Origin of the sequence: Pantoea sp. sgz302252 (assembly GCF_047713085.1) — a bacterium.
Classification (GTDB): domain Bacteria; phylum Pseudomonadota; class Gammaproteobacteria; order Enterobacterales; family Enterobacteriaceae; genus Scandinavium.
Genome location: NZ_JBLFJW010000003.1, coordinates 114,238 through 171,908 on the forward strand (window position 1 = coordinate 114,238; position 57,671 = coordinate 171,908).

The 57,671-nt window shown below is 49.4% G+C and carries 49 protein-coding genes, 1 tRNA gene and 3 pseudogenes (2 of these 53 only partly in view); 30 read left to right on the forward strand and 23 right to left on the reverse strand.

Annotation, left to right across the window (positions count from 1 at the left end):
* Together fruK and fruB are read right to left on the reverse strand one after the other, a co-directional pair.
* Nucleotides 1-318, reverse strand: partial view of a 1-phosphofructokinase gene (fruK, locus tag ACLW56_RS03695; protein ID WP_330982474.1) — the beginning only. It extends 621 nt beyond the left edge of the window; the window shows 318 of its 939 coding nt (coding positions 1-318); the start codon lies at nucleotides 316-318; its stop codon lies off the left edge, out of view.
* A complete protein-coding gene (gene fruB / locus ACLW56_RS03700; RefSeq protein WP_330982475.1) occupies nucleotides 318-1,448 on the reverse strand; it encodes a fused PTS fructose transporter subunit IIA/HPr protein in 1,131 nt (376 codons plus the stop codon). Before fruB ends, fruK begins: the two co-directional genes overlap by 1 nt.
* 368 nt (nucleotides 1,449-1,816) lie before the next feature.
* Between fruB and setB the strand changes: the two genes are divergently transcribed.
* Complete coding sequence (gene setB / locus ACLW56_RS03705; RefSeq protein ID WP_330982476.1) at nucleotides 1,817-2,998, forward strand: sugar efflux transporter SetB; 1,182 nt, start codon at nucleotides 1,817-1,819, stop codon at nucleotides 2,996-2,998.
* Here the strand turns inward: setB and ACLW56_RS03710 are convergent.
* Both ACLW56_RS03710 and ACLW56_RS03715 read right to left on the reverse strand, forming a co-directional pair.
* Nucleotides 2,995-3,174, reverse strand: a pseudogene (locus ACLW56_RS03710) (YkgJ family cysteine cluster protein); the annotation flags it as partial. The gene setB and the pseudogene ACLW56_RS03710 overlap by 4 nt on opposite strands.
* Before the next feature lie 341 nt (nucleotides 3,175-3,515).
* Nucleotides 3,516-4,439, reverse strand: coding sequence for a hypothetical protein (locus ACLW56_RS03715; protein ID WP_330982477.1), 924 nt, complete (start codon nucleotides 4,437-4,439; stop codon nucleotides 3,516-3,518).
* Nucleotides 4,440-4,604: 165 nt separating this feature from the next.
* On the opposite strand from ACLW56_RS03715, the gene ACLW56_RS03720 reads away from it, so the two are divergent.
* The gene (locus tag ACLW56_RS03720; RefSeq protein ID WP_330982478.1) at nucleotides 4,605-6,548 is read left to right on the forward strand and encodes a recombinase family protein; all 1,944 of its coding nucleotides are present in this window, start codon (nucleotides 4,605-4,607) and stop codon (nucleotides 6,546-6,548) included.
* Between the two features lie 270 nt (nucleotides 6,549-6,818).
* Entirely contained in the window at nucleotides 6,819-7,652 is an 834-nt protein-coding gene (locus ACLW56_RS03725) for a lysozyme inhibitor LprI family protein (RefSeq protein ID WP_330982479.1), read from the forward strand.
* A 622-nt stretch (nucleotides 7,653-8,274) separates the two neighbouring features.
* Here the strand turns inward: ACLW56_RS03725 and ACLW56_RS03730 are convergent.
* The 3 genes from ACLW56_RS03730 to ACLW56_RS03740 are packed head-to-tail and all read right to left on the reverse strand — an operon-like array spanning nucleotide 8,275 to nucleotide 14,251.
* On the reverse strand, nucleotides 8,275-10,080 hold the full coding sequence (locus tag ACLW56_RS03730; RefSeq protein WP_330982480.1) for a response regulator receiver domain: 1,806 nt from the start codon (nucleotides 10,078-10,080) through the stop codon (nucleotides 8,275-8,277).
* Nucleotides 10,077-13,043, reverse strand: a complete 2,967-nt coding sequence (locus tag ACLW56_RS03735; RefSeq protein ID WP_330982481.1) for an ATP-binding protein — start codon at nucleotides 13,041-13,043, stop codon at nucleotides 10,077-10,079. The genes ACLW56_RS03730 and ACLW56_RS03735 overlap by 4 nt, the downstream gene beginning before the upstream one ends.
* A complete protein-coding gene (locus ACLW56_RS03740; RefSeq protein ID WP_330982482.1) occupies nucleotides 13,043-14,251 on the reverse strand; it encodes a DNA cytosine methyltransferase in 1,209 nt (402 codons plus the stop codon). The genes ACLW56_RS03735 and ACLW56_RS03740 overlap by 1 nt, the downstream gene beginning before the upstream one ends.
* 330 nt (nucleotides 14,252-14,581) lie before the next feature.
* Here ACLW56_RS03740 and ACLW56_RS03745 point away from each other — a divergent pair, with 330 nt between their 5' ends.
* Nucleotides 14,582-15,169, forward strand: coding sequence for a recombinase family protein (locus ACLW56_RS03745; protein ID WP_330982483.1), 588 nt, complete (start codon nucleotides 14,582-14,584; stop codon nucleotides 15,167-15,169).
* A 160-nt stretch (nucleotides 15,170-15,329) separates the two neighbouring features.
* Nucleotides 15,330-16,262, forward strand: coding sequence for a toll/interleukin-1 receptor domain-containing protein (locus ACLW56_RS03750; protein ID WP_330982484.1), 933 nt, complete (start codon nucleotides 15,330-15,332; stop codon nucleotides 16,260-16,262).
* Nucleotides 16,263-16,326: 64 nt separating this feature from the next.
* On the opposite strand, the gene ACLW56_RS03755 is transcribed toward ACLW56_RS03750, so the two are convergent.
* From ACLW56_RS03755 to ACLW56_RS03770, 4 genes and pseudogenes are all read right to left on the reverse strand, one after another.
* Nucleotides 16,327-17,487 carry an HNH endonuclease signature motif containing protein gene (locus ACLW56_RS03755; RefSeq protein ID WP_330982485.1) on the reverse strand — a complete coding sequence of 387 codons (1,161 nt, stop codon included), beginning with the start codon at nucleotides 17,485-17,487 and terminating at the stop codon, nucleotides 16,327-16,329.
* Between the two features lie 309 nt (nucleotides 17,488-17,796).
* Nucleotides 17,797-18,483 (reverse strand): YagK/YfjJ domain-containing protein, encoded by a 687-nt coding sequence (locus tag ACLW56_RS03760; protein ID WP_330982486.1) that lies wholly within the window; start codon nucleotides 18,481-18,483, stop codon nucleotides 17,797-17,799.
* 183 nt (nucleotides 18,484-18,666) lie between these two features.
* Nucleotides 18,667-18,921, reverse strand: a complete 255-nt coding sequence (locus tag ACLW56_RS03765; RefSeq protein WP_415377526.1) for a YkgJ family cysteine cluster protein — start codon at nucleotides 18,919-18,921, stop codon at nucleotides 18,667-18,669.
* 108 nt (nucleotides 18,922-19,029) lie between these two features.
* Nucleotides 19,030-19,116: pseudogene (locus tag ACLW56_RS03770) on the reverse strand (YkgJ family cysteine cluster protein); the annotation flags it as partial.
* A gap of 134 nt (nucleotides 19,117-19,250) precedes the next feature.
* Here ACLW56_RS03770 and yeiP point away from each other — a divergent pair.
* The gene (yeiP, locus tag ACLW56_RS03775; protein ID WP_330982487.1) at nucleotides 19,251-19,823 is read left to right on the forward strand and encodes an elongation factor P-like protein YeiP; all 573 of its coding nucleotides are present in this window, start codon (nucleotides 19,251-19,253) and stop codon (nucleotides 19,821-19,823) included.
* Between the two features lie 144 nt (nucleotides 19,824-19,967).
* Here yeiP and uxuA read toward each other — a convergent pair whose 3' ends face one another.
* On the reverse strand, nucleotides 19,968-21,158 hold the full coding sequence (gene uxuA, locus ACLW56_RS03780; protein ID WP_330982488.1) for a mannonate dehydratase: 1,191 nt from the start codon (nucleotides 21,156-21,158) through the stop codon (nucleotides 19,968-19,970).
* Between the two features lie 206 nt (nucleotides 21,159-21,364).
* Between uxuA and ACLW56_RS03785 the strand changes: the two genes are divergently transcribed.
* From ACLW56_RS03785 to yejF, 10 genes are all read left to right on the forward strand, one after another.
* Entirely contained in the window at nucleotides 21,365-22,831 is a 1,467-nt protein-coding gene (locus tag ACLW56_RS03785) for a fructuronate reductase (protein ID WP_330982489.1), read from the forward strand.
* A gap of 132 nt (nucleotides 22,832-22,963) precedes the next feature.
* Nucleotides 22,964-23,941 (forward strand): GTP-binding protein, encoded by a 978-nt coding sequence (locus ACLW56_RS03790; RefSeq protein ID WP_330982490.1) that lies wholly within the window; start codon nucleotides 22,964-22,966, stop codon nucleotides 23,939-23,941.
* Between the two features lie 44 nt (nucleotides 23,942-23,985).
* Nucleotides 23,986-24,690: a phosphatase PAP2 family protein gene (locus ACLW56_RS03795; RefSeq protein ID WP_330982491.1), complete on the forward strand. Its 705-nt coding sequence runs from the start codon at nucleotides 23,986-23,988 to the stop codon at nucleotides 24,688-24,690.
* Nucleotides 24,691-25,118: 428 nt separating this feature from the next.
* Nucleotides 25,119-25,688 carry a bifunctional murein DD-endopeptidase/murein LD-carboxypeptidase gene (gene mepS, locus ACLW56_RS03800; protein ID WP_330982492.1) on the forward strand — a complete coding sequence of 190 codons (570 nt, stop codon included), beginning with the start codon at nucleotides 25,119-25,121 and terminating at the stop codon, nucleotides 25,686-25,688.
* The gene (locus ACLW56_RS03805; protein WP_330982556.1) at nucleotides 25,688-25,954 is read left to right on the forward strand and encodes a hypothetical protein; all 267 of its coding nucleotides are present in this window, start codon (nucleotides 25,688-25,690) and stop codon (nucleotides 25,952-25,954) included. Before mepS ends, ACLW56_RS03805 begins: the two co-directional genes overlap by 1 nt.
* 76 nt (nucleotides 25,955-26,030) lie before the next feature.
* Nucleotides 26,031-27,593 carry a cyclic di-GMP phosphodiesterase gene (locus ACLW56_RS03810; RefSeq protein WP_330982493.1) on the forward strand — a complete coding sequence of 521 codons (1,563 nt, stop codon included), beginning with the start codon at nucleotides 26,031-26,033 and terminating at the stop codon, nucleotides 27,591-27,593.
* 82 nt (nucleotides 27,594-27,675) lie between these two features.
* A complete protein-coding gene (locus ACLW56_RS03815) occupies nucleotides 27,676-29,472 on the forward strand; it encodes an extracellular solute-binding protein (RefSeq protein WP_330982554.1) in 1,797 nt (598 codons plus the stop codon).
* Between the two features lie 9 nt (nucleotides 29,473-29,481).
* The gene (locus ACLW56_RS03820; protein WP_330982494.1) at nucleotides 29,482-30,576 is read left to right on the forward strand and encodes a microcin C ABC transporter permease YejB; all 1,095 of its coding nucleotides are present in this window, start codon (nucleotides 29,482-29,484) and stop codon (nucleotides 30,574-30,576) included.
* Complete coding sequence (locus tag ACLW56_RS03825; RefSeq protein ID WP_330982495.1) at nucleotides 30,576-31,601, forward strand: ABC transporter permease; 1,026 nt, start codon at nucleotides 30,576-30,578, stop codon at nucleotides 31,599-31,601. Before ACLW56_RS03820 ends, ACLW56_RS03825 begins: the two co-directional genes overlap by 1 nt.
* Before the next feature lies 1 nt (nucleotide 31,602).
* On the forward strand, nucleotides 31,603-33,192 hold the full coding sequence (gene yejF / locus ACLW56_RS03830) for a microcin C ABC transporter ATP-binding protein YejF (protein WP_330982496.1): 1,590 nt from the start codon (nucleotides 31,603-31,605) through the stop codon (nucleotides 33,190-33,192).
* 3 nt (nucleotides 33,193-33,195) lie between these two features.
* On the opposite strand, the gene ACLW56_RS03835 is transcribed toward yejF, so the two are convergent.
* The 3 genes from ACLW56_RS03835 to rsuA form a co-directional block, all read right to left on the reverse strand.
* Complete coding sequence (locus ACLW56_RS03835) at nucleotides 33,196-33,540, reverse strand: YejG family protein (RefSeq protein WP_330982497.1); 345 nt, start codon at nucleotides 33,538-33,540, stop codon at nucleotides 33,196-33,198.
* A gap of 323 nt (nucleotides 33,541-33,863) precedes the next feature.
* Nucleotides 33,864-35,060 (reverse strand): Bcr/CflA family multidrug efflux MFS transporter, encoded by a 1,197-nt coding sequence (locus ACLW56_RS03840; RefSeq protein ID WP_330982498.1) that lies wholly within the window; start codon nucleotides 35,058-35,060, stop codon nucleotides 33,864-33,866.
* Nucleotides 35,061-35,075: 15 nt separating this feature from the next.
* Nucleotides 35,076-35,783 carry a 16S rRNA pseudouridine(516) synthase RsuA gene (rsuA, locus tag ACLW56_RS03845; RefSeq protein ID WP_330982499.1) on the reverse strand — a complete coding sequence of 236 codons (708 nt, stop codon included), beginning with the start codon at nucleotides 35,781-35,783 and terminating at the stop codon, nucleotides 35,076-35,078.
* A 161-nt stretch (nucleotides 35,784-35,944) separates the two neighbouring features.
* Between rsuA and ACLW56_RS03850 the strand changes: the two genes are divergently transcribed.
* The 6 genes from ACLW56_RS03850 to rplY all read left to right on the forward strand — a co-directional run bounded on the left by ACLW56_RS03850 (nucleotide 35,945) and on the right by rplY (nucleotide 40,363).
* Nucleotides 35,945-37,702: a DEAD/DEAH box helicase gene (locus tag ACLW56_RS03850; RefSeq protein ID WP_330982500.1), complete on the forward strand. Its 1,758-nt coding sequence runs from the start codon at nucleotides 35,945-35,947 to the stop codon at nucleotides 37,700-37,702.
* A 95-nt stretch (nucleotides 37,703-37,797) separates the two neighbouring features.
* Complete coding sequence (locus tag ACLW56_RS03855) at nucleotides 37,798-38,358, forward strand: fasciclin domain-containing protein (protein ID WP_330982501.1); 561 nt, start codon at nucleotides 37,798-37,800, stop codon at nucleotides 38,356-38,358.
* Between the two features lie 61 nt (nucleotides 38,359-38,419).
* Nucleotides 38,420-38,968 (forward strand): sigma-70 family RNA polymerase sigma factor, encoded by a 549-nt coding sequence (locus ACLW56_RS03860; RefSeq protein WP_330982502.1) that lies wholly within the window; start codon nucleotides 38,420-38,422, stop codon nucleotides 38,966-38,968.
* Nucleotides 38,965-39,630, forward strand: coding sequence for an anti-sigma factor domain-containing protein (locus ACLW56_RS03865; protein WP_330982503.1), 666 nt, complete (start codon nucleotides 38,965-38,967; stop codon nucleotides 39,628-39,630). Before ACLW56_RS03860 ends, ACLW56_RS03865 begins: the two co-directional genes overlap by 4 nt.
* Nucleotides 39,631-39,737: 107 nt before the next feature.
* Nucleotides 39,738-39,902, forward strand: coding sequence for a YnfU family zinc-binding protein (locus tag ACLW56_RS03870; protein ID WP_330982504.1), 165 nt, complete (start codon nucleotides 39,738-39,740; stop codon nucleotides 39,900-39,902).
* A gap of 176 nt (nucleotides 39,903-40,078) precedes the next feature.
* Nucleotides 40,079-40,363, forward strand: a complete 285-nt coding sequence (gene rplY, locus ACLW56_RS03875) for a 50S ribosomal protein L25 (protein ID WP_330982505.1) — start codon at nucleotides 40,079-40,081, stop codon at nucleotides 40,361-40,363.
* A gap of 216 nt (nucleotides 40,364-40,579) precedes the next feature.
* Here the strand turns inward: rplY and yejK are convergent, their stop codons facing one another.
* A complete protein-coding gene (gene yejK, locus ACLW56_RS03880) occupies nucleotides 40,580-41,584 on the reverse strand; it encodes a nucleoid-associated protein YejK (protein WP_330982506.1) in 1,005 nt (334 codons plus the stop codon).
* A gap of 131 nt (nucleotides 41,585-41,715) precedes the next feature.
* Between yejK and ACLW56_RS03885 the strand changes: the two genes are divergently transcribed.
* The 6 genes and pseudogenes from ACLW56_RS03885 to ACLW56_RS03910 all read left to right on the forward strand — a co-directional run.
* On the forward strand, nucleotides 41,716-41,943 hold the full coding sequence (locus ACLW56_RS03885) for a YejL family protein (protein WP_330982507.1): 228 nt from the start codon (nucleotides 41,716-41,718) through the stop codon (nucleotides 41,941-41,943).
* 19 nt (nucleotides 41,944-41,962) lie between these two features.
* A complete protein-coding gene (yejM, locus tag ACLW56_RS03890) occupies nucleotides 41,963-43,723 on the forward strand; it encodes an LPS biosynthesis-modulating metalloenzyme YejM (RefSeq protein ID WP_330982508.1) in 1,761 nt (586 codons plus the stop codon).
* 71 nt (nucleotides 43,724-43,794) lie between these two features.
* Nucleotides 43,795-43,871, forward strand: a tRNA-Pro gene (locus ACLW56_RS03895).
* A 60-nt stretch (nucleotides 43,872-43,931) separates the two neighbouring features.
* Nucleotides 43,932-44,687, forward strand: coding sequence for a glycosyltransferase family 25 protein (locus ACLW56_RS03900; RefSeq protein WP_330982509.1), 756 nt, complete (start codon nucleotides 43,932-43,934; stop codon nucleotides 44,685-44,687).
* A 95-nt stretch (nucleotides 44,688-44,782) separates the two neighbouring features.
* Nucleotides 44,783-44,881 carry a YoaK family small membrane protein gene (locus tag ACLW56_RS03905; protein ID WP_312627073.1) on the forward strand — a complete coding sequence of 33 codons (99 nt, stop codon included), beginning with the start codon at nucleotides 44,783-44,785 and terminating at the stop codon, nucleotides 44,879-44,881.
* A gap of 55 nt (nucleotides 44,882-44,936) precedes the next feature.
* Nucleotides 44,937-45,167, forward strand: a pseudogene (locus ACLW56_RS03910) (ecotin family protein); the annotation flags it as partial.
* 118 nt (nucleotides 45,168-45,285) lie between these two features.
* Here the strand turns inward: ACLW56_RS03910 and mqo are convergent.
* Nucleotides 45,286-46,938 carry a malate dehydrogenase (quinone) gene (mqo, locus tag ACLW56_RS03915; protein ID WP_330982510.1) on the reverse strand — a complete coding sequence of 551 codons (1,653 nt, stop codon included), beginning with the start codon at nucleotides 46,936-46,938 and terminating at the stop codon, nucleotides 45,286-45,288.
* A gap of 272 nt (nucleotides 46,939-47,210) precedes the next feature.
* Here mqo and ACLW56_RS03920 point away from each other — a divergent pair, with 272 nt between their 5' ends.
* Nucleotides 47,211-48,458 carry a SulP family inorganic anion transporter gene (locus ACLW56_RS03920; protein WP_330982511.1) on the forward strand — a complete coding sequence of 416 codons (1,248 nt, stop codon included), beginning with the start codon at nucleotides 47,211-47,213 and terminating at the stop codon, nucleotides 48,456-48,458.
* Here ACLW56_RS03920 and mgtE read toward each other — a convergent pair.
* The 6 genes from mgtE to ompC form a co-directional block, all read right to left on the reverse strand.
* Nucleotides 48,421-49,857 (reverse strand): magnesium transporter, encoded by a 1,437-nt coding sequence (gene mgtE, locus ACLW56_RS03925; RefSeq protein ID WP_330982512.1) that lies wholly within the window; start codon nucleotides 49,855-49,857, stop codon nucleotides 48,421-48,423. The genes ACLW56_RS03920 and mgtE overlap by 38 nt on opposite strands.
* A 134-nt stretch (nucleotides 49,858-49,991) precedes the next feature.
* On the reverse strand, nucleotides 49,992-51,635 hold the full coding sequence (locus tag ACLW56_RS03930; protein ID WP_330982513.1) for a multidrug ABC transporter permease/ATP-binding protein: 1,644 nt from the start codon (nucleotides 51,633-51,635) through the stop codon (nucleotides 49,992-49,994).
* Nucleotides 51,636-51,721: 86 nt separating this feature from the next.
* Nucleotides 51,722-52,360 carry a DNA oxidative demethylase AlkB gene (alkB, locus tag ACLW56_RS03935; protein ID WP_330982514.1) on the reverse strand — a complete coding sequence of 213 codons (639 nt, stop codon included), beginning with the start codon at nucleotides 52,358-52,360 and terminating at the stop codon, nucleotides 51,722-51,724.
* Between the two features lie 2 nt (nucleotides 52,361-52,362).
* Complete coding sequence (ada, locus tag ACLW56_RS03940) at nucleotides 52,363-53,424, reverse strand: bifunctional DNA-binding transcriptional regulator/O6-methylguanine-DNA methyltransferase Ada (protein WP_330982515.1); 1,062 nt, start codon at nucleotides 53,422-53,424, stop codon at nucleotides 52,363-52,365.
* A 75-nt stretch (nucleotides 53,425-53,499) separates the two neighbouring features.
* Nucleotides 53,500-54,555: an FAD:protein FMN transferase ApbE gene (gene apbE / locus ACLW56_RS03945; RefSeq protein WP_330982516.1), complete on the reverse strand. Its 1,056-nt coding sequence runs from the start codon at nucleotides 54,553-54,555 to the stop codon at nucleotides 53,500-53,502.
* 260 nt (nucleotides 54,556-54,815) lie between these two features.
* Entirely contained in the window at nucleotides 54,816-55,976 is a 1,161-nt protein-coding gene (ompC, locus tag ACLW56_RS03950) for a porin OmpC (RefSeq protein ID WP_330982517.1), read from the reverse strand.
* Between the two features lie 787 nt (nucleotides 55,977-56,763).
* Here ompC and rcsD point away from each other — a divergent pair.
* Nucleotides 56,764-57,671, forward strand: partial view of a phosphotransferase RcsD gene (gene rcsD / locus ACLW56_RS03955; RefSeq protein ID WP_330982518.1) — the 5' portion only. 1,768 nt of this gene lie beyond the right edge of the window; only the first 908 of its 2,676 coding nucleotides appear in the window; it begins with the start codon at nucleotides 56,764-56,766; its stop codon lies beyond the right edge, outside the window.

A 57,671-nucleotide genomic window follows, 5' to 3' on the forward strand; every position in this document is an offset into this window, starting at 1 on the left:
AAAATCGGTCACTTCGCCGTCTTTTTCCGTCAGCTTGACGTTAATACGGGTACGGCCCTGGACGACCTGGAAACGGTTGGCAATGCCAAGCTCGCTGAAGAGCTGCTGAAAACCGTCCTGGTTGTCTTTCCCCAGGAAGCCACCCACGGTGACATCAATGCCCAAATCTTTGAGCACTTTGGCGACGTTAATGCCTTTGCCCGCGGCGTGCAGGCCGGTGGTGCGAACCAGGTTCACTTCACCCCGTTCAACTTCTGGCGTGAAACCGACGAGATCGTAGGCCGGGTTTAAGGTAATAGTAGCAACACGTCTGCTCATTATGCGCCCTCCCCAAGACCGGCGGCGATGGCTTCACCGATGGCATTCAGTGCCACCTGCGCATCTTCACCCTGAGCGGTGAAACGCAGACGATGGCCTTTCTTCACACCCAGCGCGACGACTTTCATCAGGCTACGCCCATTGGCAGGTTTACCGCTGCCGTCGAGGTTGGTAACGGTAATGTCGCTGTTGAATTGTTTGATAGTGTTCACCAGCATGGTGCCCGGACGAGCATGCAGACCGTGTTCGTTACGCACCACAAACTCGGCGCTCAGTACATCTTCCGCTGGGGCTTCATCGCTGGTCAGCAACGCAAGCAGCGTCGCCGCGTCCGCGTTCAGCAGACGTTCAGCTTTGTTATCCAGCAGCAACGCACTCAGGCGATTAAGGACCGAAGTCGGCTGTTCATCGGCCATGGCAACAGTCACCAGCAGTGCAGCCGACTGGCCGTCAACGGCAAAGGGTGCCGCAGCACGGCTGACAGCAACCGCGCTTTTCAGGTTGCCTTCAGCACTGTCGTTCAGCCAGATGCCCTGCCCCAGGTTCAGCGGCTTGTCATTAATGACGTGAGCCACAAAAGCCGCATCAGCAGCACCGGCTTCTTTCAGGCGCGCGGCGTTCAGTGCCTGCAGCGTCACCAGATCCGTCGCCGCGACATCCAGCGACAGCGTCTCGTTATCAAGTTTCAGCGCTTCGCTCTGTTTTTCACCCATCAGCAGCGCACGCAGCTCTTCCGCTGTGGTCGCGCTTTTCAGCTGTTCCGCCACGCTGTCGTCGCTCAGTACATGAGTCAGCTGACGCAGCAAACCAAGGTGTTCGTCAGAACTGGCGGCGATACCAATAGCGACGTATGCCGTCTGGCCTTCGCCCCAGCTCACGCCCTGTGGGAACTGATAAACCTGAACGCCGGTTTTCAGCACCTGGTCGCGGGTGTCGGTGGTGCCATGGGGAATGGCAATGCCGTTGCCAAGAAACGTGGAGGTTTGCTGCTCGCGAGCCAGCATTCCGTCGACGTAACCTCCGGCGACATTACCGGCATTCACCAGCGCTGACGCTATCTGGCGAATGGCCTCTTCTTTATTCCCGGCCTGTTGGCCAGGATGAATATCCTGAGCTGATAACTGGAACATGGATCTCCTCTCTCGCTGAATTGAATCGTTTCAGCCATGGTGAGAAAAAATGCGCCACCCTGAGGCGGACTGACTTCAGAACGACGCTGAAACGTTTCAAGAAGTCTGTGTCAGCCTTGATTAATCTGCAAGCAAAGTTGGTTTTCTGATGTAAGAATTTAGACCTACTGCACATTTTATTATCATTCTCGCCACATTTGCTGAAGCTCAAAACGCGTTTCAGCGCTTCGTTCAGCCACCTTCAGCGCCGGGTATTTCAGGAGTGAAATGCCATTTTGATTTTTCGTGTCTAACTTGACGCACTCCCTGTTTATTTTCTGACAGTCAGCGTAAACTCCTGCGTCTTGCTGATCCTCTGATAACCCAACATGCTGAACACGACCGCTGCCGCCCCTCGTAGGGGATTTGACCTGACGTCCTCCGCTTTTCTGCTCGTCGCTTTCCTCACCGGAATTGCCGGCGCATTGCAGACGCCCACGCTGAGCTTGTTTCTGACCGAAGAGGTTCACGTCCGCCCGGCGATGGTGGGGTTCTTCTTTACCGGCAGTGCGGTGATCGGCATTCTGGTCAGCCAGTTTTTGGCAGGGCGTTCCGACAGGCAGGGCGACAGAAAAAAGCTCATCGTCTTCTGCTGCTTCTTAGGCATGCTGGCCTGCGTGCTGTTCGCCTGGAACCGTAACTATTTCGTCCTGCTGTTTATCGGCGTCTTTCTGAGCAGCTTCGGCTCGACATCAAACCCACAAATGTTTGCGCTGGCGCGTGAGCATGCGGATAAAACAGGGCGCGAAGCCGTCATGTTCAGCTCCATCCTGCGTGCTCAGGTTTCTCTGGCCTGGGTGATTGGCCCGCCCATTGCCTATGCGCTGGCAATGGGGTTTGGTTTTACCGCGATGTATCTGTCCGCAGCAGCAGCCTACATTGTGTGTGCGGTCATTGTCTGGATGTTCCTGCCGAGCATGCTGAAAGCACGCCCAGCAGCCGGTACGCATATTGAAGCGCCGCGCACCAACCGCCGCGATGCGCTATTGCTGTTCGGTATTTGCACCCTGATGTGGGGCACCAACAGCCTGTACATCATCAATATGCCGCTGTTTATTATCAGTGAATTGCATCTGCCGGAGAAACTGGCCGGCGTGATGATGGGCACCGCTGCGGGGCTCGAAATCCCTACCATGCTGATAGCCGGTTACTACGCAAAGCGCTTTGGCAAGCGCTTCCTGATGCGTATCGCCGTGGTCGCTGGCGTGCTGTTTTATGCCGGCATGCTCACCGTCCATTCCCCGGCTCTGCTGCTGGCAATGCAGCTGCTGAACGCTATCTATATCGGGATCCTCGCCGGGATTGGCATGCTCTATTTTCAGGATTTGATGCCAGGCCAGGCCGGAGCCGCCACCACGCTTTACAGCAACACGACTCGTGTGGGTTGGATAATCGCCGGTTCAATGGCAGGCGTTGTGGCAGAAATCTGGAGCTATCATGCGGTATTCTGGATTGCTCTGGTGATGTGCGTGCTGAGCGCCATTGGCCTGTTAAAAATTAAAGACGTTTAAGGTGCGGTAAGGGCTTCCAGGTGAATAAGGTAAGTCATCGCCAGTTCACGGCTGGTGGAGCACATCTCGAAGGAAGGCTTCAGCCCGGCGCACACTTTTGGACGCAGCGGTGAGCCAAAAATCTTGCAGCGCTGTTGAGCATCAAGCTGCACACAGGGCGTATTGGCAGGCTTGCCTAACACATCCTTATTCACCGTTTAAAATGCAAGCTTCGTCTATGGGTTAGCAGGTCCTATAAATTGAGCAATCATCCTGATGTTGTGGCTGGGCGAAGTGCTTGCAAAAATACAGCAGCATATGAAATGCGGCCTTAAATTTGTTGCACGAAGAAATGTACGAGCCTATATCCTAATAATTATTATTCAGACAAACCCATGGCATGTATGAAAATATTGTGTAGATGCACGTAAAAAAAAACAAACAGACTTTTCAAAAATGACTGCACTATTCCACAAACCAGACACCCTTCTGCTAATCAATCTGATGCAATACTAGAAACTCACCTTTATCTTACTGATTAATTTGTTTGTACAGTTGCATAATCCCTATATTTTTGCATTGCTTCAACAGTATCCATCCTTACTAAGGAACACATAACATCTATATCTAGGGCTGGCGTTCTTTTAAGCATAGATATATAGGGGGCAGTTTCGTTTATGTAGTTTACAATTACTTTATAGTTGGAGAGATACTTTTTATTAACTTTTAAAGACACTTCATTAGGATAATGAGAAAGAAAATCATTAATGCTAATAATCATATTATCCACTTGCAATATCAATAATTCAGTTGCATCGAAATACTTCACAAATAACGACCTACCTAATGCCTTAAATAATTTATCTTCAGTCATTCCCATACCATATTCACTACCATACTTTTCCGATAGCATTGACTTAACATCAAGGTCTAACTGATTTCTGGTTTTTAAGAGTACAATCAGATGATTGTAATTAGAAACAACTGTAAAAATTGTAGTAGCTTGAAGCCAGGGCGTAGATTTAATATTGCACTTATTATTTTTATGAAACAACTTCCAGGCTTTGCTGCTAGTGGTATCACTTAATCCAACCTGAACCAATCGTTCTGATTCACAATACATAACTGTTTCATCACATATGATAAAAGGCATATAACCTGCCCTCTGAAGCGGGTGATGACTCAGGCCATCAGAATATGTACTTTTGATTGCAACAAGATTATTTTGCATATCCTGAAACATCATTATCGTTTTATTAATTGTATCAACCTTAATTCTTTCATTCTGAACACATTCTTGCCATTTATACCCGCGAATGGCGATTATGTATCCAAATACTCCACTTACAACCAGGCTAATCATAGGCAAAATATAATCTTTAAAATAATCAACCTCTTTTAAAGTAGCATTAAGATTGTTTATAGAAACAACTAAACTATAAGGGTCAAATTCGATCGACATTACATTTCTCACTTTATTTATCATATGATAACCTACCACTTTCATGCAAAAAATAGTAGTAATCAGTGACAAATCATGTACACTATTTGTTCACAATTCACATCTTTCTCCGTACCACAATCTTCTTAGTTTATCCTATTTATATTAACGGAGGTAAAACCACTAATGAAGCCAAAGCTGTATTCGTACGTGCGTTTTTCATCTGTGAAACAACGGGAAGGTAACTCCCTGGAGCGTCAGCAAGATACCGCTCTAAAAATTGCGGCCCGTTATAATCTCGAACTTGATACGACGGCTTTCCACGATCTTGGCATGTCCGCGTTCAAAGGAAAAAATGCTCATGAAGGGAAGCTATCGGAGTTCATCAAGCAGATTGGGGTTAAAATTCCCGTTGGTTCGTGGCTAGTAGTCGAAAATCTTGACCGCATTAGCCGTGATGATGCCTGGACCGCCTTGGATATATTCAAGAGCATACTCAGCAAGGGGATAGTTGTTGTTACTGGCATGGATGAAAAGGTCTATAAGTACGCGGACGTAAAGAATAATCCAACCGATTTAATCATTTCATTGTTGATGTTCACACGCGCCCACGACGAATCGTTGACAAAAAAGAATCGGGTTGAAGCCCAAGCCCGTTCGCTGATACGGCACAACCTGACAAGAGACGCGGGAACACCAGCAAAAGCAATAGAATCAGTGGGGCAGAATGTCTGGTGGGTTGATACTAAATCAGGGAACGTTGAGCCGCACCCTATTTACTTCAATACAGCACAAAAAATAATCGAATTGAAACAGAGCGGCGAAACGTTGCTGGGAATCCAGCGGTATCTTAACGAACATTACCCAGCACCTAGAAAACGAGTTTATAAAAACCAAGAAGGCAACGTACAACCACCTAAAACTGAGAAATGGGGCAAACACTTAGTTAGAACATTCTTGAACCCTACCGTTCACGGGCAAAAGGTTTTCACTCTGGATAAACGCGATGAATCAGGTGCGGTCATTTACGATTCTGATACAGATGAACCTCTCAAAGAAACATACACGATCCCAGACTACTACCCTGCTCTGATGTCAGAAATTGATTATCTAACGCTTTCACAGTTAGACCATCACCGGGCAGTCACTCGCAGTTCATTCAATCATCCTGAAGGAAATCCTGAACCAGAAATCCCATTACTCTCAGGGCTCGGTATACTCTTTTGCGGGAATTGTGGTTCATTCATGTTCAAGTCGGGTTCAAGTAAGAACAAGTACCGTTATATATGTGGTTCAAAGATTGTTCAGGGTAAACCATGTGGCAAGAAAGGATTCACGTCATATCAGCTTGAACATGCAGTTTTGCAACTTATCGCCGATCATGTTTGGACCAACCACCTAGAAGATAAAACTGCCTGGTACGAATCAGAGATTGCGAAAGAGTCAGAGGGAATTGAGAAGCTGCTTAAATTAGCAATTTTGACAGATGATATTGATGCCCTAGCAGAGCAGATAAACGATCATAAAAAGATTAAAGTGCAGCTAGAAAATGAGTTCAAACGGTACAAGATTAGCAGATCAGAAACCCAAATCTCTGGATGGGAGCAATTTAAACAGTTCGATGTGCACGATACGAAAAATCCTGACCGTAAGAGAATCCGTTTGAGGGTAAAGCAAGCGATCAAGCGCATCGATTGCTATGACATAAATGATCGATATGGTCATTTTTTAGTCATATTTGCCGACGATAAAAAGCAAAGAATAGTGATCAAATTTAACCGTAACCGTTCACCCGGCACCACGTATGTCGATCGTGCAACGATCAAAAACGATGAAATACTCAAGATGCAAGGGCTGGTTCTTCACTCCTTCATTGATGAGCTAATCGATCCCATAGGATTTGCCCTACAAGTCAAGGAAAATCATGAGTTCAGCAAACTCAATCCAACATTTATAACTGAGCTCGAGGATGATCTACATCAGCAGACAGAGGACACAGTTGCAACACATGTATTAATGAGTAATGGGGACGGCAAAGCTACCGTAACCGTCGATGGTGTTGTACATGAAATTAACTCGCTGGAAGATATAGATAAATTTGAAGTCGCCGAAAAGTCCAGTTCAACTTAAGCCCTGAACAAGTCTTAAGCAAACCATTTCGAACGTAGCTCACTCAAAAGATTTAACAGCCTCTTTTACCGCTTCTCTGAAGATTGACTAGTCAATCTTCAGTCTTGCCCCGCAACAATCGATCGCTTTTATAGATCAATCTGCATTTATTGATAGATTTTACAGATCAATATAAAATCATGATTTCACTGCCAGATTTTGCTTCAAAGTCACCGCTTTAAGCCTTCTGGAAAGTCTCTGTAATTCGATTGCGCAAGGAAAGCTTCGCACATGAACCATAAAAAACTTATAAAAGTCACAGTGTTATACGCAGCATTAATTACAAGTACTTCTACAGTGGCATCTGATAACCGTAACCACTTTCAAGGCATTGATACTGTAGATCAGCTTTTGGAACTCCCAACAAGCAAGCTTTGCGTTGGTGGAGGGCCGTCTTCAGATGACATAAGGCTCATACTGCTGAATGGGCCTTTAGCACTGCCTATGTATCAAAATAACCCTGCGATGGCTCGCATGATGATTGATGAACAATCCATCAGTATTAAAACCAGAATCAGGGAAAAGTGTTCATCCAAAACGATTACATCTTCACGTAAACTCACAAAAAAAATGCTTAGAAATGAAAGCGAAACGTGCCAACAAGGTGCACCGACAAAAGATGAAATAAAGGCATATATAAAGGAATCAAATGATCCCAATATCGATATTGATAAACAATTGCGGGATATCCCTTACGAATATCGTCTTATGATGGATGAAGGCGCAAAACTCAAAGGATTAACACTTCGCGAAATGTTTATAGAGGATGTAGCCACAAAAGCATCCCAGGGCTGGGAAAGAGCATGTGCTAATAAATCATATTCCAAAAATAATCGTAATGAGCTCACAACTCCAGTTAACATTGAAGAAGAATATCGTATTACGGATAAAAGACTAAATGACACATGGAAAACCCTACCATCTCAAAAACGTAAAGTATTACTACCATCACAACGAGAATGGATCAAAAAACAAGCTAATTGCAATCAAGATACTCAATGCTTAATTGATATGACCAACAAGCGTATTATTGAACTTAAGGTTGAAAACAAAGATGCTAAGTAACGAGTTGTGCGTGATATCAAAGAATACTTACTTACCCCCTTCACTAAATAATATCTATAGAGGGAAATACAAAGTTGAACGATTTCACCTGACAGATACTTTCATCGTTGAATACATGCAAGTGATACATCGAATAGAAATACCTGATTCGTGGGTTAGTAGCCTCTTCCTTGACATACCAGACATTGATAGTCGTAAGGTTATGTATATGGAAAGTTGCGATATTTTATCGAAAGGTGTTATGCATGAGATCCGCAACGTGGTGAAGTCTCCGCCAAATAACCTAAAGATATACCGGAATGACGAGTATATTACGAAGATAGAGATTCAATAAGAATAAAAACATTTTCAGATGAAAGCCCTCTTTATAATATAAAATATTATCGTAGAGATGCTCTGTGATTTTTATATCTTCTAAGGATTTGTTTGCCCCCCTTGCCAACCTAAAGCTCATGAAATAAAGCTTACGTAAAATGCTAATATGACACCAACAGATCAGTTATCACAAGCACCAATATCTTCGATATTCTACATACTGCCAAGGTCCAGCATCAAAGGAAGTTCTGTCGATTAAAAACAGAAGTGCCAACGTAATGCCAGCACTTCTATCTATTAGAATAAATCAGGCCCACATGCTTCTGATATCCTGAAAGTCAAGCCCCACTCGAGTTTGAGATGCGCCAAATTTATGCAAAATGTTTAATGCATATTCATATCGTAATTCAGCAATTGCAATAGCCTCTACATCTTTCATTACCAACGTCTTACGAGCTTCTTTTACTTCCTCTCTTGCAGCATAAAGAGTAATTGATTGCCCATCTTTATAATAGCCTTGTTTAGTTGCAAAAAAAGTATCCCAGACAATATTATCTTTCCCTAGCGAGTATGCTACAGGAGTGCCACTTTCATTCAAAAAAAGATAGTCATTGCGGTTCGCATTTTTATTAGCATCCCTAATTGCAACAGATTCTAATTTAACAGCTTTAAAGGCTAAATAGGTATCACCTATGCGTGATTGCCACTGTTTCACCCTTTGTCCGGGAACCATATCACACGCAGGTGTAACACAAACCCATTTATCATCTCCAATTTTCAATATTGTGCCAGTTCTTAAGTGATTGTTATTTACTGACATGGAGCAACTATATGCGTTTAAAAGCCCTAAGGTCTTATCTTTATCTGCCATGCATTCACTAAAAAAACTTTTAACAAAATCCCTATTATCTAAAGATGTAGTGCAGCCAGCAGCTTTAATAAGCCTTTTAGAAAAATCTCGTAGCTCTAAACGAGATGCTGTCGCTAGCTGCTCCCAATGTAGATTAATAGCTTTATCATGAGCTGTATCATTGTCGGCTTGTTCCAATAGATTAAAAAGCCATCCAGCTTGAGCTGGTCGGTTGTTTATTATATTACAAGCCTGCTCGATACCTCTTTCATCTAACTCATAACGCATTTTAGCCATAAGTAGATGCATTGGTGAAGCATTTCTTTTAACTAAAGCCGCGTGTAATGAATCTATTAACTCCTCAGCAGGATCCTCGGAGCTTTTTCTTATTACCGATATGAATGTCTTCCCTGTGCTTATAAAATTAGTTTCTTCATCCCAGTCCCATACCAAGTCTGAACTAACCTGTTTTTGAAACTTCACATCAGCTTCTTTTAGTAGATCATAGAACTTCCATTTGAGTAGCTCGTCAACCTCTATACCTGTTGCTCTAGATATGTCATTTATCTGCGCTAAAAAACCATACATAATATGTTGGTCATTATTTATATCTGCAAGCTCGTCATTACTTTTTGATGTGTAATCTCTTAGTATGGAAAGAAAATCAACCGAACCGTCGATCCATGGAAAATCTACTCCATCATTATTATCAAAGAGCCAATTCTCCATTCGAGTATTCGTATCCTCTGATGAGATAAAACCGCTATCAGAATCTAATACAATCAGGCTTGAAAGTATTTCAGAAAATACATTTTTTATATCTCCAGCATAGCCTTTTGTATGAACTAAGATCAGATTGTAGTGATTGTTTTGATCAAGCGATTTAATGATCTCTCGCGCTCTGGTTCCATCATCAACAGCAGTATCACCATCAAGATGGTAATCTAGTATAATTAAATCACTATGATGTATATGCGGTGGGACATTGTTGTCTACACCAATATTAGGAGAATGCCCATTAAAGACATCAACCCCCCATTGATACGTGGAGTGGCACATGTTAATGATTTTCTTTAACCTATCCACATTGACATCAATTTCTGCACCTGCACCTGCACCTGCATTTTCGCCAGCATTCGCATATTGCCGTTCAATTAATGATAAAAGCGTTGGATACTCATCATCAATGACTGTGACATTTCTAATAGTGTTAATAAATGCCTCTTCTATTAAAGAAGAATAAGTTATTGCCATATCAGTCATTTTATCAATCCTCTAAAAGTAAGAGCGAAATTTGCACCACAAAGAGTTTTAAAATTATCTCTAGTTTCATAACGTATACTATGCCCACCAGCCATGAGGTTCTGCTTACAGAGATACAGGCCAACTCCTCGCCCTCCTCGTTGCTTACGAGTAAAGAAAAGTGTAAACAGACTATCTATATCATCCTCATCTACTCCGGGGCCGTTATCACTTACTACCACTTCGCCATCCTTGAAAGATAGAAGTATTTCTTTAGTATCCTTGTTTTGCCTTTGCACCCAATAAATTGAATTATTTATTAAGTTTATGAAAACGGGATAAATACGTGACTGTAATTCCATAATGGAAAAATCATTGAATTCAGGAGTACATTTAAAGATTACGTCGCCATTTTCAAAATATTTACAGAAATAGCTACGTATATACTCGCTTATGCTATGGCCTGTAATCCGTTGAATTTCTTTCTTACCAGATAGTTTCAGTGGTGAAAGAAACTTTAATTTATCTATTAAGGACCCATGATATGTAAGTGCCAAATCTAAATTTTTTCTTTGTACATTAGTAAGATCTGTATTACTCATCATTTTCAATGCATGTGTGAGTTCTTGGTCAAGCCCATCGAGCTCATGACCAATGATTTCTACAGTAATGCCAAGTTGAGCTAAAGAATGAAGTCTAGCAATCTCCTCTTGATACTTTACAGACTCATTCATGCTGTGTATTGCCAAACCTTCCAGATCTATCTGCTCATTTATTCGTTCTAAGGCAGTTATATATGGTGAAAGTTTCTGCGCATTTTCAATCTCAATCCTTTGATGCTCTGTATCCAACTTCTCAAGTACATATGCAAGCGATACTTTTTGAAGGTTTAGATCTTCAAGGCTATCCTCCATAGCCCCCTTGTATTGCTCACGACAAACCTTAACCAGTTCCTCGAACTCGCTTTGTTGCTTCACAAGCATTTCTTTGCCTCGAGAGGCATATTTTGTTATGGCATTATTAATGCTAGCCAGCTTGCTTCGATAAACCTCGCTAGCTTTCTCGTAATCACTCTTGTCAGTTGACTCTTCAATTGCTCGGTTGATTACGTATGTAAGCCCTTTTATCATTTCTCTGCATTGAAGTTCTTCTTTTCTGTAAGAACGATAATCATCCTCTAACCGGCCTAGATTGGTAGGTATTGGACTTAAAGAAAAATCTTGAATCCGTTCAGCAAACTCATCAACAGCGTTCTTTAGAGCTTGCAAGTCATCAATGGAATTGAGATTAATTCTGCTTTCCAAGTTCTTATTAAAATCAGCAATTGTTGTTGCCAAGTTGTGCAATGAATCTGCGTTGTTTTTTATAGCAGAGCGTATTCTTTTTCTTTCTTTGGACAGAAGCTTGTTGCGATCCTCTATAGCTTTTTGTACATTTTTCTTCTCCCTGATATCATCTAAAGCATCCTGTCTACCTTTAGATCCGCTCCCAAAATGCTTATCAGCAGAATCAATCAATATTTTCTGCACAATCTCACGGAAGATCTTAGATGCTCTATTTTCAATAAATCCTTCTCGACCAGCTTTATCTTTTAAGTTAGGGTTATCATGACGCGTAATTGCAATACGTCCAAACATGCGCCGCCCTGACCAAAAATATCTACCAGCATTTTTTGATCGACGCTCTTCTATTGAAAAATAATCACTATCAGCACGCCCATAAGGCATTACTCGCAAACCATCCCGATACACTCTGAATCCAGAATATCTTTCTGACTGTTCAAGGAAATGTGCATGTTGTGAGTCATTAAGCGATGTGCTATTAATATTTAATTCAAATGCACCAATACGTATATGAAATGGTCCAAACGCACTATCTTTTCGAGTTTTATATACTTGCTTTGGTTTGATTACATAATCTTCAATCCACTCTCCAAAAACTTTTACTCGCCCTTTGAAATAGCCCTCATTATCAACATTCCCTTCAATAATATGCTCTATGTCTTCTAAACTACTTAAATCGAATTCGCGATTTTCCCCAATAATTACTTTCGGCAAACCGTTAACCCAGCCAGTTACACTATAGTTAAAATCGTTAATTAGTGGTTCGCCATCTCTAGAAAATGGGTCAGTGAAATTCGAAAGTGTTTGGAAAAAACGCTCGCGTGTACTTCTCTCTGCATCGTCAGTTTGGTCGAGAGCAGTGTTTGAAAGTTGTATGTACAAATCGTATTGCACATCTGCTATAAACATTGCTGTTCCATGCAAAGACTCGCCAGTCCATACAGGCCACGTACAAAAATGCTTCTCTCTAAAAACATCTTGAATAAGGGTTTGTTCTATTTTCTTTTGCGTCGTAATGTCAAGCCCATCTTCCTTCTCTTGGCGGCTAAATGAATCCCATGCCGCGGTAATTCTTTTTGTTCGCTCAAGATCATTAGAGTTTCCCCACACATTCCCCATCATCTGATCAAACAAGAGAGGAAGGATTTCACTAAGTTCATGCTTGCTGCTAAAATCTCTAACCGGTATTTGGACATCACTTAAGAATAAAAATGGATTTTCGAATAAACGCCAATCTATAAGGGCTGCTACATAATCGCTATTTTTCCTTTTAGATATCAAAAGTAACAATGGACCAATAGCAGCGGAAGATAAACGCCCAATTCCTTTTTGACCTTGTTTAGGCCGTTCCGGCAAGCCATCACGATCATCTTCAGGGATATTAAATCCATTCGTTTTAGACTCAGTACCAACGACAAGCCATTTCGACTCGAACTCATTTCGGTTCATTCCATGACCATTGTCTACAATGGCTGAAACATTGAGTTCACCATCAAATATGTGAAGAGCAACATCACGTGCATAAGCATCATAAGCATTCTTCCACAATTCTGAAATTGCAGTGGGGCAATCGGCGATCTGTTCTCGCCCTAAGTGGTCAATAGTCCTTGCTCTAGTTTGAAACGTGACATGATCAGTCATCAAATGCATTCCTTATCAAAATCAATATTTCCACATTCATCTGAATCATCTTCAATCCGCTGTACTGACAGCAACTTGATAATAGATTTAAGCAATGCTTCGCCTAACTTTATTGGAACTGCATTACCTATTTGTTTAGCAACTGCCATAGTTCCCCCATGAAAAATATAGTCATCAGGAAATGTTTGTAGACGGGCTGCATGTCTTAGCGTAATACCATGATGCAACCAAGGATGGACAAACCTCCCCTTCGAGGGGTTGTTGCAACCAGTGGTTATTGTGTTCGAAGGCAGATGTGGATAAATCCGACCATATACATCCAAATGACCACTATAGTTTTGATGGCAGGCAAGTTGCCTTCCCGATTCGGTTCTATCGCCCAGCAAAGGTGTATTTTTGAACAACAACTGCAATTCAGCCGAGTGTTCCATATGAACATTACATGGATCATCTTTTAGAATCGGTGAACCCCATCGCAATTGCTTTATACGGCATTCTGCCAATTCTCTAGACAAATTGAACTTTTCAACTAAACGTTCTTTGAATTCAATTAAAATCGACTCAGGTGGACGTTCGAACACGCAAGAAGATGTAACCCATTCTTGTGGACCACATTTGGTATGGGTCGGTTCTGGGGGCCAGACAAAGCCACTAGCATCTATATCCGCCCTCACAGCCAGTATAAATGCTCGCTTCCTGTTTTGTGGTACGCCGTAATCTCTTGCATTCAGTATGAAAGGTTTCTCACCTATGACCCGATAGCCATGTTCGTGTGTTAATGAAAAAAATTGAGTCAGATACTCAGCATGACGAGGCCAGAGCAGGCCAGGAACGTTTTCAACAAGAAAAACCTTCGGCCTGAACTTTTCTACGAAATCAAAGTAACGAAGCAACAATGCGTTTCGCGGATCATCTTTGCCAGCATCATTGATCCGATGTGTCGAAAATCCTTGGCAAGGAGGACCTCCTAGTATCAGATCTAGTTCTCCAGCCTTTATGCCCTGGAATCTCATTAGAGAATCAATATCTACATCATTGATATCTTGAGAAAAAACCTGAGTTTGAGATTCATTACTTTCTACTAAGTTCATGTAATAGGTTTCTGAGGCCAGCTTGTCTAGCTCGATTGCAGCCTGAACATCAATACCAGTTCTGTGTGCTGCAAGAGAAAATCCCCCCGCGCCAGCAAATAAATCAATAGCTTTCAATTTTAGTTACTCAGATTCTATGTTCAATTCCCAGTATTATACGCAGCATATCCCCCTTGTCCTACCCCTCCAACTTGTGTGAAACATTTTCATAAGCCATTGTGCACTTATGGGTTATCGCTTTGTAAGAACTGCTTTTATCTGGGCCACATACCTAGTTCAACCTAACTATCAATAGCATGTAGATGGTTCTACGGCTGGTATCAGCAATCGACCGTTTTATGACCCCCTCATTCATATATCAATTACGGTATCAACAAAATACCATATTGATTTAATGATACCCCGCCAATATAATGATACCGTTTATTGATACCTTTGGAGAATGTAATGGGGCGTACTTTTGCATACTGCCGTGTTTCTACCAGCGAACAGACAACTGACAATCAAATCCTGGCGATCCGGCAAGCTGGTTTTGATGTACTTGATAGCCGTGTTGTGTCAGAAGTCGTCTCAGGTGGTGTAAAGGCGATGAAACGTAAGGCTTTTGCAGATATGGTGAATCATAAGCTGGAGTCTGGTGATCGGCTGATTGTGCTCAAACTGGACCGCTTGGGCCGTGACAACATCGATGTACAGCAAACTATCGCGATGCTGATGGAAAAGAAAATTGATGTTGTATCGCGGGACCTGCCAACACATAACCTAGCTAGCGCAGAAGGGAAATTAATGTTGCAAATGTTTGCAGCGTTTGCGGAGTTCGAAAAGTCTCGTATTACAGAACGCACCAAAGAAGGACTTGAACGAGCGAAGAAAGAGGGTAAGAAGTTGGGCCGCCCTGTGGCAACAGAGACGCGTAAGCGTGTACAGGAAGCCAAGGAGAAAGGCCTGAGTCAATCTAAAGCTGCCGCTGAACTTGGGTTGAGTCTGCCGACCATTAAGCGTAACTGGAACCTCAACCTCAAAGAAGGGAAATAGATGGTATTGCTTGGCTCGACCATCTGGTGCATCGATATACGCCAATCTCTAATATAATTTCATCGGATGTCTCGTTCTTAACGATGCAACGATGATTTCTATTGCGTCAAGGTAAGACTAAATTTAAATTGAAGTGTATCGAAACGAAGAGATCAACGAAATGAATGGATTACAAAAAATAAAACTGTTGGATAGTATAGGCACAGAGCTACAGTCACAGATGACATTTTCTGATATCGATACCTACTTCAAAGGTCACGGTGTCCCTACACAGGATAACTATCCGCACAATAGCAAAAGATCCTATGCTAAAGACATGCTTGCTAAGGTAGAAGAGGACAAACTTTTTATTATAGCTGATGAGTTAGGCCTTCTTGATATTCCACATAATTTTAAAACCGAGAGAGAGGTCGAAGCAGGCTTCTGGAAACCTGGGCATTTTAAATTATTTCTTAGCCATCTCGCATCGTTTAAAATTCAAACATCTCACCTCCAAACCGCATTACGGAAATATGCAATATCAAGCTTCGTGGCCCATGAGGATATCGAGCCAACGAAAGAATGGCAAAATGAAATTGAAACAGGCCTTAATACAATGGATGCTTTGGCGGCAATCCTCATGCCAGGCTTTCAGGAAAGTAAATGGTGCGATCAAGAAGTTGGTGTTGCAATCGGTCGCGATATCTTAGTTATCCCAATACGTAAAGGGCTTGATCCATACGGGTTCATCGGTAAATACCAAGGAATTCAAGCGCAAGGCAAGAAAATTGGAGAAGTCGCTGAGGCTATATTTGAAACACTATTAAGATCTCCTAAAACTAAAAGCAAACTGCTTGTAGCACTTTCAGGTTCTATTTCCAATGCAACCACCCCTGATGAGGCCATCGATAAAGTTAATATTTTAAAATCTCTCGACAGTGTACCATTAGATATACTTGAAAATCTTAAACAGCAAGTCACAGATAATAACCACCTCACGGAGTCTAAGGATTTCTTGACCATGCTGAATTCAATGTTAGGGAAATTTGGGATACAAAAACTGGTAGTAGGCAAGATCAAACAAGAAGCGGAATGGGACGATATACCGTTTTAAATGATGTAATATTCGATTACAACGTATATATAAGGATTATTGCCAATTAATCCTTATATGACCCTTAATCTTCAAAACCCCAACCATTGGATAATGTTAGACTATCATCTTCATCTCCCCATGTATGTTTGTTAATAGGAGTCGAAGCTGACATATATGAACGACTACGCTGCCCAGGCAATCCAGAACATATTGCTAAAACAGAACATTTTATTATAATTTTACCTTCTTCCCGAGCAATATCGGTGACCTTACAAAAGCATCCTGCAACCTGACGTCCAGTCAGCCATAGTGAATGGGAAGAACAGGAAGTAGCGTACCAACGGTCAAACGTAAAGACAATCTTGATAGAATTCGCGGAACGAGTACCTTGAACTAATTGATCTGGGCCTTTTACAATTACATTTAGCTGTTTAAAATTAAATGCACCTTCAATATATATTATATCGTTCCTGATAACTGTATAACCAAGATCACACTTATCAAACCTGTCGGATATGTTTGTTACAGATAACTCATTCAAAATTTTCAGAAAAAACTCTTTAGCATATGAATATCTTAGTATTGAATGAACACCAGAATATGCATACATGCTATCAGACTTTTCGGGTATTAACCCGCCATTAGCATCCAAAACACCTGCACGAAATGCATTCTTATAGGTCTTTAGCTGTTTAAAATCAACCGCTGTATCAGTTGCAATTTCACATAGCCGCAGCAGATTAAAATAATGCCAAGACTCACCCACAGTTTGTGCTGCACGGCGGATTACGATTGAATCGTCAACCTTTACTTTATCTTCCCATTGCTTTTTTAAACTCCGAAGTCTCTCTGGTGAAAAATTCTGGTTCAAATCACCTTTCGTATGAGCTTTTGCATGATCATTCGGGCATAGTACAATCAAATTTTCAGCATCATGAGAGCGGCTTTTAGCCCAAGGTACAATGTGGTGTACAACGACGGGTTCAGTTTGCGAACGACAAACGCAGCATATCCATTTATTATCAAAGAGTAATTTTGCTAAAACTGTTTCTGGAATTGGTGTTCGACCAGAGCGAATATCTTTAGCTATGGTTTCGGGTAACCCAAAAGAGCATAACTCTTCGATACTTTTTGATTTTAGCGAAGCGATTGTATGTCCAGCACGGGTTAAATCACGTGCGAGATCTGATTGAACCCCTCTAGCTAGCAAAGCCTTTTCAGTTTTATTATGAGTAACCACCATTATACCCAACCCCACATTTTGTCTGGAAGAGGAAGTTATGTTATCGCTTTACTAAACTTTCTAAAACAAAGAGATGATAATCAAAGTATGCTAGTTTTGGGAGATACAGTGATGCCAGAGCCATCATTTGCCTCTCATACAGCAATCATTCCGGTTAATGTCATAACTTCACATTCGGTAAGCTTAAAGACATAACTTAAAACGCCACCAGAGCGTTTCTAAGCGATTTTCTTGACCTTGTGAGTGGTAGGGTACAAACCAACATGTAAAACTCCGCTAAAATGATTACACGAACGATTCCATCCACTGTTAATTGATCGGGTTCATTCTGAGCTTAGATGTTGAAAAAATCCTCTGCCCTTCCCCCGAAGAAAATTTACCGCTGTTTTTCGCGAGATACGATATGCGTTCAACAAAGTCAACAAGAGCATTGTGGTCATCCCTTGGGATACTGTATCGACCATTAGGTAAATGCACTCGACTGATATCATCAGTCAATTCGTCCCAAAGTTCACTTATTAACCCAATCATACCAGTTTTACCAAAGCCTGCGGTTTGAACCTGGAAGTGAGGTAACGCAATCCAGCAGTGGTAATGAGCCTGTATGGCCTCTTCCTTTTCTCGAACCCAACCATAAGCAAACTTTTTAATTGGCTGTCCGTTCCAGGCCTTCTTTTTAAAGCGCCCTCTTAAACGTTCAAAAAGGTTACTCACTAGAACATTGCTTTCCGAGACAGGCATCCCCTCCGGTACTGACAAGTCGAATCGGAAGGCAAAAATCTTGCTGTAGTGCGATTGCATCGCATGTAGCTGCATAATGAACGCATCGATTATTTCTTTTCTGATCGGATGCTGACCCTTCTTCGAAGGATCATAGTTCAAACGGTATACAAGACCGTTGAAAACATACTCGGAGGTATGAATGAGGCGATAACGCCCATCATCACGATGATTGGTTATTTTTTGAATAGGGAATAAAGAGAGACCGGAAGACATACAACGAACACCACGTAATAGATATTAATATTTACCAGTAACAGCGAGCAAGGGAACGCGCGAAGCGAAGCCGCACCGCTACTAGAACAAACGAGGTGTAAGTTCGCCGACGGCAACTCCGAAAAGTTTCCGCAACAAATCTTTATAACTATACACCATGAAATTATTTATGGCAACAATTTTTTAAGGCGAGGTCTGCCTTTCAAGGTGTATCAGGTAAGCTATTGCCTCTTCGCGGTTGGTATGGCACATATCAGGTGAAGGCTGTAGGTTACCGCATACTTTAGGACGCAAAGTCGATCCGAAGATATTGCATAAATTATCTTCCGATAACTGGACACACCTGACATTAGCTGGCTTGCCCTGCGGCATCCCAGGAATAGGACTTGATATAGAAGGAGCGATGCAACATGCACCGCAATCAATACGACACTGCATTAGAATCCCCCTGATTCGACCTTTAAATTTCCCATGACTTTCACAGCAGATCATTGTTGCCGTTAGCCTGCTTCAGACCCTTTAACTTCATACTATGAGTAATTGACTATTAGGCTTGCCCTCAGGCATTCCCGGGATCGGGCTGGAAATCGAAGGCGCGGTACAGCAGGCGCCACAGTCCGGTCGGCAATCCATCATTGAGTCTCTCATTTAGCGGGAACCGCACCTTATCACCTTTTCACAAATCCGGCGAATTCCACTTGCCTGAAAGCCCCGGCACGAGTACTTTGACGCGATATTTTTGACTCTTTTGAAACAGGATTATTGCAATGCCAAGAGCGAATGAAATCAAAAAAGGTATGGTGCTGAATTACAACGGCAAATTGCTGATTGTGAAAGACATCGATATCCAGTCCCCGAGCGCCCGTGGTGCAGCGACCCTGTACAAAATGCGCTTCGCCGACGTGCGTACCGGCCTGAAAGTGGAAGAACGCTTTAAAGGCGACGACATCGTGGACACCGTAAGCCTCAACCGTCGTTTCGTGGATTTTTCTTACATCGATGGAAACGAATACGTTTTCATGGATAAAGAAGATTACACGCCGTACACCTTCACCAAAGATCAGATTGAAGAAGAGCTGCTCTTTATTCCTGAAGGCGGTATGCCGGATATGCAGGTTCTGCTGTGGGACGGCCAGCTGCTGGCGCTCGAACTGCCACAGACCGTTGATCTGGAAATTGTAGAAACGGCTCCGGGCATTAAAGGCGCGTCAGCAAGTGCCCGCAACAAACCTGCGACACTGACGACCGGCCTGGTCGTTCAGGTTCCGGAATATCTCAGCGCTGGCGAGAAAATCCGCATCCATATCGAAGAAAAACGCTATATGGGTCGCGCAGACTGATCGATGCTGAAACGGAAAAAGGGCAACTCATTTGAGTTGCCCTTTTTTATTGCCTGCTGGCGCTACGCTTAGCAGGCCTACGGTTTAAACCACCAAACGTGTTGCAGGCCGGATAAGGCATTAGCCGCCATCCGGCAGTGTCCGTTACAGCAGTTCAGGGTATTTGGTCATCTTGAGCGCCAGCTCAACGCCGCGCACTTCAGCCATGCCTTTCAGGCGGCCAATCGCCGAATAACCCGGGTTGGTTTTCTTCTTCAAGTCGTCCAGCATCTGATGGCCGTGGTCCGGACGGAAAGGAATCGGGCGCAGATCGCCTGCTTTCTTACGGCGAGACTCTTCAGACAGAATGGCATCAACCACCGCAACCATGTTCACGTCACCGTTCAGGTGAGAGCCTTCGTGGAACGTCTTCGGATTCTCTTCGCGGCAGGTGGCACGCAGGTGAGTGAAGTGAATGCGATCGCCAAAGGTCTCAATCATTTTCACCAGGTCATTATCTGCACGCACACCGTACGAACCGGTACACATGGTGAAACCGTTATTGATGCTGTCGACGGTCTCCTTCAGCCACTGCATATCTTCAATGGTTGAAACAATACGTGGCAGGCCGAGTATTGGACGCGGTGGATCGTCCGGGTGCACAGCCAGGCGCACGCCCACTTCTTCAGCAACCGGGACAATTGCGCGAAGGAAGACAGCCATGTTTTCACGCAGCGTGTCTTTGCTGATGTGGTCATATTCCGCCAGACGCTGACGGAACTGGTCGAGGGTGTAGCCCTCTTCCGCGCCAGGCAGGCCAGCAATGATGTTGCGGGTCAGCTTTTCGATTTCTGCCGCGCTCATCCTGGTGAAGTAATCCTGCGCCTGCTTCTGCTCTTCAGCACTGTAATCAGCTTCCGCGCCAGGGCGTTTGAGGATATGGATTTCAAAGGCGGCAAAGGCAATCTGGTCGAAACGCAGCGCTTTTGAGCCATCTGGCAGCGTGTATTCGAGGTCAGTACGCGTCCAGTCCAGAATCGGCATGAAGTTGTAGCACACGGTATCAATGCCACAGGCAGCCAGATTACGGATGCTCTGCTGATAGTTCGCAATCCAGGTTTTGCACTCACCAGACTGGGTTTTGATGTCTTCGTGTACCGGAATGCTTTCGACTACCGACCAGGTCAGCCCTTTTTCGGCCAGTAATGCCTTGCGAGCCTGAATCTCGTCGACCGGCCAGACCTGACCGTTCGGAATATGGTGCAGTGCCGTCACAACACCGGTGGCGCCAGCCTGGCGCACATCATCAAGAGAAACCGGATCATTCGGTCCATACCAACGCCAGGTTTGTTCCATTGTTTCACCCTCTTAAGTTGTCATACCAATATTGGTCACTTCGATGACGACTACCATACATGTTTCTTTCACAGGGTCAATTTTCGGCCTGACATTGATTGATCCAGCTCACATTCCCCGGATAAATACGGCACACCAATTCAATTTGCTGTCATATAACTTTACACTGCTCGTTGTTAATTAATGGTTAAGCAGGTGTTTATATAATGAAGACGATTGCCACCTCGACGCTCCCTGACAACGTACAGTTGCCTCAGTATGACCGTCAGCAGCTCCGTTCGCGAATTGTGCATTTCGGGTTTGGGGCATTTCATCGTGCGCATCAGGCGTTACTGACCGACCGGGTGCTTAACGCGAAAGGTGGCGACTGGGGATTATGCGAAATCAGCCTGTTCAGCGGCGATGTGCTGATGAGCCAGCTTCGCGCTCAGGATCATCTTTATACCGTGCTGGAAAAAGGGGCGGACGGCAATCAGCCCATTGTGATTGGCGCGGTGCATGAGTGCCTCAATGCAAAACTCGACTCACTGGCGGCGATCATCGAAAAATTTTGTGAGCCGCAGGTGGCGATTGTTTCCCTGACGATCACCGAAAAAGGGTATTGCATCGATCCGGCAACGGGCCGTCTGGATGTGACACAACCGCGGATCGTCCACGATCTGGAAAATCCTGCAGAACCCCACTCTGCCCCTGGCATTCTGGTGGAAGCGTTGCATCGCCGCCGCGAACGCGGGTTGGCTCCGTTTACGGTTCTGTCTTGCGACAACATTCCTGACAACGGCCATGTGGTGAAAAATGCCGTGCTGGGCATGGCACAGAAGCGTTCGCCTGAACTCGCCGAGTGGATTGCTGAACACGTCAGTTTTCCGGGCACCATGGTCGACCGAATCGTTCCGGCCGCAACGGAAGAATCGCTGGCTGAAATCACGGCGACGCTGGGGGTTGAAGATCCCTGCGCTATCAGCAGTGAACCGTTCATTCAATGGGTCGTTGAAGATAACTTTGTCGCAGGCCGTCCTGAGTGGGAACTGGCTGGCGCACAGATGGTGAGTGACGTTCTTCCCTGGGAACAGATGAAACTGCGGATGCTGAACGGCAGCCATTCGTTCCTCGCCTGGCTTGGCTATCTGGCGGGCTACGACCACATCAGCGACTGCATGCAAGACGAGGATTTCCACGTTGCAGCCTTGCAGTTGATGATACAGGAACAAGCGCCAACCTTACGCATTACGGGCGTTGACTTACAGGCCTATGCCGACAGCCTCATCACACGCTTCACTAACCCAGCGTTGAAACACCGCACCTGGCAAATTGCGATGGACGGCAGTCAAAAACTGCCACAGCGCATGCTGGAAGGCATTCGTGTGCATCTGGAACGCGAAAGCCAGTGGCCGCTGCTTGCCCTGGGCGTAGCGGGCTGGATGCGTTACGTCAGCGGCACCGATGAAAACGGGCAAGCCATTGATGTTCGCGATCCGCTTGCGGATAAGATCAAAGCTATTGTCGCCACCAGCAGCGAAGACGACCGCGTCACCGCCCTGCTCACGCTGAGCGAAATTTTTGGCCAGGACCTGCCGCAGAACACCCGATTTGTGAACGAAATTCAGCAAGCCTGGCAGCGACTTGTTCAGCAAGGTGCTCGTCAGGCGGTGAAGAATACCCTCAAGATTTAACAGTTCCTGCTTTTTAGCGGACAGAATCCCCTTCTGTCCGCGCATTCCCTTCTCTTTTCCGTCGTTTTTCGCCAGGATAACGGGTTCTTGTTACAGTATTACACTGACACCGTCAGGCAACCTGGAGCTCACGTGACCATAACTAACCTGATTACCGGTTTTCTTGGCAGCGGTAAAACAACCTCGATCCTTCATTTACTGGCCACCAAACCTGCCGATGAAAAATGGGCGGTGCTGGTGAATGAGTTCGGCGAAGTCGGGATCGACGGCGCTTTGCTGGCCGACAGCGGCGCGCAGCTCAAAGAGATCCCTGGCGGCTGCATGTGCTGTGTCAACGGTTTACCCATGCAAGTTGGGCTCAATACGTTGCTGCGCCAGGCCAAGCCCGATCGTCTGTTGATTGAACCGACGGGGCTCGGTCATCCAAAGCAGATCCTCGATATTCTGACCGCACCAGTGTATGAACCGTGGATTGAATTGCGCGCCACGCTTTGCGTGCTCGACCCTCGCCAGTTGCTGGATGAGAAAGTGGTGAACAATGAAAACTTCCGCGATCAGCTCGCGGCGGCAGATATCATCGTGGCCAATAAAAGTGACCGGGCAACGCCTGAAAGCCAGTTAGCCTTCAATACCTGGTGGGACAAATTTGGCGGTGAGCGCCAGTTCGTTGAGGCGACTCAGGGTGCTATTGACGTTTCGTTGCTCGATTTGCCACGTCGTAATCTGGCTCAGCTCCCGGAAAGCGCTGAGCATTCGCACAGCCACGCATCCAATAAAGGGCTGGCAGCGTTATCCCTGCCTGAGCATCAACGCTGGCGTCGCAGTATCAATAGCGGTCAGGGTCATCAAGCCTGCGGCTGGATTTTTGATGCTGATACCGTCTTCGATACCATCGGCATACTGGAATGGGCCCGTCTGGCCTCCGTGTCAAGAGTGAAAGGCGTGCTTCGGATCCCAGAAGGTCTGGTGAGGATCAACCGTCAGGGCGCAGATCTGCGAATTGAAACCCAGGCCGTTGCGCCACCGGACAGCCGCATCGAACTGATTAACGATACAGAAACGGACTGGAACAGCCTGCAGTCCGCCTTGTTGAAGCTTCGTTTAAGTTAACGTCTGTATGGTCCGACGTTGTTTTTTGCCTTAAAGATTGTGCTATGAAAACTCGAATTCCCCTTATTTTACTGCTTAATGTCGCCGGTTTTGCGCTCTTTCTCAGCTGGTACCTGATGCCAAACCATGGCTTCTGGTTCCCTGTCGATTCCGCGATCTTTCATTTCTTCGACCAGGGCGTGGCGCAGAATCGCGCCTATGTCTGGTTGCTGGCCATCACCAATAACCGCGCTTTTGACGGGTGCTCGCTGCTGGCAATGGGCGGTTTGATGCTGAGCTTCTGGCTGAAAGAACAGTCAGCAGGGCGTCGAAGAATCATGATTATCGGCCTGGTGATGCTACTTTCCGCCGTCGTGGTGAATCAGTTAGCGCAACATTTAATGCCGGTAAAACGCGTCAGCCCTTCTCTCTTTTTCCCTGATGTTCATCGGGTCGGCGATTTGCTGCATATTTCTACGAAGGATGCGTCGAAGGACAGTTTCCCGGGCGATCACGGAATGATGCTGCTGATATTCGCGACCTTTATGTGGCGATATTTTAGCCAAAAGGCGGCGATTGTTGCCCTGATTATTTTTGTGGTTTTTGCTTTCCCGCGCGTGATGATCGGCGCTCACTGGTTTACCGATATTGCAGTCGGATCGCTAACCGCGGTGCTGATTGGGATGCCGTGGATACTGTTGACACCGATCAGCGATAAGACGATTGCCCTCTTTGATCGTCATCTCCCGACAGCCTCAAACAAAAATTAAACAAATTTCCAACAAAAAATAATCGCACTCATCAGGGATCGTTTTGGATCCCTGAGTTTTTTCTGAGTGAAATTTAATTTAGGCGATCATCTTCCTGCCATCGTTATCTGCTTAAAAATGAGGTGGTTGCTTATTTTACGACCCGTTTTGCCGCCATTTTTCCGCTTAGTTGAAACCTCGCAATCACTATCACAATTTCTTATAAAAAAAACCAAGAAAAGGCCTGGTCACTTTGAGACGGATCGGGTACTCTCAATCTCGTTTTGCCTTTCAGAGATAAATTATTCAGGAAGTGAATAAATTTGTGCGGTACTGCACAATTCCGGGAATCGGGAATTGTCTCATTGTCGGCAGGTATTTAGTCTCGTCACGTTTGGCATTTTTATAACGGTTTTTATCGTTAAGGACTTCAAGGGAAAATAAACAATATGGTCACATCTCAACCAATTTTGAGATACATCCTGCGGGCCATCCCCGCGGTAGCAGTCGCAGTTTTGCTTTCTGCATGTAGTACCACGAACACCGCAAAGAATATGCATTCTGAGACGCATGCTGTGGGGTCTGAAGATCCTTCATCACTGCAAGCCTCTCAGGATGAATTTGAATCCATGGTGCGTAATCTCGACGTTAAGTCGCGCCTGATGGAACAATATGCAAGCTGGAAAGGCGTTCGTTATCGCCTGGGTGGTGACACCAAACGCGGTATCGATTGTTCCGCTTTTGTACAGCGTACCTTCCGTGAACAGTTTGGTATGGACCTGCCTCGCTCCACTTATGAGCAGCAGGAAATGGGCAAATCAATCTCACGCAGCAAACTGCGTACCGGTGATTTAGTCCTGTTCCGTGCTGGTTCTACGGGCCGCCATGTCGGTATTTACATCGGTAATGACCAGTTTGTTCATGCTTCCACCAGCAGCGGTGTGACGATTTCCAGCATGAACGAGCCCTACTGGAACAAGCGCTACAACGAAGCGCGACGTGTCCTGAGCCGTTCCTGATGTCTCTCTTGCTGCCGGTTTTCCCTTGGCTGACAGCAAGAGTCAAAATGAAAGCACTGCTTGAGACTGATGACAAACCTCTAACGAATACCGTTTTGTCATGGGTGGCAGAACAAAAAATAAGGAAAATCAATTCATTGATTTTCGGCTGCTCACCACAAAGAAGGAAAAACCATGCTTTTTCCTTCTTTGTCAGCAATCTGAAAGCACTGCTTAGCAGTGCTTTTTTTCTTCTTTCGTCCGTACCTGCCAGGATGGCGAAATAGACTATGCTGGAAAGACGGTGCATCGCGTCCCAAAGCGTTGAATTACCGTTTCAAATACCACGGATAAAATACCTCTATGTTCACCCGCTACTTCTCGGTCGGTCGAAAAATCCTCTTCTCCAGCCTGTTGCTGGGAGTGGTTGCCGCCCTGCTTTCGGGAAGTATTCAGTTAACTCTCTTTCACCACAAACGCTCCAGTCAGTTCGACACTATCACCCATGACCTGCAATCCTATCTGAACGATTACTTTGGCGAATTGCTCACAACGGTGGATAAACTGCAGCCACTGACCCTGAGTCGCTGCACGGACGTCGCTTCTGAGATCACTTCGCGGGCCGCCTTTAGCCTTAACGTGCGGGCGTTTCTGTTAGTCGAAAATGACAATGCCACCTGTTCCTCTGCAACCGGTGAAATGCATGTCCCCATAAAGCAACTTGTACCGCAGATCGATACGCATAAAAAAATCGATATGGCGATCCTGCCGGGTACGCCAATGATGCCGCAAAAACCGGCCTTCGCCCTGTGGATCCGTAACCCTTTGATGGAAAATCGGGGGATCTTTGCTTCGATCAACGCCAGCCTGATGCCGTGGATCCTGTATTCCTCCAGGCAAAATGAGTTCACCGGCGTAGCACTGGTTGCCAATGGCACGGCGATATCGACGTTTAGCCCTCAGCCCATATCTGCGAGAGCACTCAAAGGCAAACCCGTGCGGGTCGCCAAACTCAACGGATTGCCACTCACCATCTACATTTACGGCGATGCGTGGGCGACGGAGAATATGCAATTCTCGCTGCTGATGGGGGCCATGTGCGGGCTGCTGACGGGCTTGCTCTGTTACTACGTGCTGACTGTACGTTTGCGCCCCGGTAAAGAGATTACGTCGGCCATCAAGCGCAATCAGTTTTATGTGGTGTACCAGCCCGTCGTAGAAGCAGAAACCATGCAAATCCGCGGCGTGGAAGTGCTGATGAGATGGAAACACCCAAGTGCAGGTGAAATTCCGCCGGATGCTTTTATCAACTTTGCGGAAGCTCAGCAGCTCATTGTCCCGCTAACGCGTCATCTGTTTGATCTCATCGCCAAAGACGCCCCTGTCTTACAACAACTCCTGCCGCCAGGGGCGAAACTTGGCATTAACATCGCGCCAGCGCATTTGTTGGCGGAGAGTTTCCAGCAGGATTTACGCGATCTCAGTGCGATGTTACCGCCCAACTATTTCCAGCTAGTGTTAGAGATTACCGAACGCGATATGTTGAATCAGCGCCAGGCGATGAAACTCTTTGAATGGCTGCATCACGAAGGGTATGAAATTGCGATTGACGATTTCGGCACCGGCCACAGTGCGCTTATCTATCTGGAACGCTATTCGTTCGACTATCTGAAAATCGACCGTGGCTTCGTCAATGCTATCGGTACAGAGACCGTGACCTCTCCGGTGCTTGATGCCGTGCTCACGCTTGCGAAGAAGATGAGTCTGGTGACCGTTGCTGAAGGAGTAGAAACCCAGGAGCAGGCAAACTGGCTGCGCCAGCACGGCGTTAATTTCCTGCAGGGATACTGGATTAGCCGCCCGCTGACGCTGGAAAAACTGGTGGAAGCCCATGCCAAACCTGAGAATTATTTCACAACGGCCTGAGCGTCACTTATGATTCAACAGGATGAGTCTACTTGCCTGTTAATGACCGCAGAAGGAAGAGATATCGGTGAGTGTTGTGCGCATGGGTCTGTTGCTGCTGACGCTGTTTTCCCTGACAGTGCACGCGCAAACCATTAAAGAGAGCTACGCGTTTGCTGTGATTGGCGAACCGAAGTATGCCTTTAACTTCACCCACTACGACTATGTGAACCCTGCCGCACCGAAAGGGGGCGCGGTGACGCTCTCCGCGTTAGGGGCTTACGACAACTTTAACCGCTTTGCCCTGCGCGGCAATGCCGCTGAACGCACCGATGCGCTGTATGACGCGCTGTTTACCACATCTGATGATGAGCCTGGCAGCTACTATCCGCTGATTGCCGATATGGCCCGCTATGCCGACGATTTTTCGTGGGCTGAAGTCACGCTCAATCCCCACGCTCGTTTTCACGATGGCAGCCCAATTACCGCTCAGGATGTGGCGTTCACCTTCCATAAATTCATGACCGAAGGCGTCCCGCAATTCCGCATTGTGTATAAAGGCACCACGGTAAAAGCTATCGCCCCTTTAACCGTACGCATCGAACTCGCCAAACCGAGCAAAGAGGACATGCTTAGCCTCTTCACGCTGCCCGTCATGCCAGAAAAATTCTGGCGTAATCATAAGCTCAGCGATCCGCTTTCAACACCGCCCTTAGCCAGCGGGCCTTACAAAATCACCGCCTGGCGCATGGGGCAGTACGTGGTTTATTCGCGAGTGAAAGATTACTGGGCCGCTAACCTGCCAGTGAACCGAGGTCGCTGGAACTTCGACACGATTCGCTATGATTACTATCTCGATGACAATGTTGCCTTCGAAGCCTTCAAGGCGGGAGCCTTCGATTTCCGCACCGAAACCAGCCCGAAAAATTGGGCGACCCGCTACATCGGCAAAAACTTCAGCAACCATTACATCGTCAAAGAGGAAGAAAAAAACGACTCCGCACAGGATGCGCGGTGGCTGGCATTTAATATTCAACGTCCGGTGTTTGCGGATCGCAAAGTCCGTGAAGCCATCGGCCTGGCGTTTGATTTTGAATGGATGAACAAAGCGCTGTTTTACGGCGCGTACAGCCGGGCAAACAGCTACTTCCTGAATACCGAGTATGCGGCGCGAGGCTACCCGGATGCCGATGAACTGGTGTTGCTGGCACCGATGAAAAAAGATCTGCCACCGGAAGTGTTTACGTCCATCTACCAGCCACCGAAATCGAACGGCAATGGTTTTGACCGCGAAAATCTGCTGAAAGCAGATAAGCTGTTGAACGATGCCGGATGGGTGCTGAAAGGCCAACAGCGAGTGAATGCCGCCACCGGCAAACCGCTACAGTTTGAACTGCTGCTGCCCTCAGCGGGCAACAATCAGTGGGTGATGCCCTTCCAGCATAACCTGGAAAGGTTGGGCGTGAAGATGGACATCCGCCAGGTGGACATTTCACAGGCCACCAATCGGATGCGTTCCCGCGACTACGACATGATGCCGCGTCTGTGGCGAGCAATGCCCTGGCCGAGCGGCAGCGATTTGCAAATCTACTGGTCTTCCGCCTACATCAATTCGTCTTACAACGGCCCTGGCGTCAGCAGCCCGGTGATTGATAACCTGATTCAGCAAATGATTCGCTGGGAAGGCAACAAGCAGAAACTGCTGCCGCTCGGCCGAGCCTTCGATCGCGTGCTGACCTGGAATTTCTATCAGATCCCGATGTGGTACATGGCCTCGGACCGCATGGCGTACTGGGATAAATTCTCGCATCCTGCCACGCGCCCTGTTTATGCTCTGGGTTTCGACACCTGGTGGTATGACGTTAACAAAGCGGCGAAACTGCCGGAAGCCCGGCGTTAAGGAACGAAGATGGGTGCCTATCTGATTCGCCGACTGCTGCTGGTTATTCCGACGCTGTGGGCCATTATCACCATTAACTTTTTCATCGTGCAGATTGCGCCTGGCGGCCCGGTCGATCAGGCGATTGCGGCGATCGAGTTTGGTCAACCGGGCGCGATGCCGGGTAGCGGTTCCTCTGGCATGGGCGCAACGCATGCCAGAACTGGCGTGGGCAATATCAGTGAGAGCCAGTATCGTGGCGGCCGCGGTCTTGATCCCGAAGTGATCGCCGAATTAACCCACCGCTACGGTTTTGATAAGCCCATGCACGAACGCTATTTCAAGATGCTCTGGGACTATGTGCGTTTTGACTTTGGCGACAGCCTGTTTCGCAGCGCATCGGTGTTACACCTGATTAAGCAAAGCTTACCGGTGTCGATAACACTTGGGCTATGGAGCACGCTGATAATCTACCTGGTGTCGATTCCACTGGGGATACGCAAAGCCGTGCAAAACGGCAGTCGCTTCGATACCTGGAGTAGCGCGTTTATCATCGTGGGATATGCCATTCCGGCATTTCTGTTCGCCATTGTGCTGATTGTCCTGTTTGCTGGCGGCACGTATTACGACATCTTCCCGCTACGCGGGCTGGTTTCCCCTAATTTTGACACTCTGCCGTGGTATCAGAAGATAACCGACTATCTCTGGCATATCACATTACCCGTACTCGCCACGGTGATTGGCGGGTTTGCCGCCCTGACCATGCTGACCAAAAACTCGTTTCTCGATGAAGTTCGCAAGCAGTATGTGGTGACCGCCAGGGCGAAAGGCGTTAGCGAGAAAAATATCCTCTGGCGGCATATCTTCCGTAACGCCATGCTGCTGGTGATAGCAGGGTTTCCAGCCACGTTCATCAGTATGTTTTTTACCGGTTCGCTGCTTATCGAAGTGATGTTCTCGCTAAACGGGCTTGGGCTTTTGGGCTATGAAGCCACCGTGTCCCGGGACTATCCGGTCATGTTCGGCACGCTTTACATCTTCACTCTGATAGGTCTGCTGCTGAATATTGTCAGCGACATCACCTACACGCTGGTCGATCCGCGCATCGATTTTGAGGGACGCTGATGCCACGTTTAAACGCCGTCAACCAGGCCCGCTGGGCGCGTTTTCGTCATAACCGACGCGGCTTTTGGTCGTTGATTCTGTTTCTTATTATTTTTGCCTGCAGCCTCTGCTCGGAGTTGATCGCCAACGATCGTCCACTTATCGTCGAATATCACGGCGAGATCTACTTTCCGGCGCTGAAAACCTACAGCGAAAAAGAATTTGGCGGCCAGTTTGCTACGGCGGCGGATTATCAGGACCCCTGGTTGCAAAAACAGCTTAGCGATCACGGCCGCGTCCTGTGGGCACCGATCCGTTTTGGCGCGACATCGATTAACTTCGCGACCGATCGCCCCTTCCCTTCTCCACCTTCCGCGCAAAACTGGCTGGGCACCGATGCAAACGGCGGCGACGTGCTGGCGCGCATTCTGTATGGCACCCGCATTTCACTGCTGTTTGGCCTGATGCTGACGCTGTGTTCCAGCGTGATGGGCGTGCTGGCGGGCGCGGTGCAAGGCTATTACGGCGGGAAAATCGATTTATGGGGCCAGCGCTTTATCGAAGTGTGGTCAGGGATGCCGACGCTGTTTTTAATCATTCTGCTTTCAAGCGTGGTGCAACCTAATTTCTGGTGGCTGCTGGCCATTACGGTCCTTTTTGGCTGGATGACGCTCGTGGGCGTGGTACGCGCGGAGTTTTTGCGTACCCGTAATTTTGACTATATCCGGGCGGCTCAGGCTTTGGGTGTCAGCGACCGGGCCATTATTTTCCGCCACATGCTGCCGAACGCGATGGTCGCCACGCTGACTTTTATGCCTTTTATTCTTTGCAGCTCCATCACCACCCTCACCTCGCTCGATTTTCTTGGCTTTGGTTTGCCCCTCGGTTCGCCGTCGCTCGGTGAACTGCTGCTGCTAGGAAAAAACAATTTACAGGCACCGTGGTTGGGCATCACCGCCTTCGTCTCCGTCGCCCTGTTGCTGTCACTGCTGATATTTATCGGTGAAGCCGTGCGCGACGCCTTTGACCCCGGTAAGGCGGTTTAACATGACACAACCTTTATTAGCCATCGACAACCTCTCGATTGCCTTCACCGCCAGAGGCGAGGCTCGCACCGTGGTGAGTGAACTGTCGTTGAACATCGAGGCCGGGGAAACGCTGGCCCTGGTCGGTGAATCAGGTTCTGGCAAAAGTGTCTCCGCGCTTTCCATATTGCGCCTGTTGCCTGAGCCACCAGTCAGTTACCCGACTGGCGATATTCGTTTCCACGGCGAAAGCCTGTTACATGCAGACGAGCGCATGCTCAGAAGCGTACGTGGTAATCGCATCGCGATGATTTTTCAGGAGCCGATGGTTTCCCTGAATCCGCTGCATACTCTTGAAAAACAGCTTTATGAAGTGTTGTCGATTCATCGCGGGATGCGTAAGGAAGCGGCTCGGGGTGAGATTCTAACCTGTCTGGATCGCGTGGGGATACGCAACGCCCGACAGCGGCTGAATGATTATCCGCATCAGCTTTCAGGCGGTGAACGTCAACGTGTGATGATTGCCATGGCGCTGCTGACGCGCCCGGAACTGCTGATTGCCGATGAACCAACCACTGCGCTGGATGTCTCCGTGCAGGCGCAAATTCTGCAATTGCTGCGCGAACTTCGCAAAGAACTGAACATGGGGCTGCTGTTCATCACCCATAACCTGAGCATTGTTCGCAAGCTGGCCGACAACGTTGCCGTCATGCAAAACGGGCGCTGCGTGGAACAGAGCTTCGCCCTGAAGCTGTTTTCTCATCCTCAGCACCCTTACACCATTAAACTGCTGAACAGCGAACCGGCGGGTGAACCCATTCCCCTTCAGACAGACAGTTCACCGTTGCTGGAAGTCGAAAATCTTCGTGTTGCCTTCCCAATCCGCAAGGGGCTGCTGCGACGTACAGTGGCTGAGAACACCGTGGTCAACAACCTCTCTTTCACCTTGCGAACGGGTGAAACACTGGGTTTAGTTGGCGAATCGGGTTCGGGGAAAAGCACGACAGGCCTCGCGCTGCTGCGGCTGATTGCTTCGTCCGGGAAAATTACGTTTGCCGGGCAGCCGATAGCAGGCCGCACGCGCAAGCAAATGCTGCCCCTGCGCCACCGCATTCAGGTGGTGTTTCAGGACCCGAATTCGTCGCTCAATCCGCGTCTGAATGTGCTGCAAATTATTGAAGAAGGGTTACGCGTGCACCAGCCAACACTTTCCAGTGAAGCGCGGGAAGCCGAGGTGGTTAGCGTGATGAAAGAAGTGGACCTGGATCCTGAGACACGCTGGCGTTACCCGGCAGAGTTTTCAGGCGGCCAGCGCCAGCGTATTGCCATCGCCCGCGCGCTGATCCTCAAACCGCAGCTTATCGTGCTCGACGAGCCGACCTCTTCGCTGGACAGAACCGTTCAGGCGCAAATTCTGGCGTTGCTGAAGTCTCTTCAGCAAAAGCATCAGTTGGCGTATATCTTTATCAGCCATGACCTGCACGTCGTGCGCTCACTGTGCCATCAGGTGATTGTGCTGCGTCAGGGGGAAGTCGTCGAGCAGGGTGAGTGTCAGCGCGTTTTTGACGAGCCTGCACACGAGTACACTCGCCAGCTGATTACCCTGAGCTGAAAATCAGAAAGGAGTGTTGCCTGAGAAAGGTTCTGCGATAGCCACGCCGAAATTTTTCAGCCGGCAGGTCGCGGCGAACTCATCCTGCATTTCAACAAACAGGCAGGGTTCACCTTCGCACTCCAGCACTGAACTGCGCACTTCGATATCGGTCAGCGCCTCGCTGAGTTTTTGCATCACTGGCCACGCTTTATCCCCTGCCGGGCTCAGCAATTTCAGCGCCACAAGGCTGTTATCATCGGGGTTGCCGTTTTGCGGAATCGGTTCAACTCTGGAGCCTGCAAAACCCTCGGACCAACGATAGCTCTGCGGCAGTCGATGTATGATAGAGAGCTGTAATGTATTCACGTCTTTTTCCCCGGAAGCAAAATACTTCACAAATATTTCACACCTATATTAACACATTGTTTACAAAACATCCTGCATCCTGAAAAGAAAACGTTCAGCGCCCTTTAAAGGGGAACTCACTCTTTTTGTCATCAGAATTCATGTCAGGATACATAACGGCGCTATATGTACCCGTTTTTGTGATCTAACACAATTTTTTTATCTACAACAATGTGACTTTTTGCACTAATTGATTTTACATAAAAGAAACATAGTCAAATAGTGTAAAAAGATTAGCGGTTGATGTGCATCAAGAAAGGGGCAATTTCGCCCCTCTGCTTTGCTTAGTGCGAGGTCTTGCGGGGACGGCTGGCGTAGAAGTAGAAGAGAACAGAGCTCGTGGCGCAGAAGGCAATAGAAATCAGCATCGGCCAGGCGGTGGTAAACGTCGCCATCGACAGCAACGCGGCCACCAGCGCACCAATCCCAAAACGGAAAGTGCCCGCCAGGGAAGACGCGGTACCCGCCATGTGTGGGAATTCATCGAGAATAACCGCCATCGCGTTCGAGGAAACCATCGACACACAGCCGACAAAAGCGGCCACACCCACCACCAGCGACCAGAAACCTGCGCCAAGCAGCGCGGTTATCACCATCCACATGGCCATCGCAAACTGGATCCACAGGCCTGCTCGGAACATGTTTATCGCCCCGACACGGCGCACAAAGCGGCTATTGATGATGGTCATGATGAACAGGAACACGATGTTCAGCGCAAAGTAGTAACCAAAGTGCTGCGGTGAAACGTGGTTCAATTCGATATAGACAAACGGCCCGGCACTGAGGAAAGAGAACATCCCGGCAAAGCTGAAGCCGCTGGCCAGCATGTAGCTCAACACCCGCTTGTGGCGGAACAGCGAGGCAAAGTTGCCCATGGTGGTGCGAATGTGAAACTTCTGTCGGCGTTCAGGCGGCAGCGTTTCGTTGATAAAGAAATAGATCATGGTCGACGCCAGCAGGGCCGCGATGGCGAGGATCCAGAAAATCGCATGCCAGCTAAACCACACCAGCACGGCCCCCCCGACGATTGGCGCCACCAGCGGCGCAATCGTCGTCACCAGCATGACGAAAGACATCATGCGGGAAAACTCTTCCTTCGGGTAGATATCGCGCATCAGGGCGTTAATTACCACGCTCGCCGCAGCCGCCGCAAGGCCGTGGAAAAAGCGCATGACGATCAGATGGTCAATGGTTTGCGATAACGCACAGGCAACCGCAGCCCCAGCAAACACCAGTGTGCCACCAAGAATAACCGGCTTACGCCCGATGCTGTCTGCCATCGGCCCGTACAGCAACTGCCCGAGGGCAAAGCCCAGAATGTAAGTACTGAGGGTCATCTGAGCGCTGCCCGCAGGCACGCCAAACTGTGCAGAGATCACCGGCAGCGCCGGGAGATACATATCAATGGAGAGTGGCATCAGCATGGCCAACAGGCCAAGGATGAAGACGATACCCAACGATGAGTGCTGCCTGGTGGTCACTGAGTTACTCCTGATTTAGCGCAGCGTCAGGCCGACGCTGGCAATTTCATCTTCCGTAAGCGCTCGGTATTCCCCCGGCTCCAGGCTGTCATCAAGTCTGATCTCACCGATGCGTTCACGGTGCAAGCCGACCACGTGGTTCCCCACGGCGGCAAACATACGCTTCACCTGATGATAGCGGCCTTCGCTGATGGTCAACCGAACTTCTGTCGGGGTGATCACTTCGAGCTGTGCAGGCCTGGTGAGATCTTTTTCATTATGCAGTTGAACGCCGTTGGCGAATTGTTCGGCTGTGTCATCGGCGACCGGAGATTCCAGCGTCACCAGATAGGTTTTCTCGCAATGGTGACGCGGCGAGGTGATGCGGTGCGACCACTGACCGTCATCGGTCATCAGCACCAGCCCGGTGGTGTCGATATCCAGGCGCCCTGCCGCATGCAGTTTGTGCGCTACAGGTTCATCGAGGAAGTACAGCACCGTCGGATGATCCGGGTCATCCGTGGAACACACATAACCCTGCGGTTTGTTCAGCATGAAGTAACGCGGGCCAGTTTGCTGTGCTAACGGGTTTCCGTCATATTCCACATCGTGTTCTGGCAGGATTTTGAACGCAGTGCTTTTGACAATCTCGCCGTCCACGGTAACGCGGCTGGCGCGGATCTCGCGCCCGGCAATGGCACGGCTGACGCCGAGTTGCTGAGCGATAAACTTATCGAGTCGCATGAAGTATTTTTAGCCTGTAAGAGTGCGGGTGTCGGGCCTGGCCCGATTTAAAGAAGCAATTTCAGCGTTCAAGTATAACGGCCCTGCTAAGCCACTCAAGCGAAAAGATTCGTGGCATACTGTTAGAATGCTAACAAAGAAGGAAAAATGACCCCGGAAAGATGACCTTTACTCTTCGCCCTTATCAGCAGGAAGCGGTGGACGCTACCCTCGCCCACTTTCGTCAGCATCAGCAGCCTGCGGTGATTGTTCTGCCCACGGGTGCAGGAAAAAGCCTGGTGATCGCCGAGCTGGCGCGTCTTGCGCGTGGCCGCGTGCTGGTGCTGGCTCACGTCAAAGAGCTTGTGGCGCAGAACCATGCGAAGTACCTCGCGCTGGGTCTGGAGGCCGATATTTACGCCGCAGGGCTGAAGCGTAAAGAGAGCCACGGGAAAGTGGTGTTTGGCAGCGTTCAGTCGGTGGCGCGTAACCTCGACCATTTCAAAGGTGAGTTTTCGCTGCTTATCGTCGATGAGTGCCACCGCATTAGCGATGACGACGACAGCCAGTATCAGCAAATCCTGGCGCATCTGCGGCAGGTGAATCCTCACTTACGTCTTTTGGGGTTAACCGCCACACCGTTTCGTTTGGGCAAAGGCTGGATTTATCGCTTCCATTATCACGGCATGGTACGCGGCGATGAAAAAGCGCTGTTCCGCGACTGCATCTATGAGCTGCCACTGCGCTACATGATTAAGCATGGCTTTCTGACGCCGCCGGAGCGCCTTGATATGCCGGTGGTGCAGTACGACTTCAGCCGTTTACAGGTGCAAAGTAATGGCCTGTTTAGCGAGTCAGACCTTAATCGCGAGCTGAAAAAACAGCAGCGAGTGACGCCACATATCATCAGCCAGATTGTCGAGTTTGCGCAGAACCGCAAAGGGGTGATGATTTTCGCTTCGACCGTCGAACACGCCAAAGAGATAACCGGCCTGCTGCCAGCGAGCGATGCCGCACTGATTACTGGCGAAACGCCCACACCGGAACGCGACCGCCTGATTGAAGAGTTTAAAGCGCAAAAATTTCGCTATCTGGTCAACGTGGCGGTACTCACGACCGGCTTCGATGCGCCGCACGTCGATTTGATTGCTATCCTGCGCCCCACGGAATCAGTGAGTCTTTACCAACAAATTGTTGGCCGCGGCCTGCGCCTTTCTCCGGGAAAAACCGACTGCCTGATTCTGGATTACGCTGGTAATCCGCACGACCTTTTCGCCCCTGAAGTCGGTGCGCCAAAAGGCAAAAGTGACAACGTGCCGGTACAAGTCTTTTGCCCTGCCTGCGGCTTTGCTAACACCTTCTGGGGGAAAACCACGTCGGACGGCACGCTAATCGAACACTTTGGTCGTCGCTGTCAGGGCTGGCTGGAAGATGACGAAGGCCATCGAGAGCAGTGCGATTTTCGTTTTCGGTTTAAAAACTGCCCGCAGTGCAATGCGGAAAACGACATCGCCGCCCGCCGTTGCCGGGAATGTGACACGGTCCTGGTCGACCCGGACGACATGCTGAAAGCCGCGCTGAAGCTGAAAGATGCCCTGGTGTTACGCTGCAGTGGGATGTCACTTCAGAATGGCGCGGACGAAAAAGGCCCATGGCTGAAAATCACTTATTACGATGAAGACGGGGCTGATGTTAGTGAACGCTTCCGCCTGCAGACGCCCGCGCAGAAAACCGCCTTCGAACAACTGTTTATACGCCCGCATTCTCGCACACCCGGCGTGCCGCTGCGCTGGATAACCCCTGCCGATATCATTGCGCAGGAAGTGTTATTGCGGCACCCCGATTTTGTCGTCGCCCGTAAGAAGGGTCAGTTCTGGCAAGTCCGTGAAAAAGTCTTTGATTATGAAGGCCGTTTTCGTCGGGCAAACGAAATGCGATAATTTTTCGTTTTTTTTGCATCCGTTTTCCTTCCCCAATCGTATTAACAGATGAGGGCACATCAGCCCCATCTACAATCTGAATGAGGGAAGTGAAAATGAAACAATTCCTGCCAACTCTGCTTTTTTCTGCTCTGGTCTTTAGCGGCGCCTCACAGGCGGCAATGATGGATAACAACACCGTCATGGTCGGCGGCGCGGCCATGTATCCTTCTAAAAATATTGTGCAGAATGCCGTCAATTCGAAAGATCACACCACCCTTGTGGCGGCGGTCAAAGCAGCCGGACTGGTGCCAACGCTTGAAGGGAGTGGGCCCTTTACCGTTTTTGCCCCCACCAATACCGCCTTCGAAAAACTTCCTCCAGGCACAGTGGACTCCCTGCTCAAACCTGAAAACAAACAAAAACTCACCAGCGTTCTGACCTATCACGTGGTGGCCGGCAAACTGGATATGAAAGCGCTGGAGAAAAAAATCAAAGCTGGTGGCGGCAAAGCGGAGCTGAAAACCGTCAATGGGGAATCCCTGTGGGTGATGGCGAACGGGCCACATAATATTCAGCTTAAAGATGTGCGCGGCAATATTGCCAATATCACCACCTACGACGTGAATCAGAGCAACGGGGTGATTGACGTGATCGATACTGTGCTGATGCCATAAACGGTTGCCTATACTGTGTGCAGTCACGCTTCGTGTGGCTGCACCTTTAACAGGGAATCGAATGACAACTAACGCACCACACATACATGCCGGATTAATGAGCCAGATTGCCTGCGGGGATAAAGACGCGCTGGCGCAACTCTATCGCACCCTCTCCCCCAGGCTGTTTGGCATCATTCTGCGGATGGTCAGACGCCGTGACTGGGCAGAAGAGATCCTGCACGATACCTTCATTCAAATCTGGCAATCGGCGATGTATTACGATGAACAGCGCAGCGAGCCGCAAATCTGGCTCAGCCACATCGCCAGAAACCGGGCCATTGATTATCTTCGCAAGCACGAAAATCGCTGCTGTTCCGTGGACGACATCAGCGAAGCAGAGGAAGGATTTCAGGCCCCATTACCCGCCGAAGACGTTCATCAGGAAGCCCGTCGCCTTCAGCACTGCATGGAGCACTTACCTGCCGAGCAGCGCCAAAGCATTGCCCTGGCCTATTATCGCGGCCTGTCGCAAACCGAAATTGCCCTTTCCATGAGCCAGCCTGAAGGCACCGTGAAAAGCTGGATCCGCCGCGCGTTGACGCATCTCAGGGAGTGTATTGGCCTATGAGTGTCGAGGACAAAGAAACGCTTATCGCGGCGGAATATGTGCTGGGGCTGACCGACAATCAGACACGGCAGCAGCTTGATAAACGCCTTAATGAAGATGAACACTTTGCCGCCGAGGTGCTGCACTGGCAAAAAGCCTTCAGTGGCATTGACGTGACCACTCGTGATGTCACGCCCTCGCCTGCGCTCTGGCAGCACATCGAGCACGACCTGATTCAGCGCCCTGTATCAGTGGTTTCACCGTCTCGCCAACGCCCTCTGTTCTGGCTTGGCTGGGCACTGGCTGCAGCAATGACAGGAATTGTTATCTTCACTCATGTCTATAACACGCCAGAACTGCAGCCTATCGCCGTACTGAACGGAACTCAGCCGAATGCACAGTTTGTGGTGAGTCTGGACAAAGCAGCCTCGATGATTCAGGTTTCCGCACTGAACGTCACGCTCCCACAGGATAAAAACTTGCAGCTGTGGCTTATTAAGGGCAGCGCAGCACCGCGTTCATTGGGGCTTATCGTTGATCACGATCGAAACAGCTTCAAGTTAGCTGGTGAGACGCTGGATAATCAGACCGTGCTGGCCATCAGTCTGGAACCTGTTGGCGGCTCGAAACTGGCTGGCCCTTCCGGCCCAGTGATTTTCCAGGGGAAAGTCAGTCAGCTTTAACAAGAGCAGGCCTCGCAGGAGGCCTTTTCCGCTTTGTGACGATACCGTGAAAGGCTTTGCACACTTTCATGGTAGGGTGAATCCCGTTCACTGGAAGGTTCATCATCATGTCCTGGTTCGATAACGCACTGAAATTCATAGGCAATACAGCGAACACTACGGTTACCTGCCCCGAATGTGGGGCCAAATCGACGCAGCCCTCCTCCAAAATTCGACTCCGACAAGCCATTCTGTGCCCGGGATGCAAAGCCCTGTTTGTTGTCCCGCGCTAAAGACAGCCGCGATTTCCGGCGGCGGCCCGGAATGACGCTGGATGAACAAAGACGTTCTTTTCATTGCCCCTCGCAGAATTGGGGGCTATAATGCCGCCCGCTTTTGCATGTGCAAAGCAGATCACTTACCTGTTGCTGGGTCGCCTGTAACAGGCTTAATTTAAAGAGAGACTTCAATGTTTACTTTTGACGTAGTAGTACGTAAAGAGCAGGGTAAGGGTGCGAGCCGCCGCCTGCGCGCAGCTAACAAAGTTCCCGCTATCGTTTACGGTGGCGCAGCTGCTCCGGTAGCTATCGAACTGGATCACGACAAAGTATTTAACGCTCAGTCTAAAGACGAGTTTTATGCTGACGTTCTGACCCTGGTTGTTGATGGTAAAGAAGAAAAAGTGAAGGTACAGGCTGTTCAGCGTCACGCTTACAAGCCAAAAGTCACTCACATCGACTTCGTTCGCGCTTAATTGCTGCTGACTGGTTGAGAAAAAACCCCGCTTCGGCGGGGTTTCAGATTGCTGACAAAGAAGGAAAAAACGTGGTTTTTCCTTCTTTGTGGTGAGCAGCCGAAAATCAATGAATTGATTTTCCTTATTTTTTGTTCGGTCGCTAATGACAAAACTGCACTCGTTAGAGGTTTGTCATCAGTCTCAAACCCCGCTTCGGCGGGGTTTTTTTATGGCTTAATTACTGCCAGTGCGACGTTTAAGCTGATCGCGCAGATTCGGTGGCGTGCCTTTAATGGTCAGCGTATCGGTCGCCGGGTCCCAAAAAATACGTTCGCCGAGCAGGAGTGCATCAAAATTGATGGTCAACCCACCGCCGCTGCCCGCGTATTTGGTTAACTGACGCAGCGCACTGCGATCGGCCGGGAAGCTCTCTTCAAGCTCATAGCCTTTTTCCGCAGTAAACTCCTGGAAGCTCACTTCGGCGACGCCCGACAGCTCTTTCGACAGCGACTCAACTTCAATCTCTTCGCCCGCCTGAAGCTGCTCGTTACAGTAGGTATACACCTGCTGACGCACGTTTTGACGCTCAGATTTATCGAGCTGCGCTTCTGCGGTGAAATCATCAACGGCCTGCATCAAAGCACGGTTCTGCTTTTTCGCGTTCAGCCCTTCGCCCGCGCCGAGGAAGTCCATAAAGAAATCTGAAACTTTGCGTCCAACGCGCCCGCGCAGGAACGTCAGATAACGAGTGGATTCCGGATTGGTTTCCCACTCGGTAAGATCGATACGCGCCACGATATCAGCGTGGTTGATATCTAAATAATGGGTGGAGCTGATATCCAGCTGTTCGTTGACGCGCATGCTGCTCAGGTTATTGAGTACCGCGACCAAAAGATACTCCACCGCCAGATAGCGATAATGACAAAACAGCACGATGCCGCCGTCAGCAAACGGATATTTTGCCAGCTCATCACGCAGGCGACCGGTTGCCGCACGGCTGAACGCCAGAAAATCTTCCTCACCCTGACGATGCAGGCGAAGCGACTCCGCCAGTTCGCTGTCTTCGTTGAACATGCCGTAAGCTTTGTTCTTTGCACTGTAAACCCGGTGCAGTTCGGCCATCATCTCTTCGACCGTTGCCGTTGGCTCCAGCAAGCTATCGCGCAGCACCACTTCAAGGTTATCTTCGTCACGCTTGATCATCTGGTGCAGGGCAATCTGGTTGATATCCAGACTCATGTTAAACTCTCCTTTTAGACCGGGCGGTATTCAACCACCGCAGGCGCAACTGTGTAAAGGCGAAAAAAAGCGGAAAAAAAGATGCTGCTACGGTAATATGTTGCCCTTTCCTGAACAACAGATTTTGATCTATGCCACAACTCTCCCGCTACAGTGATGAACACGTTGAGCAGTTGCTCGCAGAATTAGCCAACGTGCTGGAAAAACACAAGGCACCCACCGACCTGTCGCTGATGGTGTTGGGCAATATGGTGACTAACCTGATTAACACAAGCGTCGCGCCAGCACAGCGCCCGGCGATTGCCCGCTCTTTTGCTCAGGCGCTGCAATCTTCTGTTAGCGACGATCCGGCGCACTAAGGAAGACGACAAACAGTTTATGGTGACTCATCGTCAGCCCTACCGAGAAAAAGTCTCCCAGATGGTCAGTTGGGGGCATTGGTTTGCCCTGTTCAACATTCTGCTGGCCTCGGTGCTGGGTAGCCGTTATCTGTTTGTCGCCGACTGGCCGACGACGCTGTCGGGTCGCGTATACTCGTACATCAGCCTCGTTGGGCATTTCAGCTTTCTGGTGTTTGCCACCTATCTGCTGATCCTCTTCCCTCTCACGTTTGTGGTGATGTCCCAGCGGTTAATGCGTTTTTTATCCGCCATCCTCGCCACCACAGGCATGACGCTGTTACTGATAGACAGCGAAGTCTTTACCCGTTTTCACCTGCACCTCAATCCCATCGTCTGGGAACTGGTTATCAACCCTGACCAAAACGAGATGGCCCGTGACTGGCAGCTGATGTTTATCAGCGTCCCGGTCATTTTGCTGATTGAGATGCTGTTTGCCACCTGGAGCTGGCAGAAGCTGCGCAGCCTGACGCGCCGCCGTCATTATGCCCGCCCGCTGGCCTGGTTCCTGTTTACTGCCTTTGTTGCCACCCACGTGATGTACATCTGGGCAGATGCCAATTTCTATCGCCCCATCACCATGCAGCGCGCGAATCTGCCACTCTCCTATCCAATGACGGCGCGTAAGTTTCTGGAGAAACATGGCCTGCTGGATGCGCAGGACTATCAGCGCCGCCTGATTGAGCAAGGGGATCCTGAAGCCGTTTCCGTCCAGTATCCGCTGAGCGATTTGCGTTATCGCGATATGGGGCAGGGGCAAAACGTCCTGCTGATTACCGTCGATAGCCTCAACTATTCCCGCTTTGAGAAGCAGATGCCTGCATTGGGTAGTTTCGCCGAGCAGAACATCAACTTCACCCAACACATGAGCACCGGCGATGCCGCCGACAGCGGTATCTTTGGCCTGCTGTATGGCATTTCGCCGAGCTATATGGACGGTGTATTGTCAGCGCGTATTCCGGCAGCCCTCATTTCCGCGCTGAACCAGCAAGGCTATCAGCTCGGCCTGTTCTCATCGGATGGCTTCAGTAGCCCGATGTATCGCCAGGCTCTGCTGTCAGACTTCTCGTTGCCGCCGTCCAAAACACAGAGCGATGCGGACACCGCCAGCCAGTGGATCAACTGGCTGGGCAGCTACGCCCAGGAAGAAAATCGCTGGTTCTCATGGGTATCGTTCAACGGCACCACAATGGACGACACCCAGAAGCAAGGCTTTAACCGTCGTTATAGCCGTGCCGCTGCGGATGTAGACGAACAAATCAATCGCGTACTGACAGCGCTGAAAGACTCCGGCAAGCTTGAAAAAACGGTTGTGATTGTCACCGCCGCCCATGGCGTTGCGCTGGATAAACAAGGGGCGAACTTTGAGTGGTCCCGTAACCAACTGCAGGTACCGTTGATTATCCACTGGCCGGGCACACCGGCTCAGCAAATCAACACGCTGACGGATCATAAAGATGTGATGACCACGTTGATGCAGCGCCTGCTTCACGTCAGCACGCCAGCAAACGAATACTCACAGGGTCAGGATCTGTTCAGCGCAGCGCGCCGCCACGACTGGGTGACAGCCGCCAATAACAGCGCGCTGGCGATCACCACGCCGAAGGTAACCGTGGTGTTAAATCATAACGGCAGCTACCGCTCCTGGGATCGCGAAGGCGAGCAGATTGAAGATCAGAAGCCGCAGCTGAGTTTGCTGCTTCAGGTACTGACGGAAGAGAAGCGCTTTATCGCTAACTGATTATTTATGAATCAGTTAGCCAGGTCGGTCTTGCATTCAGCGCCGAAAACAGTACTATTATTCACCTGCATCGGCACGTAGCGCAGCCTGGTAGCGCATCGTCATGGGGTGGCGAGGGTCGAGAGTTCGAATCTCTCCGTGCCGACCAAATTTTCAGAAAAACCAACCCATTAGGTTGGTTTTTTTGTATCTTAGTAATAGGGTATCGATGAAAATTTTCGTTATAAACCTGAAAGATTCAACGCACAGACGCCTCAAAATGGAAGGCCAGCTTACTGCACTGAATCTTGAGTATGAGTTCATTGAAGCCGTTGATGGCCGCATATTGTCGGATGAAGAGATAGCAAAACTCGCCAGAAAAACCAATTATGCATTTCTTCCTGGTGAAATTGGTTGTGCGCTTAGTCATCAAAAAATATATAAGAAAATGATTGATGAACATATTGAGCAAGCATTAATCCTTGAAGACGACGTTATACTTGAGAAACGTCTTGAGCAGATTCTTGCTAAAATTCAGCTACCAAAACACCAGCCTAATGTTGTGCTGTTGAGCCGAGTCAATAAATACTATAAAAAAGAAACATGCAAAATTTTTGATGCGTTCACATTAAACAAGACTCAACACGCGACCACAGCTCATAGTTATATAATCAATAACAAAGGTGCTCAGTCGCTGCTGGAAGCGCTATTTCCAGTATGGATGGTTGCAGACAAATGGAGCTTTTTCGAAGATTTGTCTCTGCTCAATGTCCACTCAGTGGTTCCCCACCCTGTTAGCCTTTCTTCCGAGTCCAACGTTTCAACGATAAATAGCATCAAAGGAAATGATGATATCAATCGTAAAAAGAAAGAGATCTGGAACTATATTATGCAACAGCGCTCTTTTAAGGCCAAAATAAAACATAAATATCGAAGAGCTATTGTCCCTTTATTCAATACGATCGTTAACCAGGGTAAAGGGTGATCGCAGGGTTAGTAAACGATCCCGGGCCTCAACTCTAGCATGAGACCCTATAACATCGTATTCTAAGCCTGCTCATCACAAATATAAGAGGTCTTATGCGTATTGGTATCGCCTTCCCTATTCTGTGTTTTATCGTTGCCGTCGCCTTTCTGGCCTGGTTTGTGATTGGCGGTTACGCAACGCCCGGTTCCTGAACCTTCGTAAGACGAAGGCAGCCCCCTGTTGCGGGGGCTCTCTCCTTCCCGCTCTTCGGCATTGATGGCTTGCCCGGATGGCAAGAAAACGAAGAAATTCGTCACGGCCTATCTGGGCGACCATGCGCTGATCCGCTACACCAGCAAACTGCCGATTGTGGTCTATGCCCCGGAAAATATAGAAGTGAAATACCGTATCTGGAAAGCGGAAGAGAATGTGCAAAGCGCCGAACAGCGCTTAGGCAGCAGAAAAAAAAACCGGCAACCGGTAACACCGTTAGTTTAAGACCGAGATATCCGGGGCGACCACCGGGTTTGGCGTCCCTCCTGGAACCAAATCCCGGAGTTTCCCCTAATTCATTGGCTTAAGTGAACGGCATTACGGCAACCGGGGTTTTTTCGTCTTACAGGGCAATATCTGCAACAGGCTTCAGTTCCACCAACGGTGGCGTAAATTGTGCCTGCGGAACAGGATCGGCAACGACGTGTGTTTCATAACGCAGACCAAGCACTTCACTGGTATGCGCTAACGTCTGCTGAATCGCCTGCGGATCGCCACTCAGACGACGACCATAAGTTGGCACCACGGCTCGCAATTTCTCCTGCCAGGCCGCAGATTTCACTTTCTCTTTAAAGACCTGTTCCATCAGTTGCAGCATGATTGGCGCAGCCGTCGAAGCGCCCGGCGATGCACCCAGCAATGCGGCAACCGTGCCTTGATCATCGCTAACCACTTCCGTGCCCAGACGCAGTACGCCGCCCTTCTCTTCGTCACGCTTGATTATCTGCACGCGCTGACCGGCCTGCCACAAACGCCAGTCCCCTTTTTTCGCCTGCGGATAATATTCTTTCAGCGCAGCCAGGCGGTCTTTGTCTTTCTGAATGACCTGGCCGACCAGATATTTCACCAAATCAAAATTATCCAGCCCAACGTTCAGCATCGGCAGAATGTTCGATTTGTTGGTTGAGCTGAGCAGATCCCACAGTGAGCCATTTTTCAGGAAGCGGGTTGAGAATGTCGCAAACGGTCCAAACAACACTGCACGTTTGCCATCAATAATACGCGTGTCGATGTGCGGTACCGACATCGGCGGCGCGCCAACAGAGGCCTGTCCGTACACTTTCGCCAGATGGTGGTTAACGACTTCCGGGTTTTCACAGACCAGGAACTGCCCACCGACCGGGAACCCTGCATACTCTTTTGCCTGCGGGATGCCCGTTTTCTGCAACAGCTTCAGTGCAGCGCCACCCGCGCCAATAAAGATAAACTTCGCGCGGATTGTCCGGCGAGCTTTGCGGTCGCTGGTGTCGGAGACCGTCACAGTCCAGCTGTTATCCGCATTACGCTTAAAGCGGCGAACCTCAGTGTTGAGTTGCAGACTGAAATTATCGTGGCTGCGCAGACCAGCAATCAGCTGGCGGGTAATTTCGCCGTAGTTGACGTCAGTGCCGACTTCAGTGCGCGTGGCGGCCACTTTTTGTTGCGGGTCGCGCCCTTCCATCACCAGCGGCGCCCACTTCTTGATTTGCCCGACATCTTCGGAATAGCGCATGCCCTGGAACAGGGAATTCTGCTGCAAGGCGGCATAGCGAGCGCGAAGGAAATTCACGTTGTCCTCGCCCCAGACAAAACTCATGTGCGGCACGGTATTGATGAAGGTCTTCGGCTGCTGGAGTACGCCGCGTGTTACCTGGTGCGCCCAGAACTGACGCGAGATCTGGAAGGCTTCGTTGATCTCAATGGCTTTGTCGATACTGATTGAACCGTCCGCTTTTTGCGGCGTGTAGTTCAGCTCCATCAGGGCGGCATGACCGGTTCCGGCATTGTTCCAGCCGTTCGAGCTCTCCTCGGCGACGCTGTCCATTTGCTCAACCATAGTAATAGACCAGTCTGGTTCCAGTTCCTGAAGCCAGGTTCCCAGCGTGGCGCTCATGATGCCGCCGCCAATCAACAATACATCCGTCTGATGCTCGTTACGGGAGTTGGTGTGTGTTGCCAGAGGTTCGGCATGCAAACCAACCGCCTGTGAGCGACGTACGGCCATTTTTTTCTTCATCGCAATGAGCCTTCTGTACTCGCGTTTTTGTTTAGCGCAGGTGAAACGATTCGGGGGAATCCACGTTAGCACTGACGATGAAAGATTTAAATATTGTTTAAAATTTAAGTTCTGTTTTGAGATCTGTTATAAAAATGTTTAATAAATGTGGCGGTCAAATGAGTATTGGTACTGGCGAAGTGTGACGCAACGCGGTAATATCGCCCGTTTTGTGATGCACCGCACATCGGGCATCTTATGTAAAACCAACTTTCCATAACCCTACATTTTCCATGCCTGTAACCTCTGAATCATTGACTGCTGCTGAACAAAGCGCGATACGAACCGTCGTACGCTCGCCTGCGCTGATGCTGCGCGAATCCCTGGCAGGCGTGATCACAGCCCTGGCGCTGATCCCTGAAGTTATCTCTTTCTCTGTGATTGCGGGCGTTGACCCTAAAGTCAGCCTGATTGCTTCCGTGGTGCTGTGTCTGGCGATGTCCGTGTTAGGTGGCCGTCCTGCGATGGTCACGGCAGCGGCAGGTTCGGTTGCTCTGGTGATTGGGCCAATGGTGCATCAGCACGGCGTGGGCTACATTCTGCCTGCGGTGGTGATGGCGGGTATCATTCAGATTTTGTTTGGCGTGATGGGCATGGCCCGGCTGATGCGCTTCATCCCACAAGCCGTGATGACCGGTTTTGTGAATGCGCTGGGCATCCTGATTTTCTTTGCTCAGGTTCCCCACTTCTGGAGCAAAAATCCCTGGGTGCTGGCGCTGTTCGCCGCCACCCTGGTTATTGTGTTGTTCGCCCCGCGCGTCGTCAAAAGCCTTCCTTCCCCTCTCATCGCCATTGTTCTGTTGACGCTCTTTACGGTGTTCAGCGGTCAGCTGTTGCCGACAGTCGGCGACGAAGGCTCGATGTCCGGCGGTCTGCCCGGTTTGACCGAATTGCTGGTGCCATTGAATTTGCAAACGCTGCAAATCATCTGGCCTTGCGCGCTGAGCATCGCTTTCGTCGGCCTGATGGAATCGCTGCTGACAGCAAAACTGGTGGATGATTTAACGGTTACGCCTTCCAATAAAGCGCGTGAAAGCGCCGGGCTGGGGATTGCCAATATTCTGGCCGGATTCTACGGCGGCATCGCCGGATGCGCGATGATCGGCCAGACGATTGTGAATGTTGAGATGGGCAAAGGCCGCAGTCGTCTTTCGACGCTGGTTGCTGGCCTGGTGCTGTTAGTGCTGGTGACGGGCCTGAGTGAAGTAATGGCCAACATCCCGATGGCGGTACTGGCAGGCATTATGGTGATTGTGGCGGTAAAAACTTTTAGCTGGCACAGCATTCAGCCCGCTGCACTGAAACAGACACCATGGTCCGTGACAGTAGTGATGGTCGCCACTGTCGTCGCCACCGTCAGCACCGGAAATCTTGCCGTTGGCGTGCTGGCAGGCATTGTGATCCTGGCGCTGATCCCAGCCCGCATTCGCAAGTTACATTCGCTTAAAGCAGAAACACCGTCGCCAGACCCAGAAAAATAAAGAAGCCGCCGGTGTCGGTGATCGCCGTGATCATCACGCTGGAACCGACCGCCGGATCGCGCCCCAGTTTAGTCATGATCATCGGGATCAGAACGCCCATCATTGAGGCCACCAGCAGGTTAAGGACCATCGCCAGCATCATTACGCCACCGAGCTGCGGATCGTCATACAGCCACCAGGTTACGCCGCCCATAATCCCGCCCCACACCAGGCCGTTGATCAGCGCTACCCCCATTTCACGCAGGATCAGAAACGAGAAGTTGCCGGGCTGAATATGCTGTAACGCCAGCGCACGCACAATCATCGTGATGGTCTGGTTGCCGGTATTACCGCCAATTCCGGCGACAATCGGCATCAGCGAGGCCAGCGCCACCAACTGCGAAATAGTGTGTTCAAAACCATCAATGACACGTGAAGCGATAAAAGCCGTGCACAGGTTGATAGCCAGCCACGCCCAGCGCGTTTTCACGGCTTTGCTGACCGGGGCGAAGACGTCTTCATCGTTGCTCAAACCGCTCATCTGACGAATATCGTTATCCGTCTCTTCGTAGACCACATCAACGATCTCATCGATGGTCAGACGTCCCAGCAGTTTGCCTTCAGCATCGATGACCGCCGCACTCAGCAGGTTGTCACGCTCAAACGTCCGGGCAACTTTTTCTGAGTCCTCTTCAGGGTGAAACGTCACAGGCTCTGCTTCCATCACGTCATGCACACGCCGCTGCGCCGGGTTGAGCAGAATGGTTTGCAGCTCCAGTTCACCCAGCAGCTTTTTGTCGCGGGTCATGACGAACAGTTTGTCGGTGTTCTCAGGCATCTTCCCCAACCGACGCAGATAGCGCTGCACCGCGCCCAGCGTCACATCCGGCCGAATGGTGATGACCTCGAATTCCATGATCGCCCCGACGCTGTCGTGGGCATAATTCATCACCTGCCGTACGCGCGCACGTTCTTCCGCAGGCAATGTGGCTAATAAGCGTCCGGTCAGGTTACGTGGAAGGTGTTGAACCAGATAAATTTTTTCATCGATATCCAGGCTTTCGAGCGCATCAAGCAGCGCCTTGTCGCTCATGCCCTCAATCAAGTCTTCATAGACGCTTTCGGAAGCTTCAAGCAGCACGTTCCCACGCTTGCTGTCGTCCACCAGCCCCCACAGTGCATGGCGCTCATCCGAGGGAAGCGCTTCGAGGGTATCCGCCAGATCAGGCGCAGGCAGGTGAGCAACCAACGCCCCCACTTCAGCAATATCGTCTGCCAGCCGGCCTTCGTCATACTGCTCCGCAAGCGTCAATTTGTTGGACAAGGCCGAGGTGATGGCTTTGTCCGTCGTCAGAAGCCAGATAAGGCGAGCACGTTCCTGGTCACGCACTCGGGCGCTGTTTTTATGAAAGACGGACATCGATGGGCGATCCTTGAACTGAAGAGGCGGTTTTCCAGCCTCTAAGCATAGCGCGAGTGAATGTAAAAAATAATAAACAACGGGCGGGAGTGGTGAAAAAGAGAGCAAACGCCCCATTACCGGGGCGTCTGGTGTTACGCAGTACGAGACACCGCATCGCGAGAAGCGGCATCTCGCTCTTCGCCAGTCAGCTCGCTAAGCTTGCCGTTACGCATTTCCAGCAGGCGATCGGCGTGGATGAAATAGTGATCGTCATGGCTGATAGCAAAAATGGTTTTGCCCATCTGTTGCATCAACGGCAGCAAGACCTGATAAAACTCGCGACGGAAATGCGGGTCCTGATCGGCGGCCCATTCATCCAGCAGAATGATATCTCGCTCCTCGGCCAGAGCCAGCAGCAGCGCGACGCGCTTTTTCTGCCCTTTAGACAGTTTAAGATCGAGGATTTTGCCGTTCTCAAGCTTCAGCTTGTGCCCCATCTTTAGCTGTTCCAGCCACTTTTCCACCAGCTGCGGATCGGCCTGCTGCCCTTCTTGCCCCAGAAGTTGATCAAACAGCCAGGGGTCGGTAAACACCGCGGAGAACAGCTTGCGGTAATCTTCCGGTTTGTCGGCGACCAGCGGTTGACCATCCAGCAGGATTTGGCCGGAAACAGGCTGGTAAAGCCCGGTTAGCAGCATCGCCAGGGTGGATTTCCCGCTGCCGTTGCCGCCGATCAGAAACACCAGTTCCCCGCGATTCAGCGTCAGGTTGACAGGCCCAATGGCAAAGGTGTTGTCCTGATAATGGAAGGCTACTTCGCGCAACTCCAGCGTCTTCCAGTCAGGATGCGCTTGAGGTTTAGGAAATGCTTCGCGATAAGGGGCAAGTGAAAACTTATTGAGCTTATTAAACGCGACCTGCGCACTGAGCAGGGTCGGCAATGCGCCAACAGCCGAAAGCAATGGCGTGCGCAGGAACAACAGTGTTAGGGAATACGTTGCCGCCACAGCAGTATCTGCCCAACCCAGGCCGTTCGCCATCCAGAACACCAGACCAATGGCGCCCAGCATCATAATATTCGACCAGTTAACCGCGCTGAGGTGGAAGGTATCGGCCCGAATAATATGGTGGCGATACTCTTTGGCATCCGGAATATAGAGGTTATTGAAGATATGCTCGGCACGCTCGCGGTTCAGCGTCAGCTCTTTGCGCCCTTCCAGTACGGTCTGGTAGTCGTTATACAGCTTGTCTTCCGTTTCGCGCAGCGTCGCCATGTGTTTATACACTCGCGCCACCAGCACGAAACCGCCCCAGATGGTCAGCACCATCCACAGCGCGGTGATCACCAGCATTTTCCCTGACAGGAAAAACAGGTACGCCGCAGAGCCGAACGTCAGGATAATCCCCTGAACCAGTTCCGGTAAGCGCACGAACGCAATGGTGATGTTTCGCACGTCGCTGGTTAGCCCGGCCAGCAGCGCTGCACTGCCCAGTTTTTCCACACGCTCAATTTGGGTATCAAGAATTCGTTTGATGAATTCGCTGCGCAGGCGATACACAAAATGGTGGCCCAGCACGGTTAAGGCCAGCTGCGAGCCAAGCGTGACCGCCATCAGCAGCAGCAATAGCCCGAGGAATTCTGGCAGAACCACAATTGACGCATCGACACTTTCAATCAGGCGCACATTGATGAAGGCAATCAGGCCGATACCCAGCGCCGCGCTCAGCAGGCTTAACAGCATGACGGCAATAAACGGCCAGCGATACTGACGCCAGACCAGAAGAAGAAGCTGCATAGAAAAATCCCGGACAAGCAAAAACAGCCAGCAGTTTAAACGGCTCTCGCGCTACATCAAGAATAATTCTTATTTTTATTGCTGTTTCAGGTATGGCGGAAAGTGAGGTTGTAACGCAGGTTGCCAGTGGCTGGATGATGTCCGTCTTTAAGCGGCTGGATCCCGTGATAAAACAGGCGCGACGCCCCGCCCCAGACCACCACATCGCCATGTTCCAGCAGCACGCGCATCAGCGGATCGTTACGTTTTAACCCGCCAAACTGAAATACGGCTGGCAATCCCAGCGACACAGAAACAATCGGCGCTCTCAGCTCTTTTTCATCTTTATCCTGATGCAGTGAGAGCTTTGCGCCAGGCGCGTAGCGGTTGATAAGACAGGCATCAGGCTGGAAATCGGGATAGCCCGCTTCCCTCGCACAGTCGAGCGCCAGCGTTCTGAACGCCGAAGGCATGGCTGGCCAGTGCTGACGTGTTTGGGGATCGACTGGTGCATACAGATACCCATGTCTGTCAGTTGTCCAGCCCACGTCGCCACAGTTGGTCATCGCCACCGACATGGTGTAGCCACCGGGAGTCACCATTTGTCGAAACGGTGAGCGTGCCGCCACCTCTTCTATTCCTTCTAGCAATTCCGCGACGCAGGCCAGCGCCCGGCGACGCAAAATCACGGCACCAGGCGCTAAGGGTTCCTGCCAGGGAGGCGTATCGGCAAATAAATCCAGCATGGTTAACGGCCCTGCTCTTTTTCACGACGCAGAAGTTCTGCTTTGCGCGCTTCGCCCCAACGATATCCCGACAGCGCCCCGCTCTGACGAACAACCCGATGGCACGGAATAAGCAGCGCCAGTCGGTTTGCGCCACAAGCATTAGCAACCGCGCGAACCTCGTTCGGTTTCCCGATACTTTGAGCCACTTGCTGGTAGCTGCGCGTTTCGCCAACGGGAATCGCTCTGAGCGCTTGCCAGACCTGCTGTTGAAAAGCGGTACCGCGAATATCCAGAGGAAGATCGACCGACACATGTTGGCCATCCAGTAACGCGATCACCGTTGCCACGCGCTGGCGAAACGTCTGGTCAGCTTCTTCACGTTGGGCATTCGGGAACATTTGCTCCAGTTCGGCGATAAGGATTTCGTCACTGTCTCCAGGCAACACAGCGCAAATGCCTCGCTCGCTTTCCGCCACCAGACAACGCCCTAGCAGACAGGATTGCAGCGTGTAGCGCACGCTGAGCGCGTTGCCGCCCTCGCGATACTGGCGGGGCGTCATACCGAGCGTGCTGTCTGCCTGGCGATAAAAGCTGCTGCTGGTTGGGAATCCTGCAGCCATCACCGCATCGGTAACGGTTTCACTGACTTTCAGAGATTCGCGCAGTTTCTTCGCACGCCAGGCTTGCTGCCATGCACGAGGCGTCATGCCTGTGACGGATTTGAACATGCGATGGAAATGAAAGGCGCTGACGGCGACTTCACGTGCCAGCTCATCCAGGGTCAGCGTGGTTTCTTGTTCCAGCAAACGGCAGGCCTGCGCCACTTTTTCAATGCGCTGCTGTTGCGGGTCGGCTTTGTCTGGCTGACAGCGTTTGCAGGGGCGAAAGCCCGCTTCCTGCGCAGCGCTGGCATCACTGAAGAACTGAACATTCTGGCGCAGCGCATGCCGCGCCCGGCAGGATGGGCGACAATAAATGCCGGTGGTCTGCACCGCAAACACGAAGTGACCATCGGCATTGTGATCTCTTTCCAGCACGGACTGCCAGCGGATCTCGTCATTAGGGGTGGCATTACGTTTCATAAATACTCCGACTCCTTACAAGGGTAGCCTGAGTCTGGCGCAGGCGGCAGAGAAAAAAACCGCCATTCTTGCTTTTTAATTTTTGCCGTTCACCAGGAAAGTTTCGAACTGCGGCGACATCCAGGTTTTGAAGCCATCGCCCTCTTTAATGATCATGTAGACCGCCAGTCCTTGTTCGCGCACCACTTCTTTGGTTCTTTCCGGGCCGAGCACCATTAATCCTGTATCCCAGCCATCCGCCTCAAGCGCTGTAGGGGAAATGACCGTGACCGACACCATTTTATGCTGGATAGGCGTGCCGGTTTGCGGATCAATCACGTGAGAAATGCGCTTGCCGTCCAGCTCGTAATAATTGCGATAGCTGCCCGAAGTGCTGATCCCATGCCCGTTAATGTCCACAATCGCCTGCACCGCGTTTTCTTTGTCGGTCGGCTTTTGGATCGCGACTCGCCATGGTTGACCTTCGGCATTCATACCACGACTGACCAGCGCCCCGCCGACAGAAACTAAGTAGCGGGAAATGCCTTCCTGCTCCATCAGACGAGCAAGATGATCTGCTGCGTAGCCTTCGCCAACGGTAGAGAGATCGACATACAGATCGGGAAGATCTTTTTGCAGATATTGACTGCCGGATTGGTTAATGACGGAGAGGTGTTTCAGCCCGGTACGCGCTTTTGCAACGTCAATTTGTGCCTGAGTGGGCGTTTTTATCGGCTGTTTATCAGGGCCAAATCCCCAAAGGTTCACCAACGGGCCGACGGTGATATCCATGGCACCCTGCGTTTTGGCCCCAATCCGCAGCGACTCGGTGACAATATCCGCCATGGCTTCACTGACCGGCCAGGGTGTTGCGCTGCGGGAATGATTAAAACGCATCAATGCTGAGTCGCTTTTCCAGGTGGAAAGTAGCTGATCGTCACCATCCAGTTGGACCTGAATCTTTTGGCGCAGTGTTTCAACATGAGCATCGTCGAGATTGATCACACTGACTCGCCAGAACGTGCCCATTGTCTTCCCTTCCAGCACGGTGGCTGACGCCTTCTTCGTTGTCGAAACTGGCGTGCCGTTATCGCAACCCGACATAATCAGTGTGACGGCAATGAGTGCCGTGCGAAAAAAAGTGATAGCCATACGAAGTCCCTCTTGTGTGCGCGCAAGGGTACACCAGGGAGGGTAAACAAAGAATAAAAAAAAGGTCCCGAAGGACCCTTGAGACTGATGACAAACCTCTAACGAATGAAGTTTTGTCATGGGTGGCAGAACAAAAAATAAGGAAAATCAATTCATTGATTTTCGGCTGCTCACCACAAAGAAGGAAAAACCACGCTTTTTCCTTCTTTGTCAGCAATCTGAAGGGTCCCGAAGGACCCTTTTTGCTGATTAACAGTCGATTAGAACTGGTAAACCAGACCGGTAGCAACGATGTTGTCGGTGCCGATACCGTTGTTTTTGTAGAAGCTGTCGTTCCCGTCCAGCAGGTTGATTTTGTAATCAACATAGGTGGACATGTTTTTGTTGAAGTAGTAAGTCGCGCCAACATCAACATATTTAACGAGGTCTTTGTCGTCGCTGCCATTAATGGTGTTCAGGCCTTTACCTTTAGACTGCAGGTAAGAAACCGCTGGACGCAGACCGAAGTCGAACTGGTACTGAGCAGTGATTTCGAAGTTCTGAGTTTTGTCTGCAATGCCACCACCGTTCAGACCATTGTCAGTGCTGGTAGAACCGTATGGAGTCATATTGCGGGTTTCAGCGTACATCGCAGCAACGTAAACGTTGTTTGCGTCATACTTAGCACCTGCAGTCCACGCTTCAGCTTTGTCGCCAGAAGTGTACTGCTGGTTGTTCAGGTAAGCGTTTTTCTGATCGTTGGTACGGTTAGAGTTGGTGTATGCCGCACCTACGCTGAAGCCTTCGCCGATGTCGTAGGTAGAGGAGATACCGAAGCCGTCGCCGTTCGCATTGCGGAATTTACGATCACCGTTGTTGGTACCTTCACCAGAACCTGGGTTCTCGTTCTTGCCCTGATACTGCAGAGCAAAGTTCAGGCCATCAACCAGACCGAAGAAATCGCTGTTACGGTAGGTCGCAACACCGTTGGTACGGCCAGTCATGTAGTTGTCAGACTTGGTGTAAGTATCACCACCGAACTCTGGCAGCATATCGGTCCAGCCTTCTACGTCGTACAGTACGCCGTAGTTACGACCGTAGTCGAAGGAACCTGCATCACCAAATTTCAGACCAGCGAACGCCAGACGGGTCCAGGCTTGGCTGTCACCGCTATCAGTAGATTCTGGGTTGTTCGCCTGAACGTTATATTCCCACTGGCCGTAACCGGTCAGCTGGTCGTTGATCTGAGTTTCGCCTTTGAAGCCCAGACGGATGTAGGACTGGTCACCATCTGCGCCATCGTCGCTGGAGAAATAGTGCAGACCATCAACTTTACCGTACAGATCTAATTTGTTGCCGTCTTTGTTATAAATTTCAGCCGCATTTGCTGCGCCTGCTACCAGCAGTGCTGGTACCAGGAGGGACAGTACTTTAACTTTCATGTTATTAACCCTCTGTTATATGCCTTTTTTATCGCCACTGCTTACTGATTAACCCTTCTAATCAGTCGGCAAACCCATTGTGCTGCAAAATACAGAAATATCCAACAAGAAAATGATACGAGAACTTTTAAGATGTTTCAAATTACCCAATAGATGTTTCAATATGTAAATAATGGGGAACTTTTCAATGCCACGAAAAGCTAAAAAATATCACACCAATAATCAAAAAACATTAAAAATACAGTAAAATCAAAGCACTAAAAGCATGATTCGGTATAGCACTGAATGACAAAACAAAATGCTCAGCGATCTCTAAAATAATCGACGCTATCATCATTAACTTTATTTATTACCGTCATTCAGTTCTGAATGTCTGTTTACTCAAATTTCTACCGGGTGCATCGCATCCGGTTTTTTTTTACCCTTCTTTACGCAACCTTAATAGTTATGTGCTACCGCCATGAAATTATAATGACTATTAAGTAATCATCCTCATTGGAAAAATCCCCCCTTTAGCACTAGAAGTTAAATAATCTCTTGTTAATTAGTGCTATTTTCTCGGCGATCAGCGTAAATATTTGTACAAAAAATGTAACAATGTACATCTTTATCCTGCACCCTGTGGAGGTTGCTCAGAAAGCCAGCAACAGGCGGCAGAATGTGGAAATTGGCGTATTAGGCTTTATACTGCCTGCTGGACTTGCCTTAACAGATAACCATTTCGGACAAGGCAGCAAGTAAGGTTTTCGCGCTCTTCTGGTGCAGTCATCATGGATTACACACACTAATGAGTCATGCCGACACGACTTTCCCTAACAAATTCTCCCTTATCTCCGGGAGCATCACCCGTTTCTTTCTGCTGCTGATCATCGTCCTGCTGGTGACGATGGGGGTGATGATCCAGAGTGCGGTGAATGCGTGGCTTAAGGATAAAAGTTATCAGGTCGTCGACATGACTCATGCTATCCATAAGCGCGTCGATAGCTGGCGCTACGCGACCTGGCAAATCTATGACAACATTGCCGCCTCTGCGGCCTCCACGCCCGGTGAAGAAGGCCTGCAGGAAACTCGCCTGAAGCAGGATGTTTATTACCTTGAAAAGCCTCGTCGCAAAACCGAAGCGCTGATCTTTGGCTCCCACGATGGCTCCACCCTCGACATGACGCAAAAGATGTCGACCTATCTGGATACGCTTTGGGGTGCTGAAACGGTGCCGTGGTCGATGTATTACCTGAATGGCCAGGATAACAGTCTGATCCTGATTTCCACCCTGCCGTTGAAAGATCTCTCTGCAGGTTTCAAAGAATCCTCCGTTGGCAGCATTGTCGATTCCCGCCGGGCAGAAATGCTTCAGCAGGCCAATACGCTCGATGAACGCGAAACGTTCTCTTCGCTGCGTCGGCTTGCCTGGCAAAATGGCCACTACTTCACTCTGCGCACCACCTTCAACCAGCCAGGTCATCTGGCGACCGTGGTGGCGTTTGATCTGCCTATTAATGATTTGATCCCGCCGGGCATGGCGCTGGACAGCTTCCGCCTGGAGCCAGATCCGTCGCAAAGTAATCTGCGCAATCAGGATAAAGAAGCCGCGGACAGCGTCAGCATTAACTTTAATAGCTCGCGCATTGAAATCGCTTCGTCGCTTAACTCGACGGGGATGCGCCTCGTCTGGCAGGTGCCGTTCGTCACGCTGAT

Excerpts from the sequence above, each read along its gene's own strand:
- ACLW56_RS03785 (WP_330982489.1), top strand. The coding sequence starts at position 21,365 with ATGAAGACGATTGCCACCTCGACGCTCCCTGACAACGTACAGTTGCCT.
- ACLW56_RS03735 (WP_330982481.1), bottom strand. The coding sequence starts at position 13,043 with ATGACTGATCATGTCACGTTTCAAACTAGAGCAAGGACTATTGACCAC.
- setB (WP_330982476.1), top strand. The coding sequence starts at position 1,817 with ATGCTGAACACGACCGCTGCCGCCCCTCGTAGGGGATTTGACCTGACG.
- ACLW56_RS03765 (WP_415377526.1), bottom strand. The coding sequence starts at position 18,921 with ATGCAGTGTCGTATTGATTGCGGTGCATGTTGCATCGCTCCTTCTATA.
- ACLW56_RS03865 (WP_330982503.1), top strand. The coding sequence starts at position 38,965 with ATGAGTGTCGAGGACAAAGAAACGCTTATCGCGGCGGAATATGTGCTG.
- ACLW56_RS03795 (WP_330982491.1), top strand. The coding sequence starts at position 23,986 with ATGAAAACTCGAATTCCCCTTATTTTACTGCTTAATGTCGCCGGTTTT.
- ompC (WP_330982517.1), bottom strand. The coding sequence starts at position 55,976 with ATGAAAGTTAAAGTACTGTCCCTCCTGGTACCAGCACTGCTGGTAGCA.
- ACLW56_RS03730 (WP_330982480.1), bottom strand. The coding sequence starts at position 10,080 with ATGACTGATATGGCAATAACTTATTCTTCTTTAATAGAAGAGGCATTT.
- ACLW56_RS03750 (WP_330982484.1), top strand. The coding sequence starts at position 15,330 with ATGAATGGATTACAAAAAATAAAACTGTTGGATAGTATAGGCACAGAG.
- ACLW56_RS03905 (WP_312627073.1), top strand. The coding sequence starts at position 44,783 with ATGCGTATTGGTATCGCCTTCCCTATTCTGTGTTTTATCGTTGCCGTC.
- ACLW56_RS03920 (WP_330982511.1), top strand. The coding sequence starts at position 47,211 with ATGCCTGTAACCTCTGAATCATTGACTGCTGCTGAACAAAGCGCGATA.
- alkB (WP_330982514.1), bottom strand. The coding sequence starts at position 52,360 with ATGCTGGATTTATTTGCCGATACGCCTCCCTGGCAGGAACCCTTAGCG.
- yeiP (WP_330982487.1), top strand. The coding sequence starts at position 19,251 with ATGCCAAGAGCGAATGAAATCAAAAAAGGTATGGTGCTGAATTACAAC.
- ACLW56_RS03850 (WP_330982500.1), top strand. The coding sequence starts at position 35,945 with ATGACCTTTACTCTTCGCCCTTATCAGCAGGAAGCGGTGGACGCTACC.
- ACLW56_RS03755 (WP_330982485.1), bottom strand. The coding sequence starts at position 17,487 with ATGGTGGTTACTCATAATAAAACTGAAAAGGCTTTGCTAGCTAGAGGG.
- ACLW56_RS03720 (WP_330982478.1), top strand. The coding sequence starts at position 4,605 with ATGAAGCCAAAGCTGTATTCGTACGTGCGTTTTTCATCTGTGAAACAA.
- ACLW56_RS03715 (WP_330982477.1), bottom strand. The coding sequence starts at position 4,439 with ATGTCGATCGAATTTGACCCTTATAGTTTAGTTGTTTCTATAAACAAT.
- ACLW56_RS03815 (WP_330982554.1), top strand. The coding sequence starts at position 27,676 with ATGGGTCTGTTGCTGCTGACGCTGTTTTCCCTGACAGTGCACGCGCAA.
- apbE (WP_330982516.1), bottom strand. The coding sequence starts at position 54,555 with ATGGCTATCACTTTTTTTCGCACGGCACTCATTGCCGTCACACTGATT.
- yejK (WP_330982506.1), bottom strand. The coding sequence starts at position 41,584 with ATGAGTCTGGATATCAACCAGATTGCCCTGCACCAGATGATCAAGCGT.
- ACLW56_RS03760 (WP_330982486.1), bottom strand. The coding sequence starts at position 18,483 with ATGTCTTCCGGTCTCTCTTTATTCCCTATTCAAAAAATAACCAATCAT.
- ACLW56_RS03725 (WP_330982479.1), top strand. The coding sequence starts at position 6,819 with ATGAACCATAAAAAACTTATAAAAGTCACAGTGTTATACGCAGCATTA.
- ACLW56_RS03745 (WP_330982483.1), top strand. The coding sequence starts at position 14,582 with ATGGGGCGTACTTTTGCATACTGCCGTGTTTCTACCAGCGAACAGACA.
- ACLW56_RS03825 (WP_330982495.1), top strand. The coding sequence starts at position 30,576 with ATGCCACGTTTAAACGCCGTCAACCAGGCCCGCTGGGCGCGTTTTCGT.
- ACLW56_RS03860 (WP_330982502.1), top strand. The coding sequence starts at position 38,420 with ATGACAACTAACGCACCACACATACATGCCGGATTAATGAGCCAGATT.
- ACLW56_RS03805 (WP_330982556.1), top strand. The coding sequence starts at position 25,688 with ATGTCTCTCTTGCTGCCGGTTTTCCCTTGGCTGACAGCAAGAGTCAAA.
- ACLW56_RS03900 (WP_330982509.1), top strand. The coding sequence starts at position 43,932 with ATGAAAATTTTCGTTATAAACCTGAAAGATTCAACGCACAGACGCCTC.
- yejF (WP_330982496.1), top strand. The coding sequence starts at position 31,603 with ATGACACAACCTTTATTAGCCATCGACAACCTCTCGATTGCCTTCACC.
- ACLW56_RS03930 (WP_330982513.1), bottom strand. The coding sequence starts at position 51,635 with ATGCAGCTTCTTCTTCTGGTCTGGCGTCAGTATCGCTGGCCGTTTATT.
- fruB (WP_330982475.1), bottom strand. The coding sequence starts at position 1,448 with ATGTTCCAGTTATCAGCTCAGGATATTCATCCTGGCCAACAGGCCGGG.
- mqo (WP_330982510.1), bottom strand. The coding sequence starts at position 46,938 with ATGAAGAAAAAAATGGCCGTACGTCGCTCACAGGCGGTTGGTTTGCAT.
- mepS (WP_330982492.1), top strand. The coding sequence starts at position 25,119 with ATGGTCACATCTCAACCAATTTTGAGATACATCCTGCGGGCCATCCCC.
- uxuA (WP_330982488.1), bottom strand. The coding sequence starts at position 21,158 with ATGGAACAAACCTGGCGTTGGTATGGACCGAATGATCCGGTTTCTCTT.
- ACLW56_RS03820 (WP_330982494.1), top strand. The coding sequence starts at position 29,482 with ATGGGTGCCTATCTGATTCGCCGACTGCTGCTGGTTATTCCGACGCTG.
- mgtE (WP_330982512.1), bottom strand. The coding sequence starts at position 49,857 with ATGTCCGTCTTTCATAAAAACAGCGCCCGAGTGCGTGACCAGGAACGT.
- ada (WP_330982515.1), bottom strand. The coding sequence starts at position 53,424 with ATGAAACGTAATGCCACCCCTAATGACGAGATCCGCTGGCAGTCCGTG.
- ACLW56_RS03855 (WP_330982501.1), top strand. The coding sequence starts at position 37,798 with ATGAAACAATTCCTGCCAACTCTGCTTTTTTCTGCTCTGGTCTTTAGC.
- rsuA (WP_330982499.1), bottom strand. The coding sequence starts at position 35,783 with ATGCGACTCGATAAGTTTATCGCTCAGCAACTCGGCGTCAGCCGTGCC.
- ACLW56_RS03885 (WP_330982507.1), top strand. The coding sequence starts at position 41,716 with ATGCCACAACTCTCCCGCTACAGTGATGAACACGTTGAGCAGTTGCTC.
- ACLW56_RS03810 (WP_330982493.1), top strand. The coding sequence starts at position 26,031 with ATGTTCACCCGCTACTTCTCGGTCGGTCGAAAAATCCTCTTCTCCAGC.
- ACLW56_RS03870 (WP_330982504.1), top strand. The coding sequence starts at position 39,738 with ATGTCCTGGTTCGATAACGCACTGAAATTCATAGGCAATACAGCGAAC.
- rplY (WP_330982505.1), top strand. The coding sequence starts at position 40,079 with ATGTTTACTTTTGACGTAGTAGTACGTAAAGAGCAGGGTAAGGGTGCG.
- yejM (WP_330982508.1), top strand. The coding sequence starts at position 41,963 with ATGGTGACTCATCGTCAGCCCTACCGAGAAAAAGTCTCCCAGATGGTC.